We start from the raw sequence: 57671 nt of genomic DNA on the forward strand, positions 1-57671 counted from the left end.
TCCCGATCACGGGAAGTTTCAATAACACCTTGTCGAGCTGGTCGCGGAGGGGGCCGGAACTTTTACGGATAATCAGTACCGCGACGATCAACGCGATAAACACGACCAGAAAGACCGCCCCGAAGGTAAAAAAGACGTTCACAAAGGCCATCGTCGACTGGATCTGTTCGTTCACTCCCGTATGAAGGGTCGCGAAGATGTCCTTGATACGGGGAAAGATGAAAATCGCCATCCCGATTACCCCAAAAATCGCAAAACCCAATGTCATGAGCGGGTAGGAGAGGGCTCCCGTCAGTTTGTCCCGGATCTGCTTGCTTTCCCGCAGATAGCCCGCGAGGCGCTCGAATATATTGTCGAGTGTCCCGATCTTGTCCCCGATCTTGACGAGCCCCCGGTAAAGGGGCGGAAAACTTCCCCTGAACTTGTCGATCGCCTGGTGAAAGGAATCCCCCTTTTTGATCTGCTCGATAAGGGTATTGGTCAGCTTGTTCACCGGACCCTTGGTGAAAATCGTCTTGTTCACTTCGAGGGCGTCCTTCAGGGACAGCCCCGAGGTAAGGAGGAGGGAGAGGGTCTGGGTAAACTCCAGAATCGAGTTTTGCGAAAAGCGCTTTCCCGTGGCCGCTTTTTCGTCTTCCGATTTCACTTCCCGGATTTTTATCGGCGCGAAATTGTTCTGGAGAAACTCGAGGATAAGGACATCCTCGTTCGGGGCCTCTTTTGTCATCTCCATGGTTTTCCCCGTATTGTCTGCAATCTTGCAATGATATAACGGCATCAGCCTGCAACCGCCCTTTCTACTTCCGATATTGTCGTCACCCCGTTGATGATCTTGTCGATACCATCGGCAAGCAGGGTTTTCATCCCGTTGCCGACGAGGTATTCCTTGATCAGCGAATCCTTCATGCCCTTGATGATCATTTCCTCGACTTCGGGGTTGACTGAAAAATATTCAAAAACGCCGATCCTCCCCTTGTAGCCCGTCCCGTTACAGGCGTCGCACCCCTTCCCCTGATAGATTTTTTTCTTCTTCGAGATACCGTAGCGCGCGAGGAGTTCCTGTTCCGCGGGTGAAGGGGTAATCGTCTCCCTGCATTCGGGACAGATCTTTCTCACGAGACGCTGGGCAAGGGAGCCGCGGAGGACCGCAGCAAGGAGATAGGGCTCGATTCCCATGTTTTTGAGACGGGTGATAACGGAGACCGAATCGTTGGTATGAAGCGTGGAGAAAACAAGGTGGCCGGTCAAAGCGGCACGGATAGAGAGTTCCGCAGTGTCCGTGTCCCTGATCTCACCGACCATGACGATGTTCGGGTCCTGACGGAGTACCCGCCGGAGAATCGAGTCGAAGGTAAGCCCGATACGCTCGTTTGTCTGGATCTGGTTGATCCCTTTTGTCACGTATTCGATCGGATCCTCGATCGTGATGATCTTCACGTGTTCGGAATTGAGTTCCTGTAGCACGGCGCTCAAGGTCGTCGTTTTTCCGCTTCCCGTGGGTCCGGTGACCAGCATAAGCCCGTTCGGGGTCAGGCATTTTTTCCTGAACTCCAAAAGCTGACTTTCCGTCATTCCGGTTTCATCGAGTTTCAGAAGGGTCCGCTTTTTGTTGAAGAGCCTCAAGACGATCGATTCCCCGTTGGCGATCGGGATGATCGAGACACGGAGGTCGATTTCGTCGTCGCCGAGGTGAACCGAAATACGCCCGTCCTGGGGAAGCCGTTTTTCCATGATGTTGAGGTTCGCCATAATCTTGAGACGGGAAGCGACGGCGGGGAAGCGGTCCTTGTCGATTCTCGATACGGTTTTTAGGTGGCCGTCGATTCTGTAACGGACGTACACCTCGTCGTCGAACCCCTCGATATGGATGTCCGACGAGCCCTTCCTGATCGCCTCGATCATGATGCTGTTGACGAGCATGACGATCGGCGCGTCGTTTGCCAGTTTGTCGAGCAGTATTTTTTCGTTTTCCGGTTTGTCCGCGATCCCCTCATCGACCCCGGTCGCAGCAAGACGTTCGCTCAAATACGCGGAAAACTCGTTTTTATCGAGCGCACAAAAGATAATGCGTTTCTTGTGAAAGTTTTTCAGGTTTTCGAGAAGGGTATAGTTTTTTGTGTCGACCAGGCCGACGAAGACCATGTCGTCGTCTTCCTTCAGGCGGATGACATGATTCGCTTCGATGTATTCGAGCGGATACTGTTTTTCACCGTCGGGCAGCGGTTTGAAATCGGAGAGCGAGACCTGAACCATCGGAAGATCGTGAAGAAAATCATCGATAATTTCCATGATTATATGCCTTCTTGCGCGTGAAAGTAGCGTTCGTAGAGTTTCTTTAACCTCCTGCCCGTGTCCGCCAGTTCCTCTTTCGTATAGATGATATGGGGAAGAATATACACGACGATTTCGCTTTTCGTCGTCGATTCTGTCTTGCGTTGAAAGAGGAGTCCGATAAGGGGAATATCTCCCAGAATCGGGAATTTTTCGATTTTCGACGTCGCATTTTCCCTGATAAGCCCGCCGATCTTGATCGGATCGCCCGACGAGGTGCGGGATGTGGTGCTGATGATTTTATCGAAGGTGGTGCCGAGATCGAGCGCGTCCGATCCGGCAGACCCCTGGCTTGCGATCGTCACGTCCACGTCCATCGTGATCATGCCGTCGCCCGAAGCCCATCCCTCGATCGTGATCTTGAATCCGGTTTCGATCGAACGCGTCGGGCCGCTGGTGGTGGTTTCCGTCGTTCCGCTTACCGTGCTTGTTTCGGGCACGATATAGCGGTATACCTCGGTGTCGCTCAGGTTGACCTTTTCACCGGAAAGGGCGTAGAGGGTCGTATCCGTGATGACCTTTGCATTGTCCGTCGTCAAAGCCCAGTTCAGATACACGGCCCAGGTCCCTCCCAGGACCCACGGAATATCGAAATTGACGGAGAGGAGGTTTCCGATATTCCCCGAAAAGGGAGCGGAGGCATTTTCGTTGGCCGTCGCCTTGTAGGTGATTTTTGTCGTGTCCCCCTGCTGCCAGTTCATGCCTTCGTTATCGGTGTAGGAGATCGCGAAAACATGATAGGCGATCTGCGGCACGGGCTGGTCGAAAATCGTCAGGTCCTTTTTGAAGGCCGAAAGTTTTTCCGGCGAACCTTTGAGGAAGATGATGGAAGGATCCTGCGTGATAATGATATCCTCCTTCGAAATGGAAGGGGGCGGATTTTTCACAAGGTCTTCCGATTTTATATATTTGAGTTTTATCTCCGCAGCCGGCGGCGGCTTGTCGACCGTGGCCATGAATCTGTCCAGCAGGATCTTCCGTTCCGGTGTAAGCGGGATGACCACGGAATTGGTGTCCGGAATCTGGGATATCTTGATGTACTTGTATTCTTCGGGGAGAATCGACTGGAGGTTCTGTGCCTTGATGAAATTGAGGTCGTAACGGTAATACTGCGTCTGGGTCATGGGAAGATCGATTTCACGGATAAAATCGGCAATCGCATCGATTTCATCCCTGCTCCCGTTCAATATGACCATGTTGTTGTTCGTGTCGATCCGGTAAAACCTGCTCGAGCCTAAATCCGGGGGGAGAAGCCGCTGGAGGTCCTGGGCGGTAATATACCTCAGTTCGATAATCATCGTGTCCTTGAGTTTTTTGAGGATATCGCGCTGCGCGATCTCGAAGATATAGTAGACATTGTTGACCAGCTTGAAATCGGCGTTTCCCTGTTCGCAGAGAATACGGAGCATCTCGTTAAAGGTTTTGTTGGCAAACCGGAGGGGGGCGTCGATCATCGTATCCCGCTGGAAAAGAAGCTGGTATTCCGCCCCTTCCATTTTGAAGATGTTTTCAAGTAATTCGAAAAAGCGTTTTCTGCTGACATTGATGGTATACCGGCCCTTGTCATCCTTTTTAAACCCTTCCGGTATACGTGAGAAATCTCCGGGCTGGGGAGTCGGTGGGGGCGGTGTCGCCAGCATCATGACGTGGTAGTAATCCGGGTAGACGATGAGTTTATGCGATTCTTCGATGGGCTTGAGAACGAGTTCGAGCAGGGCCTTGACCTTGATATTTTTCTGGTGAACCGAAAGGGTGATCACCGGAATGGTGTCGGTGAGGATCGTTTTCCTGATTTCACGTGATATTGCTTTGAGCAGGAGGTTGAGAGCCACATCCTCGGCGTCGATCTGTGTGACGACATCGATATCCGGATTGAAATCGACCCGGATTCGCGAGACATAGTATATCCCGTTTTCGATCTTGAGATACATCTTGTAGGTCTGTAAGAAGACATTCAATGCATCCTCCCATTCGATATCGATAAACGAGAAGGATGCCACACCATAGATGGTTTCATCAGGGACGATTGATTTCTTGCCGATTCCACCCAGCGCCAGGAGTATATCCGTAATCGGCTGGTTATAAAAGTGGAGTTCCTTGATTTTTTCCGCATACAGTGCAGGTGTTCCCATGATGACGAGGAGAAGTATTACGGGAACCGTTCGTTTTGTCATCGATCTCATATTCACTCCTTATCCATTATAAAGACCCGCGAAAATGTCGTTCAGGACCGGAAGGTCTTTGAAAACCGACAGGTCTTTGAAGACATCAAGGTCTTTTAAAACGAAAGAGACAACCCCCCCGGCAGCAAGAAACGGTGCAAAGGGTATTCCCTCTTCCTTTTTTATTTTTTTCATGCGTAATAATATCATACCGGTCACAAGACCGGAAAACGAGGCAATGAAAAGCGCGAAAAACCAACCGGCGGCGCCAAGAACCAGCGCAATCATACCGGAAAGCTTCGCGTCACCCAGGCCGATTTTCCCGCCGGTGACAAACCAGAGTATCCAGATGAATAAAAAACCGATCGCGATATCAAGAAGAAACCAGAAAGAAAAATCACACCGGAATAGAAACCGTGTAAGAAGGAGAAGGCAAAACCCCGGAATAATATAGATATCGGGAATTTTTTTTTCTCTTATGTCGTGCAAAACGATGGGAATGAGAAAACCGATCAGGATAAACAATTCTAGCCATCGTGTTGTCATGCTATTCTTCATTTCCTTGCGTTATATTGCGCCCTCTTTTCTAAGGGTATTACGAATCCCGGTAAATGTCAATAATCTATCATACCGATTGTGATCGATCGGGAATCCTGGGAATGGCGATAATTGTAGCGAAGGTTCCGTCTTCAAACACTGCCGCCCGGGGTCTGTCCCCGGCTTCTCACGCATACGTGTCATGGCGGCCACTCACGGGCTATGTATCGATATAATGGGAACTTACAATTCGGTATATACATATTCTGACGAAAACGAAGCCGTTTTACTTTTTTTTGTCGATTTTCTCCCTGTGTAATTCGCAAAGACGGTAAAGTTTTTTTGTTTTGGGATTTTTTTGCGTTACCTTTGCCGCACAGATGACGCAGAGTCCCTTTTCCCGCCGTTTTCGATACAGACGGGCAAACCGTTCAGAACCGGACGCCTTGTATTTACTGATTTGAACTCTCAATCCCTTATATAGATAGGTTCCGATTGCAGTTTCATCACCGTTTTTAAGATTGTCTGCAATTTTTCCAAGTTGTGATACAGTCACTTTTATTGGTTCCATAATCGTAGCTTTAGACCTCCTCTTTCAATAATAAACTCATTTTTTACATAATCTGTATCATAACTCCGTATTATAACAGGTGCGGATGTATCTTTCAACCTTTTCAAACAAAATTTTTTGTAATTTATTTATAGCCGTCACGGCAACCGGACTCACCCCGAGACGGAAAGAAATCCGAAAACAAAGCGATGGTTGAAAGAAGCGCGGCTGACCGCTTCGGCCGTATCTTCAACTCAGCATCAGGCGAATCGTCATGTGCGAAGTCGTGCAGGAGGGTTCTCGAAAAGAATAAATTCCGGCCGGGAAAGTCTTGACCGTGAAGTCCGAACGGTTGATTAAGTTTCATGTTTTGTGTACTATTATCAACAACTATGTCTGCGATTATTACATTAGGAGATGAACGGCTTAAAAAACCTTCAGTGTCTGTTTCGGAATTTGATGAAGAAATACGCAACCTCATAGACGATATGTTTGAAATAATGGCAAAGGGAAAGGGTATAGGCCTGGCGTCCGTCCAGATCGGGCTGATGAGGCGCCTGTTTGTCTGTCATATTCCGCGTGATGTGCCGCGGATTTTCATTAATCCCGAGATTATTGAAACATCGATGGAGCAGATCGACTATGAAGAGGGATGCCTGAGTATTCCGGGTATTAATTCCGATGTGATTCGTCCGATGTATATCAAAATACAGGCGTGGAACGAAAAAGGACGGCCGTTTACCATAGAGGCGGAAGGACTTCTTGCACGCGTGATTCAACACGAACTCGATCATGTGAACGGTATTTTATTTATCGATCGGCTTGAAAAAGAAAAAAAGGAAAAGCTGATAAAAGAATATTGGAAGAAAGCCGGAGTCTGATGCGGATATTTTTCGCGGGAACACCTCAATTTTCCGTCCCTTCGCTCGAGAGATTAACCAGCTCAGGACATACCGTCTGCGGGGTGCTGACCGCGCCGGATAAAATGGCGGGCAGGGGGAACACCGTCGTTTCTTCACCGGTAAAAAGGTTCGGGCTTTCAAAAGGACTTACCGTCTTGACTCCGATGAAACTCGATGAGGATTTTATCGAGAGTGTCCGTACCCTCAAGCCGGATATACTGGTCGTTGCCGCCTATGGAAAAATTTTCAAAAAGGAGTTTCTCGATGTTTTCCCCAAAGGGGGTATCAATCTACATCCGTCACTCCTCCCCCGGCACCGGGGACCCGCGCCGATACCGGCGACGATTATCGCGGGAGATCCCACGGGCGGAATCACCGTTCAGAAGATCGCCCTGAAAATGGACAGCGGCGATATTTTCCTTCAGAAGGAGGTGCCGCTTGAGGGAACCGAAACGGCCATGGAGCTTGAAGGTCTTTTTTCACAAAAAGGCTCGCGGATGCTTATTTCCGTTATCGATGAAATCGAAGCCGGGACAGCCTCCTCATATGTTCAGGACTCAGAAAAAGCCACCTACTGCGGGCTTATAAAAAAGGAAGACGGCAGAGTTTCATGGGAGGAACCCGCGTCTCTCATCGAACGAAAGATACGCGCTTATTTTCCATGGCCGCTGGCCTTTACAACTTTTCACGGACAGCATCTTGTCATAACCCGCGCAAATATTGTACATAGAGAAGAGGGGAAAGAACGGATGAAACCGGGTTATATCCTGGGCTGGGATAAAAATGCGGGCATCCTCGTACAAACCGGGAAGGGAATCCTCGGTTTGTTAAGATTGCAGCTGCAATCGAAGAAAGAAATGGATTTTCTTTCGTTTCTCAATGGCCATCGGGATATGGTAAACGATTATCTTGGAGAAGCAGATGTATAGAATTCTGGAAAAAATTAAACAAATCCTGCCCAATCAGCGGGATGATCAGGAAACAAAGTTTTTCAAGCTGACGGTTTTTCTCATTATCGGTCTTTTTTTTATTATGGTTTTTATGAGTGTCATCATTTTTTTTGCCAACCTGAGGGGGAACGAAAATGTCTCTGTCCCGAATGTCACCTCCTCGGAAAACGATAAAGTGGATCTCATCGATGCGATCGCCCGGCTTCAGGATAAAGGATTAAATGTGCGAATACAGGAAAAGCATACATCCGAATACAGCCGCGGGATCGTTATCGGGCAAAATTACAAGCCGGGGAAAAACGTGAAAATCGGCAGAACAGTCACCCTTGTCGTCAGCAAGGGACCCGTTATCAAACAGATTGAAGACTACACGGGAAAAACTCTGGGCTGGCTGAGGTATGAATTGCTGCAGGCATTCGCTTCGGATGAAATGGCGCTGCTTCAAATAAGGGAACCCGTTATGTATGTGTACGATGAGGCCACGAACGGAACCATTCTCGAACAGAATCCGAAAGAGGGAACACCCCTTTATGAGAACAGGGTCACCTATATCGATCTGGTCGTCAGCAAGGGTCCGAAGGGGCAGGAAGTGATTGCCGAAAAGTATATCGGAAAGCGGTATCAGGATGCCATAAAGCTGCTGGCGGGCAGGAATATACCCTTTTTGTTTGAAATAGAAAAGGAAAGGAACGAATATAAGGAAGGAATCGTCGCCACCCAGAATCCGGAGCCCGATAAGGAAATACCGCTGATGGTACCGATGCGATTAACGGTAAATGAAATCACGGCACTCGAAGATGATGAAGTGTTTGATATTTTCAATTACATAATCGACGATTATCCTGTGCCGGTGACCGTCAAGGTGATCGCGCGGTACATGGGCGAAGAAATGGAACTCCTTTCGATAAAACACGACGGGGGGAAGATATCCTTTCCGTATCGATTAAAATCAGGTACTGAAATCATCGTCTATATCCTTGACAAGGAAGTGAACAAATATCTTGTTGAAAAAGAAGGATTGACGGAACTCGAGGAGAGCGGCGATGAATATATCATTTCCGATTGACAAACCTGATTTCCTGTGATAGGAATAGACACAGGATACCGGCGAGCGTCGTATAATGGTTATTACCCGAGCTTCCCAAGCTCGTGACGGGAGTTCGATTCTCCTCGCTCGCTGATATGACCCCTGTCGATCAACGGGGGTTTTTTACTCCTTGTACCACAAGGATTAATATAAAGGCCGCTTTACAAAAGCGGCTTTTTTTATGGTGCGCCCGGCAGGGCGCACCATAAAAAAAGCCCCCTTGTGGGGGACTCTTAATAGTTCCTTGCCCTGTAAGGCTTCAGGAAAGCGCCCGATGGGAATCGAACCCACATCACAAGCTTGGAAGGCTTGGGTAATAGCCGTTATACGACAGGCGCATATTGGTATATGCTGAACATCCTTCAACCGGACGGCCTCGATCGGCACGGATTATTGATATATAATCGCGTTTACACAACGGCTGCGCTATACACTCATGGGGCCGCTGATTAAGAAAATTAATATGTTCATTCGATACTAATGCACAAATTTATTCTTTGTCAAGAGCTTGATGAATATTTTTTTTTTCGTTATAGTTCTGGCTGGTGCATTTCGGCACCGTCACTATCCCGTTTATTAATTGAAAAAAAAAACGATCGATAGCCGGGAAAAACGATTTTTGAGAAAGGTAACGACCTATGGGACTCAGGGGAGAGATTTATTCGGAGAGAGCAAGTTCAGGGAAAAGGACGTATTTTTTTAATGTCAAGGAAAACCGTCACGGAGATGTTTTCCTCAATATCGTCGAGAGCAAAAAAAATACAAATAACGATTTTGAGCGGTATTCTCTTATCGTCTTTGAGGAAGATCTCGATGTCTTTCTTGAAGGATTTAAAAAAGCAGTCAAGTTTATTCGGGAGCGTTGATGGCAAAACTCCTGCGGTGTATCGGTGACAATCCATGGATTTTCACCATGAGGCGATGCCGTTTTGTCGGATATCCCTTATGTTTTTCAAACTCATAGACTGATTCGATACGTGAATACCGTTCCATCCATCTGTCCCTGAGGGTTTTTGCCACGATTGATGCGGCCATTATTTCCGGGATAACGGTATCGCCTTTTTTTATTGCTTCACAGGGATACCCGCACACCGGCGTGAACAGACCATCGACCAGAATCCTTTCAGGGACGACCGGAAGGCGGTCGATCGCCCTTTTCATTGCAAGAAGGACTGATCTGTGAATATTGAGCCGGTCGATCTCAAAAGGCCATACCCAGCCTGTTGTCCATGCGATTGCCCGTTCGCGGATGATGAGAAAAACCTCTTTTCTTTTTTCCGGAAGGATTTTTTTGGAATCGTCGAGGATTTCAACAGGAAATCCGTGAGGCAGGATCACCGCCCCGGCGGTCACCGGTCCTGCAATCGGTCCCCTTCCGGCCTCATCGATACCGCATACGTACTTCATTTTATGATATACTCCTTCGCGTATAGTATCATAAAAATAACGATCTTCAATATTTTTTTTAATTTTCCTCACGAATCGACCGGGATGATTGACTTTTCCCGTATCGAGGTGGTACAATCCGTCTCAATGCAGATTGATACTGGGAGCGGGCAGTGTTTTTAAAATCAATAGAAATTTTCGGATTCAAGTCTTTCCCTGAAAAAATAAAACTCAATTTTCCCAGGGGTATTTCCGCCCTCATCGGCCCGAACGGGTGCGGCAAGAGTAATGTTGTGGATTCGCTTAAATGGGTCTTCGGCGAGCAATCGACAAAAACCCTCAGGGCATCCCGGATGGAAGATATTATTTTCAATGGGACGGAAACGAGAAAAGCCCTTAATGTCGCTGAAGTTGAGGTAACGATGGTTAATGAGAGCGGGCTGCTCCCCCTCGATTTGCCGGAAATTTCGATCAGGAGAAGACTTTTCAGGTCGGGAGAGAGCGAATACTACGTGAACAACAGACTCGTCAAACTCAAAGAATTGAAGGAACTTTTTTACGATACGGGAATCGGAAAATCGGCGTATTCCATCATGGAACAGGGAAGAATAGACCAGATTTTATCCAATAAACCGGAAGAAAGGCGATATGTCTTTGAGGAAGCGGCGGGTATTACGAAATACAAGATACGCGGTCAGGAAGCGGAGCGAAAACTCGAGAAAACGGAGGAAAATATAAGGCAGGCGGAGACGATTCTTCAGGAAGTGAAGCGGAGTTATGATACGCTTTCGGTGCAGGCTGGGAAGACGGAAATGTACAGGAAATTGCGTGATGAACAGTTCAATCTCGATATAAAACTTCGGTTGCTCAAACTGCGGTCGCTCCTTGAGGAACGTGATAATCGAGATAAAAGCCTCGACGAGGAAATCGAAAAACGGCGAAGGTTCCAGGAAGAAATCGACGGACTCAATGCTTCCATGGAAAAAAGCATCGATCTGGTCAATACGATGGAGTCCAAACTCATCGATCATCAAAAAACAGTCTACGGCCTCAATATCGAAAAGACAAACAAGGAAAGCCAGATCAAACTCCTCAAGGACAGAATCTCGGAACTGGAACGGAAAATAGAGTTCGATAAATCACGTGAAGCTGTGTGCAATGAAAAAATTAAGGACCTGAAGGAAGACGGTGAAAAGAAACGGCACGCCCTTGCGGAACTCGACAAACAGATAAGGGAGATTGAGAAAAACATTGCGGACTTTTCGAGGGATATCGCACATTTTTCCGAAAAAATACACATTAATGACGAAGAAATCGTTCAGAAGGAAAACGACAATATTCGGGCAGAAAAGGAAATCAAGGTATTGAATAATGCCCTGCGGGAGATTACGGAAGACATTGTCACACAACTCGATCAGCGCCTCAAAGAAACAGGTTATTCTTTCAGGGAACAGAAAAAATCGGAGGAATCGATTGACGGGATCATCAATACCCTTAAAATTCAGCTGGAAGGCAAATCTTCTATTCTTGCCGATGTCGGTTCTTTTGACGAGATAAAAACCGGTGATATCGAGCGGGTACTCAAAAACACACACGCATTGCTTGAGGACCTTAAGGAAAAGGTGGCACAGCTCGCCGGGTATTTTCAGCAGTATAAGAAAGCGGCACCGTCCTTTATCGACGAGTTTCTTTCACCCGAAGGCATTATCACAAAAAAGCGTGATATCGATCGAAAACTCACGGCGCTGCACGATACTGTCTCCGGTAATAATAAAAGGGCGCAGGAAATCAAACTAGAAAACCGGGAAATGGGAAAGAAGATAGAGGAGTACAGGAAAACACTCGAGAATCTCAATATCAACAAGGCGCGGATGCAGACACAGAAATCGGGATATGAAAATGACATTCAAAGAATACTTCGCGATACGGCTGAACAGGAGCATTTATTAAAGGAAAACCAGCTGGCGGTAAAGGAATCGATTAAAAGTCTCGAAGTGATAAATGCAACGATCGTTCAACGCGAAACGGAAAAACGGGAGCTTGAACAAAAAGAACAATCGCTGGCACGGGAACTGAAGGATCTCGAGCAGAATATCAGTAGCAAGAACTCGAACCTCGCGACGAACGAAAAGAAACTCAAAGACAAAATGAATGTCCTTCTATCAATTCAGTCCAGGATTGAAAAAGTACAGATGAGTGTCGCGGAAATCAATGTCGAGATAAAAAATGTCTATGATAATTTTAACGAGCAATATTCACGTGATCTCGGCGATTATGAATCGCAGATACATGAAATAACCGGAACCCAGAAAGAGTTACGGGACCTGATTACGAATTGCAGGGATGAAATCAAAAAGTGCGGTCAGGTGAATCTTATGGCACCCGAAGAGTATCAGGAGGTAAAGGAGCGGTATGATTTTCTCGTAAGCCAGATCGGTGACCTGAAAAAAGCCCGCGAGGACCTGAACAGAATCACCCATGAAATCAGGACGGAATCATCGGAACTATTTCTCAATACCTATAACCAGGTGAGAAAGAACTTTCACATGATGTTCAGGCGCCTGTTCGGCGGCGGAAGGGCGGAACTCAAACTCACCGACCCCGACAATGTGCTTGAGTCCGGGATCGAAATCATGGTACAGCCGCCCGGAAAAAATCTCGAGAGTATCGAACTGCTTTCCGGTGGGGAGCGTTCGCTGACCGGTGTATCGCTGCTTTTTGCTACCTATATGGTGAAGCCGTCGCCGTTCTGCATCCTTGATGAAATAGATGCCGCACTCGATGAGGAAAACGTCAACCGGTTCGTCGGCTTATTACGGGAGTTTTCCAATAAATCCCAGTTTATCATCATCACGCATAATAAAAAAACGATATCGGGTACGGAGGCGTTGTTCGGAATAACGATGGAAGAAGCCGGCGTTTCAAAAATTATTACCGTCCGGTTGAAAGAAAGTGAAAAACAGGAGACCTACGCATAATGTTCGTATCGGTTGAAGATTTTTTCAGGAAATACAAACAAAAGATCATCATCGGGATCATCGGATGTCTGCTGCTTTCCTTTTTTGTTCCTTTTACAATCGCGTTGATTGCACGGGCAGGCATGCAGCGGGATATACCGGAAGCGTCAATTGACGCGGCGGCGAATACGGAAGCGGAGAGAAGGCGGTTTTCCATATCGGATTTATTCCTGGATGATCGGACCGGTAATGTCTTCAGCGGTCCGTCGTATTCACTTTTGAGGAAGCCACAGGATAGCTGGAACAGGGAACAGGTCGATGCATATTTCATCCGGCCCGAGACAATACTTATTGAGGTTTTCTCGGAATATAACGATAACTATATTAAGGAGTTCTTTAACACGATCGATTAGCAGGGCCGCTTAAACCGGACGTTTTCGTACGCCGGTAAATCGGGTCCGTGATCTTTTTCAGGTACCGTTTATTCACTTCGCAAAAGCATGACGACAAAAGGGAGGGGATTATGCTTTATCATACCAATGTGAATACAGGTTTTATCTTCATTATATGTTTTCTCATACTTTCATATCTTTTTTCATGTCAGAGCATTAATGCACCGACAAAGAATCGGCCGGAATCCAAATTTGTTGCCGGCGGGGAATCTCCCGCATCCGGGGAGACGGGAGATGAATCCATGGCGGATATGGTGCCCCCGGTTGAAGAAGATTCGCGTTCTCAATCCGCGGGAGACGGGGAAGACGACCGTAATAACCGTCGCGATGGTGTACGGGAAATCGCCGGGATTGATCGTGAGACGGAGGATGAAACGGAGATCGTTTCGGAAGGAGACGTTTATGAATATCAGGGTTTTCCGTCTCAGGATGAGGCCGATGTCACGCTTTCCCTAATGATGCCCGAGATAAGGCTGAAACCCGTCGAAGATAAGAAAGAATCAACGCCTGAAAAGAAAGAAGTTATTGCCGGGACGGCTGTTGAGAAAAATATAACGAAGAAAGAGACAAAAGCGGAAAATAACGCGGTAAAAAGGAAAGATGAAAATAAAAAGAAACCCCGTATCAAGCCGGTGGTCGACAAAAAAAACCAAAAAGAGGAATCGGTCGAACCGGTAAAGGAGATAACGGCCCGGCCCGGTGACGATATCGAGATTTCACTGAATAAAATAGGGTGGATTTTCCACGGTTATGAGAAAAACAGCGATGCAGGTTGTTTCAAACTCATTTCAAAGCAGACAGGATACGGGGAAACCCTTTTTCTGTTCAGGGCGCTAAAGCCATGCATTATGGTCCTCCGATTTTCGCTGCAGGACAATTATTCCGGGATAGAGCAGCAGGAAACCGTACGGGTGCATGTGACTGACGATACGGAAGTGGCGTCCGGAATGAACGATACGTCGGATTTTTATACACAGAGCAATCGTGCCGAAGCGTTGTATGAAGCGGGGAAATATGATGCCGCCCTTGAGGAATACCTTTCACGCTATACCGACGGTTCTTCCTTTCTCAATGACAGGATCGCCGAACTCTATGCATTGCTGGGTGATGATGAAAAGGCCGCCGGTTACTGGGAAAAAAATATCGATGACGAGCAGGAGTTTGGAGAAAATGCCGTCAGACAATTATTCCGGATCGCGGTAAAACGGAAAAACGCTTCGGATATTGCGCGGCTGCTTGAGGAAATTTTTCGTTTCAGACCTCTTCCCCCGGTCGATCATATGATAACGGCAATGGAAGTTTTTACGAAATCGAATGATGCCGGGGTTGCCGTTGCATCGCTTGAAAAATATCTCGATCAGTATGACGATCAAACGGGAAAAGATTATCTTTATTACATGCTGGCGGGTTTTTATGAACGTTCCGGGGCGATGAGGGATTTGAAGTACTCGCGGTATTATTATGAAAAAGTATGTGATGAGTTTCCCTCAAGTCCGTGGGCACTCCCTGCCGCCGAACGGGTCATGTACCTGAACAGGCATTTTTTCTTTGTTCAATAGGATCGTGAAAAGGATACTTTTCATACGTGATGAGGATGAGCGAAAAAACGGCGTGATACGTAAGCCCGCGATATAGATTCACCCCCTCCCGAATGAGTATATTATACCAATAATATGGCGGACTCATGTTGACACGATGATGTTTTTCGATTATAAAGATAAATTCGAACAAGCACATGCATCGCTGGTAATAAAAGGAGTAGACAGGTAAGGGAGTATCATGATCGAAGGCCTGAGTAAAAAACTCACTGATATTGTGAGACAGATTTCGGGAAAAGCGCATATTTCGGAAGCGAATATAAGGGATGCAATCAATGAAATAAAGATAGCCCTGCTTGAAGCGGACGTCAATCTCCGCGTCGTACGGCGGTTTATCAACAGCACGACGGAAGAAGCCCTCGGAGAAACGGTGTTCAAGACGGTCACTCCCGGCGATCAGTTTATCAAGATCGTCCATGACAAACTAGTAAGCCTTCTGGGTGATCAGAAGCAGGATTTGAAACTGAAGGGCCCGGATACCAGGTCCGTTATTCTCCTTCTCGGACTTCAGGGATCGGGGAAGACAACCACTGCCGCGAAACTCGGGGTGTTTTTAAAAAAAAAGGGAAGGAACTGTTTGCTGGTCGCCGCAGATCTCATCCGGCCGGCCGCCGTCGAACAGTTATCGGTCCTCGGCCGGCAGGCTGGAATAGATGTGTTTCGGGAAGAGAAAAAAAATTCCCTTGATGTTGTCAAACACGCCCTGAAACATGCTGAAAAAAATCAGTTTGATACGGTGATCATTGATACGACCGGACGGCTGCAGATCGACGAAATGATGATGAAAGAGATCAAGGCGCTGAAACAGTATGCCAAACCGGATGAATTGCTTCTTGTCGCGGACGCCATGACCGGGCAGAACGCTGTCGATATCGCAAAAGAGTTCGACGGGCAGCTCGATCTATCCGGTGTGATTTTAAGCAAGTTCGATTCGGACACACGGGGCGGGGCCGCTTTTTCCATAAAAAGCATTACCGGTAAACCGATCAAATTCATTGGTGTCGGAGAAAAGCAGGATGATCTTGAGCAATTCTATCCGGACAGGATCGCCTCCCGGATACTGGGAATGGGAGATATTGTCACCCTTGTCGAAAAAGCCCAGGAAACCATACAGATCGAAGAGGCGGAAGCCCTTAAACGAAAAATCGAAGACAAGACCTTCGATCTTGAAGATTATCTTGAACAATTCAAGAAGATGAGGAAAATGGGGAGTATCGGGGCTCTCCTTGAGATGATACCCGGTATGAAGGGCCAGATTAATGAGGATGCAATCGATGAACGGGATCTGCGACATCAGGAAGCGATTATCCTTTCCATGACCCATTCGGAAAGGAAAAATTACAGAATCATCGGGCCTTCACGGAAAACGAGAATTGCGAAGGGGAGTGGAACCTCTGTATTCAAGGTGAACAAACTTCTCAAGCAATTCGAGAAAACAAGGCTTGTGATGAAAAAGATGGGTAGAAAGAAATATCAGGAGCAGATGATGTCACGATTGGGGGGTTTTCAGGGATAATCGGTTTGACAATGCTCAGACATATGATATAATGGCGCCTACACTGCGCGAACGCGGAACTATGGCTGTTCAAGTATCGAAAAAAGCTATATTTGCGGTTAAGGAGGAAGGATAGTAACCCGGTAATGATAGTGCCGGGAAAAATAAAGATACCTTGTTACCTGTCTCTCCCGTGAAGAGGAGAAATAGTCAAACAAAAAGCTTAGTCGGACAATGAATTTATTTCCATGAACATATGACATATCGTATGAAAACTGGAAGAGAAACCAATAGATGTATACTTATTAGAAAAGGAGGATTGAGTGGCAGTCAGAATCAGACTCAAACGATTAGGCACAATTAAACGTCCTTATTTCAGAATTGTGGTGATGGATTCGCGTGCTCCACGTGACGGTAAAATACTCGAGGAAGTCGGTTTTTACCATCCGATCGAAACAGAAGAAAAACAGATCACCATAAAAGAAGAAAGGATTCGCGATTGGCTTAATAAGGGTGCAAAAACATCAAATACGGTAAGGCGGCTCTTGAACAAAAAGCAAATTTATATTAAATAAATCATTTACGTGAGAAAGGAGTATACTGTGGAAAAGGATCTTGTTGAATACATCGCAAAGTCACTGGTCGATCACCCGGATAATGTCGAGGTGAATGTTGTTGAAGGAGAGAAGTCGACAATTCTGGAACTCAAGGTTGCACAGGAAGATATCGGTAAAGTCATTGGAAAGAGCGGAAGAATCGCGCGGGCTATCAGAACGATATTAAGCGCTGCTGCTGCAAAAACGGAAAAAAGGGTAGTTCTGGAAATACTTGATTGATGGAGAGACTCGCCGCAGGTATTATCCTGACAAGCTTCGGACTACACGGGGAATTGAAAGTAAAAAGCCTTTCAGGTGAAACGGATCACTTCTTTCGGATGAAAGAGGTTTTTATAAAGCAGGGAGAGAATTCCCTCCGGTTTCAGGTAGAGGGAATCAGGAAAAAGAGCGGGGATATCGTTATTTTAAAGCTTTGCGGCATTGATACCCCTGAAGACGGCAAGCGGTATCGCGGCAGGGAACTATGGGTCTCACGAGAATATGCTTGTCCTGTTTATGAGGATGAATATTATTATGGAGATTTATGCACATGCACCGTCATCCATAATGATCGTGAAATCGGGAAGGTTATTTCTGTTTTTGAGACGGGTTTGTCGCATGTGCTTGAAGTCGCAGACATTAATGGCGTTATCGTACATATCCCCTTCACAAACAGGGTTGTCGGGGAGGTAAATATCAGGGAAAACAAGATATTCCTGATGAAGGAAGCTGAAATAGATTGATATTTCATGTATTAACGCTTTTTCCTGAAGCATTTTCCGGTTTTCTCGCCAGTTCGATACTGGGAAAGGCGATAGTGGGTAAATTGCTTGATGTCAACCTTGTCGATATCAGGGATTTCGCTTGCGATAAACACCGAACCTGTGACGACTACACCTATGGCGGAGGACCGGGAATGGTATTAAAACCGGAACCGCTATCCGCCTGTCTTGAGGATGTAGGAAAGGCGGGGAAGAGGATCATTTATCTCACGCCTTCGGGAAAGTTGTTTCATCAGGCATATGCGGAAAATCTGGCCCGTGAAGAAGAGGTAGTCCTTATTTGCGGACGATATGAAACAATCGATCAGAGGATAATCGATCGTTATGTCGATGATGAAATCTCGATCGGAGATTATATTCTGGCATCCGGTGAAACCGCGGCGATGGTGGTAATCGATGCTGTTTCACGGCTGGTCCCCGGTGTGATCAAAAAGGAGTCGTTGGAAGAAGAAAGTTTTACAAAGGGACTCCTTGAATATCCGCAATACACGAGACCGGAGGAGTTTTTGGGAATCAGGGTGCCGGAGGTGCTTCTTTCCGGCCACCATGAGAATATAAGAAAGTGGCGGCTGAAAAAAAGTCTCGAAAAGACTTTACACAACAGGCCGGAACTTATTGAAGAGAGAGACCTGACAGAGGAAGAAAAAGAGTTTCTTAGAGATCTTCAAGGAGAAGGAGAAGACAATGGATGTGATGAAAGCGATCCAAAATGAACAGATAAAAGATAGAAAGGACATCTTCAGCATCGGTGATACGGTAAAAGTCCATTTCAAAATTATTGAGGGAAAAACAGAGCGTATTCAGATGTTTGAAGGAGTTTGTATCGCAAAAAAGGGAAGCGGTGTCAGCAAGACCTTTACGGTAAGGAAAATTTCGTATGGTGTCGGGGTAGAAAGAATATTTCCACTCAATTCACCAAAAATAGAGAAGATTGAGATCATTCGTCGTGGAAAGGTTCGAAGGGCCAAACTATATTATTTGCGCAACAGGATCGGAAAAGCCGCGAAAATTGCAGAACTTCTTGGGAAGAAAAATAAAAAGGTACAGATGACCGTTACCGATGGCGATGATTCGGATGTAACGCCGGAAAAAACGGCGGAAGTGACGGATATCAATATCGCCCCCGAAAGCGTGAAAGACACCTCCGATAAGGAAAAAAATAAATCCTGATACACACGGTTCATGTGATTGACGACATGAGGGCACGAACCCGATGTTAAAAGGATCGGAAAGATCCGCGACCGTCATCGTTCGCGAAGGTTGACAGAATAAAATAGGTATCATCGGGACGAAAAAACCGCATTGTAGTACTCGATACAATTTTAGAGAATGTTCGAATATACCGATTGTAGGATAAAGGGCAGCATAGTCTGTCCGGTCTCAACGGAACATATATATGTATTCGGAAATAAAACCCGTCACCTTGAACATTACGCTCAGGCAGGGCCTGTCAATAAAATCCGGAGAAATTGTAACGGTAAACATTATCAAACAACTTTCTGGAAATAAATGGGCGGTTGGAATCCGCGGAAAAGTATTCCCGGCGTTTTCCGAGTTTTCCCTTACGCCGGGCAAAACGATAAAGGCGGAGGTAATCGCCACGGGCCGTTCGATCAAACTCAAAATAATCACAGAAGAAGCAAGCAGAATTATGGAGTTGATCAAAGGGCAGGGGCTTCCCGACGATTCCCTTTCAAGGGTGATCATTACGAGTCTTCTGAAATCAGGCCTTATGCTCGACAGCACAATCATCGCTAAAATGCGACACTACCTCCAAAGGAAAAAGGACTCATCAGCCAGACTTGCACGGATACTGGCTTCGCTTATCGATAAAAACATCGATATTAGCGGCGAAGGAGTTGAAGCCCTCGTCGATATCATGAGATTCGGTGAAGATGGCGGCAGAAAACATGACAGTAAAAAGGAAAATTTCCATAAAAACGCTGAAAAGCTTAAAGAAGAACTCGAAAAACAGCTTGAGGGTGGCGGAGATCAAGAAAACTGCTTAAAACTGTATAACCATATGAAAGGCTCAAGCCAGACATGGTTTGTGATTCCATACGCGGTAAGGACCGGAAACGAACAATTGACCGGCACAATACGGATTCAATACAATCAGTATCATAAAAAAGTCGAGCGATGCGTCTGTATCGTCAATGACTCGTCTTCGGTTCGATGGAGTTTTTATATCCGGCCTAAAAAAGGGAAAAAACAAATAAATATTTTTTGTAATAATGATGGAAAGCGCATACTATGTGAAAAAAAAATTGACGAATTGCGTGTAAAAGTACGAAATGCGGGAGTTGAAATTGACGATATTATACATAAGGAAGATGAGTTTGATGGATTTTCTCCCGATTGGGAGATTTCTCATTATAAAAAGATCAATACGATGACGTGATATTTTATATGGGATGTGTTATAATGGAAGAGGCAGTCGCTGTAAAATATACCGAAGAACTTCCCGCTCCTTTTATCATTGCAAAGGGAAAGGGACGGATTGCGGAAATCATCAGGAAAATAGCAGCGGAACATCATATTCAAATCGTCTGCCGGCCTGAACTTGCCGATGCGCTGATCGAGATTGATATCGGGGATTTTATTCCGGAAGAATATTACAGGATTATTGCCGAAATACTGATATTCGTAAGGAATTTACAGGGGTATTGATGAGAAAAATTAAAACAAGCGATCTGAAGGAAGGAATGAAATTCGATAAACCCGTTTATATCGACGGGAACAATCTACTTGTGCCGCCGAATATTCCGATCAAGCAAAAGGATATTGAACGGCTTATCAGGTGGGAGATACTTGAGGTCGAAACCGAAGGGGAGGTAATCGAGGAGAAGAAGATCGATCTGAATATTCCATTCGAAGAATTTTCGGAATCGATGACGGGCAGAGAACGCGACAGTTTCGTGATCTATCTCAATTTTGTCGAAAGGATTGAGGATATATTCGATGATATAGCGAAACAGGATAAGGGACTCAGACAGGCGGTTCACACAAAGATCGACGATCTCGTTAAGGATATTCTCGATGAAATGAATCAGCAGGACCATGATTTGATTCAGTATATCCTGCTCGGAAGCAAGAATGAAGTAAAATTATCGACAAGCTCCCTCAATTGCGCGCTGCTGTCCGGGGTTATCGGACAAAATTGCAAGCTTATCCACTTCAGACTATTGCAGCTTGTTACCGGCGCGATGCTTCATGACATCGGAATGGTGCGTGTTCCTGATGAAATTGTGAATAAAAAAGAGAAACTGGTAAAAGATGAATATAATACCTTGCGAATGCATACCATTCATTCGTATAAAATAATTTTACAGGAACTTTCGTATCCGGAAGATGTTGCGGCTATCGCCCTCTATCACCACGAAAAATGGGACGGTACTGGATACCCGAAACAGCTGAAGGGAGATCAAATCCCGTTGGCCGCAAGGATTGTCGCCGTAACCGACGCCTATGAAGCCATGGTAAACGAACGGCCGTATAGAAGCGCTCTCATCGGCTATAATGCCATGAAAAACATGTTGAGTGATAACGGAACTCATTTTGATCCTGGGATACTCAAGGTTTTTTTGAAATGCATCGGAATTTATCCGATCGGGAGTTATGTGTTATTGAACGATTCGCATATCGGGAAGGTGATTGAAGTCAACAGTATGGCCCCGATGCGTCCGAAAGTTCAGATTCTCTATGAAAAATCGGGCGAAAAACTCCTCAATAAGGAAACGATCGATTTGATGGATAATGGGGATCTATTTATCATCAGGGCGATCGATCCAAAGGAAATAGGTGAAGATGCGGAACAGGCGTAAATTAAAAGGCAATCTCGGAGAAGAAAAAGCGGCACGTTTCCTTATTGCAGAACAATATAAAATTTGCGAGAAGAATTTCAGAACGCAAAGCGGGGAGATTGACATTATCGCTGAAAAAGAGGATGAACTTGTATTTATCGAAGTAAAGACGTGGGACAGTCTGACGGAGGAATCGCTTGAACAGGCAATAAATCGCGAAAAACAGCAGAGAATGGTACGTATTTCTAAATATTATCTTGTGAATCATCCGCAATATAACGATTATAATATCAGGTTTGATATAATTTTTTTGACGTTGAAAAACGAAGAGATAATGCACATCAAAAACGCTTTTAGTGAGGGATGAAGAGAAGTGATCAGAATAGCAAAGAAAACGGATCCTAAAAGGCTGGAAGAACTCAAGAAAAAGATACATAATGAAGAATATCTCGCAGTTGCTATCGATATGATTGCACAGAACCTGACAAAAAGCCTTTTAAACGAGGATTAGGAGATGCGGACAAATAATAACAGACGGCGTCATAATTATCGGAGCCGGTATGATAAATCAAACAGATCGCGGGACAAAAACAGTGAAAGTCCGATATGCCCCCTATGTGAAAAACCGGTTCGTGAACTGATCAGTGCGATTTCGTATAAAAATAACATGCCTGCACATTTCGATTGTGTGTTGCGGGAGATACGGAAAAGTGAAGAACTGAATCAGAATGAAAAAGTATGTTACCTCGGGAAAGGGAGCTTCGGCATTATCACGTTTAGAAATCCGTCAAGTCCCATAAAGTTTCTCATCAGAAAGAGAATACAATATGAAGAACAGACGGAAATCCCCGAATGGCGGAAAACAATACCAAGAAAAATATAGTCAATGTACTTTTCTATCGAGTCGTTATCGTTCGACCCTCATTGTCGGCCGGATAAACATACATAACGCCTCTATTTTTGTTTCATGTCCTGAATGACTTCGAGTGCCTTGTTGCGAACCGTTTTGATATAATTCCCCTGCGCGATTTTGATCAGGGCGGTATAGCCGTTCGGATGGGTAAGCCTTCCTTTGTGTTTTTCGGAAATTTTCTGTAAAGAAAGCACTACCGCATATGCCAGGTTATTGTCGGGATTGACCTTGCTTTCTCTCTCGATAACCCAGGCGAGGGATTTACTTATTTCACCGTCGTTATCTCCTTCAGAATGGGCATATTCACCCAACGCCCATGCGGCTTCCGCTTTTACCATCGGCTCCTCGTCATTGATGAGAAACTTGATCAACGCTTCTTTCGACCGTTCAGTCCGAATCCAGCCAAGTAATTCGCATGCCTTTCTGCGGACTTCGGGAAAATTGTTGATGAGTCTGTTTCCGGAATATTTTTTTGTAATACTTCCCTCAGCGCCCAGATAGATAAGGAGTTCCTCGATTTTTGCCGGTATTTTATCAGGTGGAATCGGTGGAGGTGATTCATTGTCGCCGGCTTTTCCGGATCGCTGGTTATTGAGAAACGTCTCGATAATCGCAAGTGCTTCGATTTGTGTCTGTCTGTCATCCGAATACACCTGTCTCTCAACGACCAGGATTTCCGGATTTTCGAGATAAATATCTTCTATCTCCTTTTCATTATCACCGGCATCCTGTGAAAATCCCGTTACCGAACCCAGAAGCGTTAACGCAGTTATGATTACGATAATAGACCGGTATTTCATTATATTCACCTCATTTTATAATATTCAAAGTCAGGGTAATAACCTATTACCACACGCTGATTTTCCATATATCATTCTGCTTTTCAAGAAAAAATAAAATGACATATTCATCATCGCTTTCTACATATGTATATGCCTTTACATGTGTATCGTCAATAAAGGCAATTTTATCAAGCGGTGCATTGATCCTGCTTGGAACGACGATATGATAGAAATAATCTTTTAGATTATGAATAACGACATTCTGGTTTTTTAACATCGGTTTTTCCGATAATTCACGCAGGTAAACGGGATCGCTTTTTTTTTCCATATATTCCGGTGTTAAAAAAGAAAGCCATTTGTCATATTCTCTTTTTTGAATAATCGTATTGAATGAAAGAATTATTTCCTCGATTTCCTGAAATGCCCGATCATATTCTTCCCTGGTCGGTTGATATTCCTCCGAAGGCTCTGTATCTTCCGATTCCGCCTCAATTGTTCCGTTTCCGGTTTCTATTTTCCCCCGACTGTCATGGACCGAACTCGATTGACAATTCATCACGCTTATGCTACATACACCAATGAGAAAAAATAATATACTTCTCATTTGTATATATTGTATATATATATCGTTGTTTTGTCAAAAACAATTTTATGGATGAAAGATCGAAAGCAACGATCTGATTGATTGCCATATTTATTGCCTGATTGGCTATAAGATCCGCTTATTTCATAACTTTTGACTTGACAAGGATAGCGCAATAGGTTATTTTCACTGCATTGAGGCTGTTTGAAGCCTCAATTATTTTAAGATGAGGTAGTAGGAATATGGCAGTACCAAAATATAAAACATCAAAAGCACGATCAAGAAGAAAACGATCGATAAATATGCAATTGGGGGTACCCAATTTCATCAGCTGTTCTCAATGTGGCAACCGAATCATGCGACACCGGGTATGTCCAAAATGCGGTTTTTATCGTGGAAAAGAGGTTTTTAAACCGGAACAGCTTGATTAATCCGCTCAACTATGATTATAGTTTTGTACTGCGAATGCATTAAATACGGATTGAGGGCGTAGCCAATTTTACCATATAGATAAAATAGGAGGAATACATTAATGGATGAACTTTTTGAGAAAGTAAAAAAACTCATTGCTGAAAACCTTGAAATCGACGAAGACAAGATTACAATGGAGGCATCGTTCCGTCAGGACCTTGGCGCGGATAGTCTCGAAACCTATGAACTCGTCTATGCAATTGAAGAAGAACTCGGGATAAGAATTCCTGATGAAAAAGCGAATGAGTTCGAAACAGTCGGTGATGCTTTCAATTATTTGAAATCTCAACTTGCCAATAAGTAAACGATATTAGTGGGGTTAATAAAAAAAGATCACAATTTTAAAGCGCCACCTGTTTCCCCGGAGAGGTTCAAAGAATTACAACTGTTTCAGAAATATGTCGGATTAAGGTTCAGAAGACTCGATCTTCTGAACCTTGCTTTTACCCACCGCTCATATACGAACGAGTTTCAGGGAGAAATCGATAATAATGAAAAATTGGAGTTTCTCGGTGATTCTGTTTTGGGATTGGTGGTAAACGAGTACCTCTATCTGCACCTGACGGACAAGACGGAAGGGCATATGTCGAAGATAAAATCTTTTGTCGTAAGTGAAACCTCACTGGAATCCATCGCAAAGCAGATCAAGATAGAGAATTTCATTCTTATCGGCAAGGGAGAAGAGTATTCCGGCGGCAGAACAAAAAAGGCGATTATCGCGGACGCGATGGAGGCCTTAATCGGTGCCTACTATCTCGATTCGGGTTTTGCGAACGCAAAAAAGTTTATACACAGGCTTTTTATCCCTGAAATAAACAAGGTACTGGAAAACAAGCATCAGAAGGATTACAAGACATTACTGCAGGAATATATACAAAAAAGATACAAAACATATCCCAAATATACGATCATTCAGAAAAAGGGTCCCGACCACGACAAAACATTCTGGATTTCGGTAGTAATTAATGGAAAACCATACGGTCCAGGACAGGGCAAAAATAAAAAAGAAGCAGAACAAAACGCAGCACAAATCGCTTACAAGACGCTTACGGATAAAAAACAGAAATCGGAATAAACGGAAAAACTGGGAGTTAAAGAAGTTTTAACGCCCCGTAGGGTGAAAAATGTCGTATTATAATATCATTCGTGCTTATTCCTTCATTTCTTTCGAAGCCGATCCTCATAAAACCGCAACGCAATTGCCAGTAAACGAGACCGTGAATTGAGTTCCGGATCCTCGATAACCGCCTCAAGAAGGTAAGCGAGGATTGTCCCGACCACAGGACCGGGATGTATTGAAAGACCGTTGATAATGTCGTCTCCATTGATTGCCAAATCAGATAAAGTCAACGCATGGTCTTGTGCAAGTATCGCTTCGATCCTTTTTTTAAAGTCGGCGATATTTTTGCTGATAAATTTTCTTCTGCACATACCGGCCTGATCCGCTCTCCGTAACATGATAATGTCTGCGATGTGATCGATACCGACACGGGTAAGAAACCGCCTTACGGCGGCATCCGTCCACTCCGGATCGTAGGAAAACATATGGTGGAGAATAAGATGTGATATTTTTTTTATCTCGTTATTCGAAAACCGAAGACGCGCGGTTATCTCCCGAGCCATATCGGCAGAAACCTTTTCGTGACGATAAAATCTTATTTCTCCGTTTTCATTACGAACCTGTGTTCGTGATTTCCCGATATCATGAAGGAGTGCCGCGATGCGAACGGGGAGATTGTCCTGCGGCGCCGCTTCGCATGAATAAAGACTATGATAATAGACATCAAAGCAATGGAGTTCTCCCTGTTCGATACCACGGCACGCATCAAGTTCGGGAAGAACATAAACGAGAAGGCCGGTTTCCTTCATCAGTTCAAATCCCATAGCCGGATGTAATGAACACACTATTTTAATCAATTCGTCACGTATTCGCTCATATGATATCGCTGTGATATTTGCCGCCAGTCCCGTCATCGAAGATTTCGTTCGCGGTTCAATGTTAAAATCAAGCTGAGCGGCAAACCTGCACGCCCGGAGAAGGCGGAGGGCATCCTCGTTAAAACGTTCCACAGGATTCCCGATAGCACGGATCACCTTTTTTTTCAGATCGCGAGTTCCATGATGCGGATCGACGATTTTTCTTGTATGGAGATCATAGGCAATAGCGTTGATCGAAAAATCACGGCGTTTGAGATCTTCATAAATGGATGACGTGTATGAGATTGCATCCGGTCTTCTTTTATCGGAATAGTCGCCGTCGATTCTGAATGTCGTTACCTCGAAGGTTTTATTCAAAAAGAGGACGGTGACGGTCCCGTGTTTGATCCCCGTTGGGATTGTCTTTGGAAAGATCCTTTTCACCTCATGCGGCATGGCATCGGTGGCGATATCAAAATCTGATAACTGCCTCCCGAGAAGCTTATCCCGGACCGCGCCGCCGACCAGAAAACATTGGTACCCATGATCGTGAAAAAGAGCGGCAAGACGATATAGCTTTTCGGGAAATTTCATTACGGAACTCCATACACTTCTTTTTATTGATGCTTTAATGCGGTTTTCTCACAAACACTCTGTATTTCCCGTTAATTGTTTTTAAGAAAAACAATTGTTATTTATACCAAAAAGCACGATGCATCAATGAGAAAAGCGCAAAAACCCCGCTTCGATATGAAAGTCGCTGTATAATAAATCGGTACCGTATATTTCGGTAATTAACCGACTACTCGGGAGAATTCCGGGTTCGCATGGCTTATATCACCGTTCATGTCGATACGGGTAAAAACACATCATCTTGAGTATAATATAGCGAACGTGCATTGAAAAGAGTAGGGCGGACGCATCTTTTAAGCACCCATGGAACACTGCATTACTTTATCGGCACCTTCAAATGAAGGTGCCGCTTTTTTGTGTCTTGAATAATGACGGGTTACTGAAAGAGTTGGAGTATCGTCTGGGGTTTTGTATTTGCCTGGGCGAGCATTGCCGTTGACGATTGAACAAGAATCTGGTTTTTTACAAAACTGACCATGATTTCCGCCATATCGGCATCACGGATTCGCGATTCGGAAGCCTGAAGATTTTCCGCCCCGGCCAACAGACCGGTCATGGTGTGCTCGAGTCTCGTCTGATACGCACCAAGGTCTGCTCTTTGCTTACCGATTTTCTGAAGTGCTTCATCGACAAGACCGATCACCATGTTGGACCGGTCGGGTGTCGAAAGCGAAATAAATGTTGCCGCATGCGCAAAGCCCTGCTTACTCTGAATACCGAGTGCCTGTGCCGTCATCGTATGGATATAGACTCGTTCACGCTGGTCCATATTCGCTCCCATATGGAACCACATACTACCGGTTATCAGATTTTCTCCCATATCACGGGCAAACCGCCCGGTCAAGAGATTCATGCCGTTGAATTGGGCATGTGAAGCGACCCTGTTGACTTCATCGACAAGCTGGGATACTTCGACCTGGATCTGAAGCCGGTCTTCGTCAGAATAAATACCGTTCGAACTCTGGATGGCGAGTTCCCTGATCCGCTGTAAAATATTCTGACTTTCCTGCAGATACCCCTCAGCCGTCTGAATAAATGAAATACCGTCCTGTGCGTTTTTTTCCGCGCGAAGCATCCCCCGGATCTGGGTTCTCATTTTCTCTGAAACGGCAAGCCCCGATGCATCATCGGATGCACGGTTGATTCTGTATCCGGATGAGAGTTTTTCCATATCCTTACTCACTTCAAGGTTGTTAAACTTGAGCTGGCGGTGGGCAAAAATCGCACTCATATTATGATTGATAATCATCCAATCCTCCTTGATTGTATGTATGAAAAGACATCCATGTCTTTTTTTTGTGAAGCGCCTTCTCATTAATACTCGGTAAAACAAAGCGCGGCTTTAGTGATAAATGAGTCGGGATCATTCATGTAATAAAAGGCAAGGATTACCTCAGCGGAATACGAGGAATGTGAATGCGGCGCATTCGTCCCTGCTAGAGATTTTTCAGATAAACTGCAGCTTTTTTTATTTTCATCGTCGTATCCATGGGGTTCTCAATGAGAATACGTTTACCTGCGATCAGGTCGACAATGCCTGTTTCAGCGGGATAGCGGGGGATTATATGGATATGGAGATGGTCGATCGATGCGCCGGCAGATTTTTTCATGTTGTATCCTATATTGTATCCGGAAGGCGTATAGAGTTGATCGAGAATGTTGAGAAATTCCTTTTTCAGTAATGTAAACCTTTTTTCCTCCTGTGCATTATAGTCACGGATATCCTCGATATGCCTGAGCGGGAAAATAATGATATGACCGGGATTATACGGATAAAGATTCACACAGACGATGAAAAAGTCATCCCTGTATACCGATAAATCGACTACATGGGGTTCCTTGTCCCGTATCGAACACAAAATGCAACCGGGTGGTTTTTCACCCCTGACATATGTAATTTTGTTGAAACACAGGAAATATTGATCGGACAAATGCATCACCTTTCTTTATCTGATTTTCTGCACGGTATACCCGAGAAACAGACTCGGCCGTTTTTGCATATAAGCAGAAAAGCCGTGTGCCGGCGGTCCCGGCGATGTTTCGTCGACGTGCGGATGATATCACCCCTTGTTTATTTATAATGTAAACGGGTATGAAAAGCAATATATTTCCGAGTTTATGAAGATCGAACATTATTGGCAATATATTGTTGTAAAATGGATTTCGGCGCTTTTCTCTTTATGCAAAGTGTTTTTACCTTAAATAAACTTTTTTATATAACATACAATCAGTACTATTGGGGGCTTGTGTAAAAGAAAACCGAACTAATCTTCCTCCTCGTCTGTGTATTCCGGTGTATGTGTCGTGAATCCCTCCCTATTCATGTAGAGAAAATCTACAATCGCCGGATATTTTTGCAGCACATCCTTGTATGTTTTTAAATTAAGGATTATCTCATCCATTTCCCGCTCGATTGCCCTGATATGTCTCTCTTTTTCTTCCTGTAATGTGGCGATTTTTTTGTCGAGAAATGAAAGAAACCACGATTTCAGTGAAATATATTCATCATAATCAGGGATCCGTAATGATTTTGGTTCAAGCCTTATAAGGGAGACGGCGTCATAGACGGTTTCATGAGCGATCAGTGTTCGTAGGCGGGCGAGAAATTCCTGTTTTTTCAGGTTGAGGGTGGCGGGATCTTTAATAATAATCGCCGTGACTTTTTCCGTCAGACCGGTCGCGATGTCATGATACCATATGTCGAGTGTTTCCGGCGTCAAACCGGATTTGACAAGCGAGGGTAACTTTTCCGGTATTATATCGAACACAAGGTAAAAGACAAGGCTGAATGAAAATTCGGATGATGCAGTGTCGGTCTCTTCTCCTTCGGTAATATCTTCAGTGCCGAGATTGCTGTTGAGGGGAACATCGATATCGGCATGGTAGGGATTAAGATTGAACCGATACATAGTGAACACGGTCGGAAGGAGTTTTTCCCATCTCCACAACCAGATATCCGGTCCGTATACCTTCTCTTCAAGACCGGACAGTTTTGTCTGGATAACCGCATATGTGTTTTCCTTCACGTGTACCAATCCGACAAGAAAAATCACGATTCCGAAAACAAGAATAATTACAAATCCTATGATAACCTTTTTCATGCGTTCACCTTTTCAACCATTAATGATCCCGCTATGACTATAAAGGAAAAAAAAGATATACTCAATCGACGATATGAAATGAGGGCCCTATGCCGGATGCCACGGGTGCGCCTGTGCATATCCCCTCATGTCAGACAACAGGGATTACCTGCGGGAAACAGTGTTCCCGAAAAGACCGTCAGTGAGAGACGGATCAATATTGATGCGGGGGTCAATATTGATATTATTGGCTTCAACCGATATATTAATACATGGCTGATCATGATTTTATGTTGGTAGTCGAATATTCGGCGGTCACAATAATATTTGCCTGAATATAAATGGAAACGATGATATTCGGTAAACAGATACGAAAGACCTGGTTATTTCATGTACTGGGCAAACTCACCCTCTTTCTCGTGCTTTTTTCCCTACTCCTTCTCTTTTTATATATCGTCGGAAATTTCCAGGAATTTCTCGATGCGACGCAGATATTCCTCCTGAAGACACTTGAAATTACTTTGCTTGCTTCGGCAATTATTGCGACCTACTACATCGTATTTCTCTTTCTCATTGCTTTTCTTGAGAAGAAAATATATCTCCTCCGGCTTGTACTCGCTATCATCGCCATCATTATCTGCCTGTTTCTCTTCATCGCCCTCAAGTTTCTTACATCATGGCTCGTGTTTTAATGATGAGTGTTCACGATCGTAATTTTCGATAAAACGTTTGATAATAAGCTGGATGAGATAATACCCGAATGTGGGATTCTGATAATACAACTGGGTAATCGTGCTTTCATGTATCGTCATAAGTTGACCGTCTTCGACACACATGGCGGTGGCGGTTCTTGTTTTATAGGGTGAAAATATACCGATTTCTCCGATGATATTGCCTTCCGTCACCGTCTGTCCGATTTCTTCCAAATACACCTTCCCCTTCTGAATATAAAATATCTCCGGGGCGGGGCTTCCTTTTTTAAAGAGCACTTCTCCTTCAGCCATGTTTCGCTTTGTCATGAACGGAACGAGACTGTCGAGTGAATATTCTCCCTGCGATGCGGCTTTTACCTTTGCGATTAGTTTTTTCATTTGTACGAGGCGCACGACATTGAGAGGAAAGAGAAAGACATGGAGAAAAAAAACAGGTCCCAGCCCCCCGAAAAAACCGTAGGTAATAAAAAAAATATTGGAACAGATAGCAAAAATTCTCAAAGGGATAATCGTTTTCATATAAAAGGTGATTGCCGTAAAAAGCGATGCAATATAGCCGACAACGACAATCCAGCTTATCGTGCGGAAGGATTCGATCAGATTGTATATATATTCCATACCAATCCCCCTTTCCTTTCGATTGACTCATTCATATGCATTCATTCACGCAACAGTGACATGTTCTTATATGGTAGTTGATTTTTATTGAAAAATCGACCATTTTTATAACCGGGAACGACCTCCATCCTCAAAGACCGGTGCGGAAAACTTCTCTATCCGCTGCAAGAGGACGTTCGATCGAAAAATATCATAATTTACAGCTGTTCACCGGACGGCTTAAACTCGTGCTATTTGAAAAAGAGAGAATGTACTCTTCGAAACCGACCATAAGGTTCTCCCGATACGCGGGCTTTCCGTAAGCGGAGGAGTGAAAGGTCGCGACTGGTTGACCGGTAAATGGTGAAATTAGTTAAAACCATATAAAACCGCACAATGCACCGGATTTTTTGACTTTCATTGACACGGTATTCCGAATCCTGTTATAGTGAATACATGATCAAGCCATTTGCATTCGAATGTCCGCAATATATCCATTTCGGGCCGGGTGAGCGAAACCGACTCGGCACTATCGCGGCCGCTTTCGGCAAAAAGATTTTTTTTATTACAGGCCGCAGATGGTTCGAGCAATCAGGCTGGAAACAGGTCTTTTCGAAAATTCTTGACGGATGTACTGTCTGTTTCAGAAAATGCGAATCAGGAGAGCCGACCGTGGAAAGCATATCGAGGGTCACAGAACAGGCCCGTGAGTTCGATCCTGACCTCATTATCGGGTGCGGCGGCGGGTCTGTCATCGATACGGCTAAAGCGGTATCGGGACTCGTTCGTGAAAGTGACGGTATCGGGGATTATTGTGAAGGAATTGGGAAGGGGAAAAAACTCGATAAAAGCGGCGTCCCCTGGATCGCGATTCCCACAACGGCGGGAACGGGTGCGGAGGCAACAAAGAACGCCGTTGTGATATCCAAAACCCATCGCGCGAAAAAGAGTTTTCGATCTCCCTTTCTCCTGGCTTCTACGATTATCGTTGATCCCGAACTGACTGCCGGTCTCGATCCATATATTACCGGTATTTCAGGTCTCGACGCCCTCGTACAGCTTATAGAATCCTTTGTTTCAAAAAAGGCAACACCGATGCCCCGTGCATTGGTGAAACACGCTTTTCCCGTCATGCTCGATGCTCTTTTCAATCTCGGAAAGGATATAAAAGATATGCGTGCCCGTACGGGGGCGGCCTATGGGGCCTTGATAAGCGGAATCGCCCTTGCCAATTCAGGACTGGGGGCGGTTCACGGGTTTGCGTCGGGGATTGGCGGTCTTTTTGATATTCCGCACGGGCTTCTCTGTGCCGAATTCCTTGTACCGGTTCTGAAGATGAATGCCGATGCCATACGAGAAGATATGCGGGTATTGTGCGGCGGTGCAAGAGAGAATTCAAACGACGATCCCGTTGAAATGCTGATCGAAAAAACGATCATGCTGCTGGATCTTTTCAACATACCGAAAGACCTCGGGCGATACGGGATCGATAAATCATTAATCACTTCGATAGCGGAAAAATCCGAGGGTTCGAGTATGTCCGGAAATCCGAAGACTTTGAGTCTGCGGGAAAAAGAAGAAATCATCCTCAGTGTCGTATGATCCGGGATCTTCGATTGAGTGTTCAAGCGGTTCATACGATAATAAAATGGAATGTTTGAACAGGATATACATATTCCACTGAAAACCTCTGTCGATGTCGCGCGGATACGAAGAAGCTGCAGAATTGTCGAAAAGGTCCTGCGAAATCTGGCAGTGTATGTGAGAAAAGGGACCACAACAGCGGAACTTGATACGCTTGCCGAACAGATGATAAAAAAAAACGGGGGGCATCCCGCGTTGAAGGACTATAACGGATTTCCCGCATCGATTTGTACTTCGGTCAATCATGTCGCGGCGCACGGACTGCCGTCGGATTACGCTTTGGACGACGGCGATATTGTTACTATCGATACAACCATCTCGATCGACGGCTGGTATGGCGACGGTGCCTGGACATTTTGTGTCGGGGCATTACGGCCGGATACGAAAAGGGTGATCAGGGCCGCATGGCAGTCTTCTCTTGCGGGAATCATGGCGATAAGGCCGGGGGGATACATCGGCGATATCGGATTTTCAATACAGGCAATCGCCCTAAAACACGGGTGTTCGATTGTTCAGGAATATGTCGGTCACGGGATCGGACAGAAGATGCATGAAGATCCGCGGATTCCGAATATCGGTGCAAAAGGAACGGGCATGAGAATAGTACCTGGTATGGTTTTTACCATCGAACCGTTGATCAGTATCGGGAATCCGGAAGTGACGATTACCGAAGACGGTTGGTCGATCGTCACATGCGATAATTCTCTTACCGCTCAATTTGAGCACACGGTTGCCGTGTTCAGGGACCGGATAGAAATTCTCACACTTTCTGTGGGAAATATGAAAGAAAATGTTGACTATCCCCCGTATTTTTTATAAGATTGTCCGTGTTGTTCTAAAGCTTTTTCACCCCTTCCCCCCCAAGCAGGGGAAGGGGTGAAAAACGAATATCTCTTGGATAACGGCTTTGAGGGCCTGATAGCAAGAGAATATGATGCCACCTTAGCTCAGCTGGCCAGAGCACGTGACTTGTAATCTCGGGGTCCTCGGTTCGAATCCGAGAGGTGGCTTTTCTTTTCAATCAAAGCGTGGATAAAATCAATCGGCAGGGAATAAGGTTTTCACCATAAAAATTGACATAAAAATACTTGAATAAATTTGTATAATTCGATAGATTGCTTTATATATTTGGCGCGGGTATACGAGCCGCAGAAAGGCGGCTGCGGCAGTGCCTGTTCGTGAGGGGAGATTCCCGAGTGGTCAAAGGGGGCAGACTGTAAATCTGTTGGCTCAGCCTTCGAAGGTTCAAATCCTTCTCTCCCCATTTATATTTCATACGTAAGCAGAGTTCACCGAATTCTATAATCGTCATGATCAATATAACGTCTTTTTTTCCGAATATTTTCCATAAAGATAAAACCTGAAAATTACGGTGAGGTTTTACATCATTGATCGATAAATTGATAAAACCATTCTATGGCGACGGACTTCACTTTGAGTGTACAAAATGTTCGGCATGTTGCCGCCATACTCCCGGTTATGTATTCCTTTCGAAAAACGATATATCATCACTTCTTTCGGCCCTGCAACTTCCTTTTTCACGGTTTTTCAGTGAATTCTGCAGGATTGTTCCGACGATAAGCGGGACAAAGATAAGTCTTATAGAAAAATCCAATTACGATTGTATTTTCTGGAGTAATGACGGATGTCTCTATTATGAACACCGTCCCTTCCAGTGCAGGAGTTTTCCATTCTGGACATCGTATATGGGTTCACGGAATAAATGGAAATCCCTAAAAAGCTTTTGTCCCGGTATTGACAATGGTATCCTTCATTCAGGCAAAGAGATCAACCGCTGGATGGAAAATGTTAAAAAGGAAGACTATTATTACAGCCGCCGGGACTTCGAGAATCACCTGATGTCGAATGAGGTCGAGGAAAAGGGATGAAAATAAAGTTCTGGGGAGTAAGAGGTTCGATACCGACTCCACTCACATCGAAACAGATTAAAAGCAGAATTTCAGCCGTTATACAGCGAATCAAACCCGCGGATCTGACGTCTCCGGAAAACAGAGAGTTGTTTCTTGCCCGGTTGCCCGAGGACATTTTCGGGACGGTAGGAGGAAATACCACCTGCATAGAGGTAAAGATCGATGCCCCGCGATGTTTTGTTATCGATGCGGGGACGGGTATCCGTGAACTCGGCAATTATTATACTACGGAAGAAAAACATATCCATGAGTTTCATATCTTTTTCACCCATTTCCACTGGGATCATATCCAGGGAATACCTTTTTTTTCACCCGCCTTTAACAAGCGGAACACGATATTTTTATATAGCCCCGTACCGGATTTCGAAAAATATTTGAGAGACCAGATGAGATTTCCCTATTTCCCGGTCGGGATGGATATTCTTCCCGCGGACATTCACTTTATCGAACTGAACGGGACGAAGCTGACAATCGATAATACGGAGATTGCGTGGAAGAGAATGAAACATCCCGGCGGATCGTTCGCCTATAAAGTTGTGCATAAAGGGAAAAGCGCCATCGTGGCAACGGATTCGGAAATTACGGAAAAAGAGTTTCTGAGGGATGAGGAGAATACGGTCTTTTTTAAGGATGCGCATGTATTGATCCTTGATTCCCAGTATACGCTGGAAGAATCGATCGACAAAATTGATTGGGGCCATTCATCATATAGTATCGATGTGGACCTTGCGTCGGTATGGGGGGTAAAAAATCTTGTTCTTTTTCACCATGAGCCACTCTATAACGATAAAAAAATAATTGGTATCGAGCGATTATCGAAGTGGTATCTCAATCATCTGAAAAACAAATATTTGAGTATTATGGTTGCCGTTGAAGGAAAGGAAATCGTAATCGAGTAATACATGGAAGAGAAATTCGTTTTGGGATTGTCAAAAAAAGAACTCATTGATCTTTATTTGGCACTCAAACAAGACGAACTTCGTCTTGGTGAATCAGTCGCCGCAATTCTCATGCGCCTGGAAAAGGAATTATATTCCCTGCTTACGATCGATGAACTGGAAAAAATACAGAGAAAAAATGAATATCCCTGACTATTGATTTTTTTACCGGAAAAGGTGATTTTATTGACAAGCACTCTTGATAAAAAGAATATACGGGCCTGAAAAAAGAAAGTAATCATCGCTATGAAAAAGAAAGGATCAACATTACATTCGTGAAAGGGATTGTGAGAGTTTTTTTTATTTTATTCAGTATCTTTTTTGTTCTCGCCATCGGTTGCGGAATCGTCATTTTGTATTGCAACAGCGCACCGGAATCACAAGACGCAGCAGACATTAATTTCATTATCAGGAAGGGAGAAACCCTGCTTCAAATATCACAAAATCTCGAAAAAGAAGGACTAATTCGATCCGCTTTTTTCCTGCGATTCGTCGGGAAAATTCTCGATACCGAAAAGGATTTCGACGCGGGTTATTACGTTATTAAACGGGGGTTGACGACATTTGATATCCATAATCTGATTGTCAGCGGAGGGGAGTCCCCAGTCAGGATTACCATTCCCGAAGGATGGACAAAAACAAAAATCGCTCTCCATTATGAAGCGAACGGACTTTCGACGAAGGACGAAATATTGAAGGCGATACGTTCGGAGGAACTGCGCGAAAAATATTCGATTCCCGGTGCCGATTGCGAGGGATTTCTGTTTCCCGAGACCTATTTTTTTTCCCGATCGACCTCTGCAACAAAAATCGTCGATACGATGATAGAAACCTTTTTCGGAAAACTGGAAGAAATCGGCGTGGAATATCAAGTTGTTCCGGCAAATAAGCTGTATGCGAAGGTAATTATGGCTTCGATAATCGAACGTGAATATCGATTACCGGAAGAGGCGCCTATTATCGCCTCCGTTTTCTATAACCGGGACAGGCGAAGCGTCGGGCTTGAATCCTGTGCGACGATCGAATATATTATTACCGAGATTTACGGCCAACCCCATCCCGAATATATCACCCTCGACATGAAGGAAATCGATTCTCCCTATAACACCTATAAATGGCACGGTCTCCCGCCCGGTCCGGTTTCGAATCCGGGTCTTGTCGCGTTGAGGGCGGCATTCTATCCCGCAAAAACCGATTATTGGTACTTTTGTGTCAAGGATCCCTCAACCGGAGAACATTATTTTTCCGAAGACCTTGAAGAGCATAATGCGGCCAAATGGTACTATCTGAAAAAATATGGAAGTCCGCCGGGGCGGTGATGGATATGAGTAACCTCGAAGAAGCAAAGGCGGAGATCAAACGGCAAATCAGTATTACGGAGTTGATCGGCGGATATGTCCGCCTGAATAAAAAGGGATCGAAGTATTGGGGATTGTGTCCTTTCCATTCGGAAAAAACCGCTTCCTTTTCCGTCACCCCCGATAAAGAAATGTATTACTGCTTCGGCTGTCATAAGTATGGGGATATTTTTACTTTTATGATGGAAATCGAGAAGCTGTCGTTTATGGAGGCTTTGAAACTCCTTGCGAAAAAAGCGAATGTCACCCTCTCGATACATCATGATCCCCAGCTCGATTTAAAACGGGAATCCCTCTATGACCTCTACAGACGACTCACCGGAAGTTTTCACTACCTGTTGATGAAGAGTAGTAAGGCGGCCCATGCGCGCCGGTATCTCGAACTGCGGGGAGTGAGCCCGGAGTTGATCGAACGATTTCAACTCGGTTATGCGCCGGCGAGTAATTCGTGGCTGCTTTCAATGCTTGAAAAGCATAATTACTCCATCGAGTTTATCGGGTCTTCTGGTTTGTTTATGGAAAAGCGGAAACGATACATCCCGTATTTTTTCAACAGAATCATGTTTCCGATCCGCAACAGCCGGGGAGAAGTCATCGCGTTCGGCGGGCGCAGTCTTTCTGAGGGTGGTCCCAAATACCTCAATTCACCGGAAACAGAGATATTTAAAAAGGGTAACAATCTTTTCGGGCTGCATCATGCATCAGGGGCTATAAAGGAAAACAAGTGCGCCTATATTGTCGAAGGATATATGGACGTTCTGTCGCTGCATAAAGGCGGTATTCCCCATTGTGTCGCTCCCCTCGGGACCGCACTTACCGAAGCACAGGCACGGCTTATATGCCGGTATACGGATAATATCATCCTGCTTTTCGACGGCGATACGGCCGGTATCGCCGCATCACTCAAGGCACTGGAATGTCTTATGGGGTTTGATTGTGAGACCGGAGTTGTCAGACTGCCGGAAGGCCGGGATCCGGACGACATTTTACAAAAACATGGTAGCAATGAGTTGAAAAAAATGTTAAAATCTCCTATTAATAGTATTAAGTATCTGTTAACGATTGCCTCGGAGAGGTACGATAGCGGTACGCCAAGAGGGAAAGAGGAAATATTTCAGTTTATTGTACCGTACCTGAAAAGAATCTCGTCACAAATAAAACGTGATGGATATTTTGAGATAATTGCCGATGCTATACATATTGATATAGCATCGATACGAAAAGATTATGAGAAACAGCAGCGACTATTACCAATAAAGGCCGAAAAAAAAGAAAAAGCTGTTCATATAACCGACGAGTTGTTTTTTATGCTGGCATTAACGGCACTGAGATACTATTTTTCGGATGTGCGAAATAGTATATCGGTAAACCATTTAAAGGATGAATGGGCAAAGGAAATTTATATTGCACTGGAGGAGTGTTTCCGGGACGGAGATGATTCACTTAATTCATTACTCGAAAAAATAGAAAATGATGAACTCAGGGTATTGATCTTAGAAAAGAATACATCTGATGAGTTCACCCTTAATCCCGAAAAAATAATAGCGGACGGGATTGCGGGGATAAAAAAGCGGAATTTGCTTGAAAAAAGAGAAGAAATCTCGTTACTTATCAAACAATATGAAAAAACAGAACCATGGAAAATGAAAGATCTCCTTGTTGAAAAAATGGTCTTGGACAAGGAATATGAAGAATTAAGGATGAAAGAAGATGTCTGAATTAGAGAATGATCCGGCAGTAAAAAAGCTTCTTGAGTTTGCCAGAACAAAGAAAAACATCAGTTTTGATGAGGTGAATGATTTTCTCCCGGACTATATTATCAATACGGAAAAAATGGATGAAGTGATTTCGATCCTGGAGAAGAACAGCATAAAACTTCAGGAGGAGCCGATAAATCTTGATATCGAAATCGATATCGAAAAAGAACCGGCCCAGAAGAAGAAACTGGTTGCACACCACAAGGATTCATCGATCGACGATCCGATACGGCTTTATCTTAAAGAAATCGGAAAGGAAAATCTCCTGACCGCTGAACAGGAGGTTATCCTTTCAAAACGGATGGAGGACGGCAACAATATCGTAAAACGGGTGATAAAATCATCGGGAATTTTCATTAACGAACTTTTTATCGTGGGGATGAAAATTCTGTCGAAAAGCGACCCGCGTAATATGAACCTCACAAAAAAACAGATTTCCGAGTTTCTTGCCGAAAAAAGGCGGCTGAATCAATCGTATCTCGATGTGTGCAGAGAAAACTTTATACAACTCAAACAGTATATTGATTATAAAAAAAGTCTGCATTGCTCCGAAAAGGAATTGTTCAAAGACGAAAACCTTAAAAAACAGAAGAAGGATATTCTCAAACGACTCAAGAATGTCGAGCTTCATCCCTATGAGATTACCTCGCTTATAGAAAAGTTTTTTAAGGCAAAAAAAATAATAAAAAACTATCGAAGGGAACAGGAGCGGATACAAAAAACCCTGAAACTCGAGAATATCAAGGAACTGAGAGGTCTCGGCAAGGCACTTACCATTCCCCGCAAGCGGGAAGAGAAAGAACGTGAACTCGGTATGTCTCCCGATGAAATAAAACGGCGTATTCAGGAGTTTCATGCAAGCAGAAACAAGCTCAGGAACCTGGAGTTCGATTTTGAAGTACCGGTCGAGGAGATCCTTAAAATGGCGAATGAGATAGCCCGTGGTAAGGTGATGCTCGAAGGTGCGAAGAACAAGCTGATCAAAGCCAATCTGCGTCTTGTCGTCAGTATCGCAAAGAAATATACGAATCGCGGATTGCATTTTTTCGATCTCGTACAGGAGGGCAATATCGGGCTTATCAAGGCGGTAGAAAAGTTCGAGTATCGAAAGGGATACAAGTTTTCCACCTACGCGACATGGTGGATCAGGCAGGCGATCACGAGGTCTATTTCGGACCAGGCGCGGACGATCCGGGTTCCCGTTCATATGATCGAGCAGATCAATAAGGTAATCAGGGAATCCCGGCAGCTTATGCAGATTCTCGGCAGAGAACCAACGAATGAGGAAATCGCCGAAAGGCTCGGATGGCCGATAAGCCGCGTGAAATCGGTGAAAAATGTCGCCCGCGAACCTATTTCGCTCGAAACACCGATCGGTGAAGAAGAAGACTCCCTGCTGGGTGATTTTATCGAGGATAAGGAAATCGAAAACCCGGCCAGCCAGACGGCGTTCAAGTTGTTGCAGGAACAGCTGGAAGAAGTGCTGACCACGCTTCCTAAAAGGGAGCAGGATGTATTGAAGATGAGGTTCGGGCTCGAAGACGGATATTCATTGACACTCGAAGAAGTCGGACTTTATTTCAATGTCACACGTGAAAGGATCAGACAGATTGAGGCAAAGGCATTACGGCGGCTTCGTCATCCGAAGCGAAGCAGAAAACTGAGGGATTACCTCGATCACTGAGGCGGAAAATTGTTATATTATTGTCATAAAATATAGTTAAGGAGAACAAGCAATGTTACAGGATGTATTTGCCAAATTACGCGCGCTGCAGGAGATACTTTCGAAAAAGTTCGAAATTGACAGGGATATGAAGGAAATTCCCAAAATACTCACGACAAAGGAAGAGCTGTTGAACAGATTGAAAAAATCCTTTATCGATAAGAATGCGGAAATTGAAGCAAAAAAACTTAAAATCAAGGACATCCAGCAGAAAATGTTGGATGCGGAAGCTGAAAGAGACAAGTACGAGCAGCAGATGGATGTGATAAAGACTCAGCGGGAGTACGAGGCGCTTGATAAAGAGATAAAAACAGCGGCGGAAAAGGAAGTCGAATTGAGGAGAAATCTCCAGAAAGAGGAAAAGGCGCTTGAAGAAATGGTAAAGAATCTTGAAAAAGAAGAGGTGATGATAAAAAAGCAGGAAGAAGATATAAAAACCGAGAATTCGAGAATCAAACATGAATTGAAGGAGAAGTCAAAGCAGCTCAAGAGTCTTCAAAAAGAAGAAGAAAAAATAACACCCGGACTCGATGAGGAGATATTGTTCAAATTCGAACGAATTATCCGGAGCAAGGCGGGTGTCGGAATCGTCCCCATTCGTAACGGTATTTGTACCGGCTGTCACATGATATTGACGGGACAGTTCACCAATGATGTCAGGCTGCTCGATATGATCATGTTTTGTCCGAATTGTTCGAGGATTCTCTTTTTTCCGGAGGATGAAACGGAAAATGAATCCGGAGAAGTGATCGAAGCCGAAGCATAAGGCGGGCCAGGTTATCGCTGCCGTCAATTGACAGGCAGAGGAAAGTCCGGACTCCATAGAGCAGGATACCGGAGAAACTCCGGGCTCTCCGAAAGGAGAGACAGCACGTGCCACAGAAAAGATACCGCCGATCAGTCTTTATTCAGGGAATAAAGACTGATCGGTAAGGGTGAAAAGGCGGTGTAAGAGACCACCTCCCGTCCCGGCAACGAACGGGGAGAGGTAAACCTTATCCGGAGCAAAGCCAAGCAGCAGAGGATTGCTCGTCCATTAATCTGCGGGTGGGCTGCAAAAGAGATTCGGCAACGATTCTCTTCAGATAGATGATAACCACAAACAGAATCCGGCTTATAAGCCCGCCTTTTTTTTTCAACATGCATCCTCATATACCCACCCGACCCTGTACTCAATTTACCGACTGACGGCTTGAGGACGGGTGCGTTTACAATCCGAAGCGGAGGTTTTCAGAACCGTGAAACATTTCTTTTGACTCTTCGATTGAACCGGTTATACCTGCCGTTTGGTAGATCTATCGAGGATGACCTCGATATAAACATGTCGAAAGAAAGCTGAAAGAAGCCGTCAAAAAAGGGGCCGCATCACTTTTTTTTTGACATTGACGAAAAAAAAAACAAAGAAAAAAAGCTTTTTACAGGATTTTAATGAAATGAATTGACTTTTTATTAAATGTTGGATTTAATACTTTTATAACGATTATGATAAATATAGACAGATATAGTTATTCCGGTAATTACAAACGTAAAAGGAAGAAATGGAAGATCGCCGTTTTTCTTTTATTGTTTATTCTGTGTGCGGCGGGGGTGGTTTTTTTTCTCATTCCCGCACTCGATATACCGGTGCTTGTCTCGTTCAGTAATGTTTATAAAAATATGAAAGAACTCTGGAATAATAAAAGCTATGAAGAAATCATCTCGCTTTGTGATGAGCATCTTTTAAAAAAACCGATGGATCCGCTGCTTTTAACCTACCGTGGTTTTTCATTTTTCTATAAGGCTAAAAATGAAAATGATGAAAAGGATACATTACTCGATAAAACCATTTTCAATCTTCGAAAAGCGAGACTCCGCCCGGTTACGGGGTTTCAGGGTGAAATAGAATATATTTTGGGACTGACGTATTTTTTAAAAGGGAAATACTATTACGATCTTTCAATAAAAAGTATGGAAAACTCTCTTGCATCGGGTTACAAAGGACTCGATTCATACCGATGCCTTGGGCTTGCTTATGGTGGACTTGGTGAAACGGAAAAGGAACTCGATTATTTTCTTGAAGCGTTACAGGAAGAAGAAACCGATTATTCGCTTCTTTCTGTCGGTGAAGCCTGCATGAAAAACAATCAAAACGCGAAGGCGGAAGAATATTTATTGCGGGCACTCAATAAAACGGAAGATATAAATATCGAACAGCAATGCAGGTTTCACCTGGGCGAGATTTATATGGCGAACGAGGATTATCTCAAGGCGGAGCAACAGTACTTGAGAATTCTCGAAGTGAACAATCGATCGGCGAATGCCCACTTCTACCTTGGTGTTATTTACGATAAATTGAATGACAGGATCAAAGCCCGCGCCCAATGGCGGGAGACGTTGAGAATCGATCCTTCACATTATCAGGCGAAACGCCATTTATATAAATAATGGTTTGCTGCCAAATCAGGGCATATAACCCTTTGGATACGGAAATAGTTTGGAGGTTTAAGTATGGGGATCGGCAAAATTTTTAATTTTTTCTCTGCTGATATAGGAATAGATCTCGGTACATGCAATACGCTTGTCTATGTGAAAGGGAGGGGAATTGTACTGAGTGAACCGTCGGTTGTCGCCGTCGAACGCGGTACGAAAAAGGTCGTTGCCGTCGGTTATGAAGCAAAAAAAATGCTCTGGAAAACGCCCGGTGAGATTATCTGTATTCGACCGCTCAGGGATGGTGTTATTGCCGATTTTGAAACAACGGAAAAAATGATCAGATATTTTGTCGGGAAGGTTCTTCCCAAACGGTGGTTTGTGAAACCGAGGATGGCTATCGGCGTTCCCACCTGCATTACGGAAGTCGAGAAACGGGCGGTCCGTGAAAGCGCTGAACAGGCGGGGGCACGGGATCCGGTTTATCTGATCGAGGAATCCATGGCCGCCGCGCTTGGCGCCGATATACCGATTTCAGAACCGGCGGGAAACATGATATGTGATATCGGGGGCGGCACAACCGAAATATCGGTGATTTCACTCGACGGAATGGTGGTTTCGAACTCAATCCGCGTCGGGGGGGACGAGTTCGACGATTCGATTATCAAACATGTGCGGAACGTCCATAATCTCATCATCGGGGAGTCGACCGCGGAAAATATCAAGATGACGATAGGTACGGCAACACCGGATAATAAAATAGAGAAAATGGAGATAAAGGGAACGGACGCGATTACCGGTTTACCTCGAAGGCTGGAACTCGATTCGGTCGAAGTAAGGGACGCCCTCCAGGAACCGATCAATATCGTCATCGAGGAAATCAAAAAAACACTCGGTCAGACCCCGCCCGAACTCGCGGCAGACATTATCGAGCGGGGTATCGTGATGACCGGCGGCGGTTCGCTACTCAAGGGATTTCCGAAACTCATCGCAAAAGAGACGGGTGTACCGGCGATTCTGGCGGATAATCCGCTTATCTGTGTCGCTTTAGGGGCGGGAAAATATCTTGAAATGATAAGAGACAATAACAAGAAGCTTTACAATATTATGTAATCGGCAATCCGTTAAAATTGCCGATCATGAGAATAACAGATGCGCAGTATTAAATCATTTTATCGGAAACATTCGCGGAGTATTATTTTTATTATGCTTCTTGTATTCGGTATACTCCTCTTAATCGGTTCCAGGAATCCGGGTGTGAGGCAATTCGAATCGGTAGGATTTTCGTTTTTTTCGACCTTCCAGTCCGGGATTGCCGATCTGACTGTTTCCTTTTCAGAAGCTTTTTCATATCTTGGTGATTATAAAAAACTCAAGACTGAACTGGAGGATACCAAAAATAAATTAGAGTTGTTCTATACACTAACCAACGAACTTTCGGAATTGAAACGACAGAACAGAATCCTTAGGGGATTGCTCGGTTTTTCATATATGATTCCTTCGCTTTATGGGGATGATGTAAGGCAGATACCGGCGGTTATAATCGCAAAACAGCCCGGTAATCATGCGCTTTCTTTTGTGGTGAACAGGGGGGAGAAGGATGGCGTCAAGGTCGACATGCCGGTAGTCGCCTGGTATTCGAAGCATCAGGGACTCGTCGGAAAGGTGGTCGACACGGGAATAAATACCGCCGTTGTCATGCCGCTTTTCAATGATTCCTTTCATATTGCCGCAAGCTTTGAATCGTCCGGGTATGAAGGTCTTGTGAAGGGGATGGGTGATAACACTCCGCATGTCCTTCTGCAATATCTGGAAAAGCAGGCCAAATCGGAAATCAAATACGGAGACCTTCTCGTAAGCTCGGGGGTAGGCCGGTTGTTTCCGAAGGGAATACATATCGGGAAGGTGAAGGTCATTACATCAAAGCCGTATGAAACATCGATGGAGTGTGAGCTCGAGCCTGTCGTCGATTTTTCCCGTTTACGGGAGGTTTTTATCCTGGATACAGACGGATAGGATATCCGAATACAGACGGATAGGATATCCGAATATAGCCTAACGAATCCGGATCGTTCAAATACATCTGAATATGGACTGATAGATGGGAGAAAAGCTAAAGATAGTCGTCGTGACGCTGATCATTCTTTTGTCGGCATTAATACTTCAATCGACACTGCTCAATTATATCGCCATCAATGGCGTCAAACCCGATCTTTCCCTAATCATTCTGGTATTTATCAGCTACAGACGGGGAAGTGTCGTCGGAGAAGTATCCGGGTTTTTCGCCGGTTTATTCGAGGATTTTATCACTATCACGCCTCTTGGTTTTTCATCCATTGTCAAGACAATTCTTGGATTCCTCTACGGGCTGCTTCAGGGTAATATCGTTATCGATGTCGTTTTCATTCCCATACTTTTCGTTGTTGCGGCAACGGTGATCAAAGGATTTCTTATATGGATGATCGCTTTGGTATTTTCATTATCCCAATATGCAACCAGTTTCTTTCATTTCAATACCCTTATCGAACTTGTTTATAATGCAATACTGGGGCCTTTTATTTTCGCACTTTTAAAACTTATAAGGATATTCAAGGAGGAAGATAAAGAAAAAGCGTGAAAAAAAGACAAAGCGGCAATTGTGTAAATCATTCTGAGGCATTGACGCGAAGGAAGATGTTCCGATGGGAGAAATAGTATTCAGAAGCCCGCAAACAAAAATAAACAGGTCGCGTATTTTTTTTATCAATATCGTCATTATTTTTTCTCTCTCCTTACTTATTATCTACCTTTTTATTCTTCAGATTGTGATGGGATTCAAATACAGGCAGCAGGCACAGGAGATACTAAAGCGGGATATACCGATACTCGCACAACGGGGCCAGATATTTGACTGCAATTACGATATTCCCCTTGTCTATAATATCGATTCATTTGCCATCAATCTCACGCCGGGTGATGTCAAGCCGGGAGCAATGAACGGGTTATTCGAGAAACTTGCCGCAGTTCTTTCGATGGAAACAACAGAGATTAAAAAAAGGGTTCCAGAGAAATTATATAAATCCTATCAACCGATTGAAATTAAAAGCGGGGTATCATTCAGAACCGTTGCCTACCTTGCCGAACATAACGGTCAGTTCCCCGGAATAACCTGGCACAGCAAGCCGATACGGGGATATCTATTGTCAAATTCATTGTCCCACATCCTGGGGTACACAGGTTATATTACCGACGAAGAGCAGAACACCCTTTATAACAAGGGTATCAATCTCAACTCGACAATCGGAAAATCCGGGATTGAAAAACAGTATGATATGCTTTTACGCGGTAAGGACGGAAAACGGTTTAAACTCGTCGATGTCAAAGAAAAACAATTACACGAAAAACTCGATGAAGATATACCACCCGAACCCGGAAAATCGCTTGTCCTGACCATCGACAGACACATCCAAACACTTGCCGAAAAAGCCCTTGGAGAACGGATCGGCGCCGTTTTAGTCCTCAAACCCGCTACGGGGGAAATCCTGGCGCTGGTTTCGTATCCGTGGTTTGATCCGAATATTTTTTCTTCCGAGGATGCGGCCGAACAATTCAAAAAACTCTCGCTCGATCCGACGTTTCCGTTTTACAACAGGGCGATTCAGGCCCCGTATCCCCCCGCATCGGTATTCAAGATTGTCATGACCACCGCTATAATCGAAGAGAAGGTATTTCCCGTCAATGAACGCATCAATTGTACGGGAGCCATGGAACTTGGAGATCGGGTTGCGCATTGCTGGAAAGAACACGGTCACGGTAAAATGGATCTGTTTGACGGTTTTGCGAACTCCTGCAATATTTATTATTTTACCGTGGGTGTCGAATACCTTAAGATCGAGCATATTATCAATTATGCCCGGATGTTCGGATTGGGAAAACCGACGGGTATCGATCTGCCGGAAGAAATCGGCGGATTTCTTCCAACCCCTGAATGGAAGGAAAAAAAGGAACATATGAAGTGGCTCGGTGGGGATACGATGAACATATCGATCGGTCAGGGATGGATCACCGTCACCCCCCTGCAGCTTGCCAATGTCGTGGCAATGGTGGCAAACGAGGGAGTCGTCTACAAGCCGCATGTCCTTGCGGAAATCAGGGACCCCACTACCGGCGATATTATCGAAAAAAAGGAAAGGGAGGTACTCGCGACCTCATATGTGAGTCGGGAAACATTCAAACAGGTTCAAAAAGCCATGAGACTGGTCGTCACGGATGGGACGGCGGCTCTGGTCAGTACGAAAGCGACAGAGGTGGCCGGAAAAACCGGAACACCGGAAATCGGGATCGAAGAACTATATCATTCCTGGTTTGCCGCTTATGCGCCTTATCAGACGGACAATCCTGAAGATCGTATCGTCGTTGTCGCCATTATCGAAAAATCTACCCTGAAAGAATGGTGGGCTTCGAAAACAGCCAATATCATTTTCCAGGGAATCTTCGCGCATCAGACATTTGAAGAGGCGATGGTGTCCCTTTATCCGTGGCTGAGGAACACCTATAAGGAAGAGGAATGAAAAGAACAGGTTTTTTTGGTTTTGACATCGTCCTTCTCTGCTCGACACTGGTACTCGTTGTCATCGGCGTCCTCTTTATCTATTCAAGCGGAGTGACCGCCACCGGTGTTTCCTTTTCCGATGAGTATATAAAACAGATCGTGTGGCTTGTGACCGGTCTTGTTCTTCTGGCGATCATTCTTTTTATCGATTATTCCTATTTGATGAATCTCTCTTTATATATCTACGGTTTCTTCATACTTCTGCTCGTTTTTACACTTTTTTTCGGCAAGGTCGTTAACGGGGCACGGTCATGGCTGGGGTTTGCGGAAGCCGGCGTTCAGCCTTCCGAATTCATGAAACTCGCGACCATCCTGTTCCTCGCTTTTTATTATGTGACGGTGGGAAACAGCATTGTCAAACTCAGGTATTTTCTTGTCGGGCTGGCGATAACGCTGCTTCCTGTTTTCTTGATCGTCCTGCAGCCGGATGTGGGCACGGCTTTGGTGTTTTTCCCTATCTTCATCGTCATGTCGGTCGCGGCGGGCGCGAGGATACGGCATCTTGTCTTCTTTATTGCGACTTTTTTTTCTTTCACGCTTCTTGTCGTTCTTCCTTTTATCGAAGAATATATCCTCGGCGAGGAATATCCGATTTTCTCATTTTTACGTTCACCGGAGATCCTCCTCATATTCATATTGTTCCTGCTTCTCATTATCGGGATCGCGGTGTTCGGTTATTTCAAATTCAAGCGAAAGGTCTTTTACTGGATAATCTTTACCTGTCTCATTCTGATTCTCGCGCTTTTCGGAACATTGCTTTTAGGCTCGGATATTCAGAGTTATCAGATCAAGCGGATAGTCAGTTTCTTCAATCCCTATGACGATTACTGGGATTCAGGGTGGCACACGATACAATCCATGACGGCGATCGGTTCAGGCGGATTTATAGGCAAGGGGTATCTTCAGGGAACACAGAGTCATTATCAGTATCTGCCCCAGCAGAGTACCGACTTCATTTTCTCGTTGATCGCGGAAGAATGGGGATTTCTCGGCGGCAGCCTGGTCATCGCCCTCTTTCTGCTGCTTTTAGTCCGCGGCATTAACATCATTTCCGGCACTTCCGATAAATTCGCCGTTTTAACCGGCGTAGGAATCATCGGTATGATTTATTTTCATGTCGTCATCAATATCGGTATGTCAATGGGAATCATGCCTATTACCGGGATTCCTCTTCTTTTTCTATCCTACGGCGGCTCCTCTCTCTGGACGGCGCTTATCGGTATCGGTATCCTGCTAAATATTTCTTTCAGGCGTTACAGGTAAGCGATGGATACAATCAGCCTCGAAAAAGATCTGCGGAAGATACTCCTTTCCGTTGAAAAGCCCGGAAGATATACGGGAGGCGAGTATGGTCTCCGGTCGGCGGACGGCGATTATTCACTCTCGATCGCACTCTCGTATCCCGATCTGTATGAAATCGGTATGTCGAATCTCGCCGTTCGTCTTCTGTATACCCGGTGTCAGTCTGTTGCCGGTTTGCGGTGCGAACGGATCTTTGCCCCCGCACCGGATTTCGAGGAGCAGCTGCGGTCACACGATCTCCCGCTTTTCAGTCTTGAAACATACCGTGTCCTCAAGCGTTTCGATATTATCGGATTTTCGATCGGCTATGAACTCACGGTAACCAATATGCTCGCTATTTTGGATCTGGGCGGGGTTCATCTTCATGCCGATGAACGGCCGGACGATGAACCGATCGTCATCGCCGGTGGACCGTCCGTCGTCAATCCCGTTCCGTACGGCAGGTTCGTCGATTGCGTGTACCTGGGGGACGGGGAAATGTTTGTCGACCATTGTTTGAAAGAACTGGTTGAGTTGAAAAGAAAGGGAGCCGGCCGGAAAGACCTGCTTGAGCGAATTCTAAAAGAAGAAGCTGTGTGGAGCGGCAGCCTGTCGAAAAAAAATGTTAGAAAATATGTATGGATGGATTTCCACAGGGAGACGGCCCCTCCGCTTTTACCCGTTCCTTCCATTGCGGCCGCGCATGATCACGGGATTGTCGAGATCATGCGCGGTTGTCCGCACGGCTGCCGGTTCTGCTCGGCAAGCGGCTACTACAGGCCGTACCGGATAAAACATCCCGATGCAATTATTCGGGAAATCGAACATCTTGTTTTTACCTGCGGGTACAGGCGGATATCGCTTGCTTCACTTTCAAGCGGTGATTACCCCTCGATCGATTTCCTGGTCAATCTTTTAGTGAAACGTTACACGCACCTTGGCGTTTCTTTCGGGCTGCCGTCACTGCGTATCGACAGCATGGCCCTGCATATCCTCTCCGATATCGCGGAAGTGCGAAAAAGCGGACTAACCTTTGCCATCGAAACACCCCTTGAATCATGGCAGAAGGGAATTAATAAGACCGTCTCACTTCAAAAAACAATCGCCTTACTGAAAGAGGCAAGAACACAGGGATGGAAAAAAGCGAAGTTCTATTTTATGATAGGGCTTCCGCTTTATAGCGGTGACGAATCGGATGAAATTGTCGATTTTATTCTCACCATAAAAAAACAAACCCGCATGCAGCTGCATATCAATCTTTCGACGTTTGTCCCCAAAGCCCATACGCCGTTTCAATGGGCCCGGCAACTCGCCGAAGAAGATGCATTGCGGCGTATAATGGCGATAAAGCGGAGACTCGCCGGTGAATCATGTAAAGTCACCTATCATTCGCCTTTTGCATCAATGCTCGAGGGAATCATCGCACGGGGAGACCGACGGATAGGTGAGGTGATCGAAAACGCGTTTGTCCGGGGCGCCCGTCTCGATGCATGGGAGGAGTATCTGAATCGCGATCTGTGGCGTTCCGTTTTCAGGGATGCCGGATGGGATGTCGAAAGCGAGGGTATTCGAAAAAGGGGTTTTCATGAAAAACTTCCATGGGAATCCTCTGCGGGCGGTATGTCCTCGACATCGTATTTAAAAAAGGAGTGGCGGAGGGCTGTGAGAGGGGAATTAACACCTTCCTGTCGCACTCAATGCAAGAATCCCTGCGGGGTTTGTCGTGATAAAACGGCGGTCTGTGATACGGTAACGGAAACCGACATCGAGAAAAGCTTTACTCTCCCCATGAAAAGCCTTGTCACGGGAAAAGAGCGAAAACTGCTTTTCTCTTTTTCAAAAAAGGGGAAGGCCGCCTATCTTTCGCACCTTAACTGTATGCACCTTTTCGAGCGCGCATTGCTGCGGGCGGGGTATCATGCTTGTTTTACATCGGGCTATAATCCAAAGCCGGTTATCAGCTTCGCGGCTCCACTCGCACTCGGCATCGAATCTCGTGATGAAATTGCACATATCGAACTCCGTAATCTCGATGACGCCGCATCGTTTATTGACAGGATGAACGAAGTGCTTCCTGAAGGCTTGGCCGTCCGGGAAGCAAAACCGTTGAAGAATTGGGTTGCGGGTACAAAGAAAGTGTCGCTGCCTTCACTTTATTGGGGTTCGGATTATATCGTAAGAAGCAGCGAAGGAATCGCTACGGTCATACATCTTTATGCCCGTATCAATGAAGTGAACGAAGGAAGCGGTGAAGACTCCGGTTTTGCACCGGCGCTGGAGGCTTTTTTCATGATGAACGACGGTATATGCGTCAGATGGAAAAATATTGAGCAGAAGGGCATCAACATTCAATCGTTTTTGAAATGGCTTCTGGGTAACGATCCGCATGAAACGGGGATACATCTGTTACGTCACGCGACCCTTGCCGAAAATAACGAGGGGCAGCCGGAGAGCTATTTCAATGTTGTCGAATAATCGCCGGAATGACGGGGTATGGATCGATACCGACTGCTTCCGGATAACCGCAATATAATAGCGCCATTTCGAAGTGAAAAGGTCATTGATCGCTGCTAATTACCGGAACCAGTGTTTCCGCCGTCACATCCGACATCGACACCACTCTCCACACTGTCGAGAGTGTGTATGCCGTCCGTAAGGAGTCCGGGTCAAAAATCTTTACTTGACCATGATTCCATACTCCTGTATAATAAAGGCCGTTTTTTCCGATAACGTAATAATAAGAGGAGTTACTATTTATGAACTCATCCGTGGTGTGTGCCCGATTCAGGGCGGAAAGAGGGCAGAATAATGAGTGCGTCATTGTAAACGATTCATTCGTGCGGGTTGCTTCATGAGTGTCCGTGTTCGCTATGCGCCCTCACCGACCGGTCTGCAACATATCGGCGGTGTGAGAACAGCGCTTTTCACCTATTTTTTTGCACGCTCGTGTGGCGGAACCTTTATCCTCCGTATCGAGGATACGGACAGGGAACGCTTTTATGAGGAGGCACTCAGGGATATATATGACACGTTCAGCTGGCTGGGAATAGAATGGGATGAAGGTCCGGATAAAGGCGGAGCGTACGGACCGTATTTTCAGTCGGAACGGAAGGATCTCTACCGGGAGTATGCCGAAAAACTCGTGGAAAAGGGCACCGCATATCGCTGCTATTGCACGCAGGAGCGGCTTGCGGCATTGAGGGAGACTCAGTCGTCTTTGGGCGGTGAAACGGGATATGACCGGCATTGCAGGTCGTTGAGCGTGGAAGAGAGAAGTGAATATGAAGAGCAACATATCGATTCCGTGATCCGGCTTGCCGTCCCCGCAGAAGGTGAGACACGCTTTCATGACGAACTCCTCGGGGATATCAGCAGACGGAACAGTGAAATCAATCCTGACCCCGTTCTTCTTAAATCGGACGGGTTTCCCACCTATCACCTTGCCAATGTCGTGGATGATCATCTGATGAAGATTACCCATGTGTTCCGTGCACAGGAATACATTCCATCGGTACCGTTATATACGATCATGTATGATGCACTCGGCTGGGAAGAACCGAAATACTGCCATCTTCCCATGGTGATGGGACCGGACGGGCATAAACTATCCAAACGTCACGGGTCGACCAGTATCCGCGAGTTCAGGGAAAAGGGGTATCTTCCGGAGGCGATTATCAATTACGTGACCCTGCTTGGTTGGTCGTACGACGGGGTCAGGGAGTTTTTTTCACTCGGAGAGTTAAAAAAACTGTTTTCGATCGAGAAACTCAACAAGGCATCGGCCACCTTCGATTATAAAAAACTCGAATGGTTTAACGGGAATTATATACGGAAAAAAAGCCATGAAGAGATGAAGTCGTTGCTCATGCCGTATCTGACCGGTGAAAAGCTGGTCGGCGATCCGCCGACCCGTGAAGAGATGAAGGTGATCGACGGGATGATCCCCCTCGTTCATGAACGGCTCAAGGTGTTGTCGGAGATTACCGGCCTGGTGGGTTTCCTCTTCAGGGAAGTCGAGATTTCAGATTACAGGCAGTTGATTCCGAAGCGGCTCGACAGGGAGAAAACGATGCTGGTATTAAAAGAAAACCTTCGTCTGCTTGAGGGATTCCGTGAACGTTCGGATGAAGAAAACGAAAACCGGTTCCGGGAAGCCGCTTCCGGGTGCGGAGTAAAGCTCGGGGATTTCCTTTTGCCATTACGGATATCGATTACCGGTTCCACCGTTTCACCCCCGCTTTTTGAATCGCTGCGGCTGCTCAAGAGCGAGGTCGCAAGCGGCCGGGTGGAAAAGGCATTACACATGATTGAAGCTGCCGGAGAAAAGGAGTAAATGACATGTCGGATAGTGTTACAATGGATAAACTGATTTCTCTTTGCAAAAGACGGGGATTCATCTTTCAGTCGAGCGAAATCTACGGGGGATTGACTTCCGCCTGGGATTACGGACCGATGGGTATCGAACTCAAGAACCGTATTAAAAGATACTGGTGGCGTGAGATGACCCAGTTGAATGACAATATCGTGGGTATTGACGCCGCGATCATGATGCACCCCCGCGTCTGGGAAGCCTCCGGTCATGTCGAAAACTTTACCGACCCCCTTGTCGACTGTAAAAACTGTAAACTCCGGTTTCGCGCGGATATGCTGGAAGAAGAAGCAATGAAGAATCACCGCTGTCCCGAGTGCGGTGGTGAACTTACCGATCCGCGCAACTTCAATCTTATGTTCAAAACCCATCTCGGACCGGTTGAGGATGCCGGTTCGATCGTCTTCCTCCGTCCCGAAACGGCACAGGGGATCTATGTCAATTATAAAAACGTGCTCCAGACAAGCAGACTGAAAATTCCTTTCGGGATCGCCCAGGTGGGCAAGGCGTTCAGGAACGAGATAACGACCAAGAATTTTATTTTCAGAACATGCGAGTTCGAACAGATGGAGATGCAGTATTTTGTCCATCCGAAAGAGGATGACAGGTGGTTCGAGTACTGGATGCAAAAACGTTTCGATTATTATCTTTCCATGGGTATCAGGAAAAGCAAGTTACGCTTTCACGAGCATGGCCCGGGCGAACTTGCCCATTATGCGAAAAAGGCGTTCGATATCGAATACGAGTTTCCATTTGGTTTCAAGGAGTTCGAGGGTATCCATAACAGAACAGATTACGACCTTGGCAGGCATATGGAGTATTCGGGAAAAGACCTTACTTTTCTGGATGACATCACCCGCGAACGGTATACTCCCTTTATCATTGAGACATCGGCGGGGCTGACACGGACGGTACTGGTCGTGCTGAGTGACGCGTACGACGAGGAAGAGGTCGAAGGTGAAACAAGAACCGTACTCAGGTTTCATCCGATTCTTGCGCCGGTCACCATCGGTGTATTTCCCCTTGTAAAAAAGGACGGTCTTGCGGAACTGGCCAAAGATATCGAAACATCGCTTCGGGACGATTTTACCACCTTTTACGACCAGGGGGGCGCCATCGGAAGACGCTACAGAAGGCAGGACGAAATAGGAACGCCGTATTGTATTACGATCGATTATCAGACAAAGGACGACAATACGGTCACGCTGCGTTTCAGGGATTCGATGGAACAGGTGCGGGTAAAGGTTCCCGAAATAGCGGCCAGAGTCAGGAATGAGATTAAAATATACAGGAGGGGTGAATAATGGCCGGAGCATTCGATGTATTGAAGGAACGGGGGTTCATCCGGCAATGCTCGGATGACACCGAATGCATGAAACTCCTGAACGGCGGAAATGTCACCTTTTATGCCGGATTCGATCCGACGGGCAACAGCCTTCATGTCGGACACCTTGTTCCGCTTTTTGCCATGGCCCATCTTCAGCGCACCGGCCATAGACCGATCGCCCTGGTCGGCGGCGGAACGGCAAGGATCGGAGACCCGTCCGGGAAAACAGAGACAAGAAAAATGCTGTCGGTCGACGACATTCGGGCAAACGCCGAATCCTTTAAAACCCAGATCTCGCGGTTTATCGATTTTTCGGGAAACAAAGCGATTATGGTCGATAATGCCGACTGGCTTTCGGACCTCAATTATATCGATTTTCTCAGGGAAATCGGCAGGCATTTTTCCGTCAACAGGATGCTTGGTTTCGAGGCATATAAACAGCGGATGGAAACGGGACTTTCATTTATCGAGTTCAATTACCAGATTCTCCAGTCCTATGATTTTCTTGTTCTCTTTCAAAAATACGGCTGCGTTCTCCAGCTTGGCGGGGACGACCAGTGGGGAAATATCGTATCGGGTATCGAGCTCATACGCAGGATGACGGGAAAACAGGCATACGCTTTGACTTCTCCGCTGATCATGCGTTCGGACGGGAAAAAAATGGGAAAGACCGAAAAAGGGGCACTTTACCTTGATCCCGAACTGGTGAGTCCTTATGAGTTTTATCAGTACTGGGTCAATATCGCGGATGCGGATGTAAGAAAATTCCTTCTGCTCTATACATTTCTCCCGGTTTCGGAAATCGAAAAACTTGCCGTACTGAAGGATAAAGAAGCGAACGAAGCGAAAAAGGTACTCGCGTTCGAACTCACTTCGATCGTTCACGGAAAAGAAGCAGCGATGAAAGTCAAAACTTCATCCGAAGCGCTTTTCGCCCGGGAGGGGGATACGGGCGATGCCGATGCGGTGACAATGGACCTCTCGAAAAACGGGTTTGCCCAGGAGGGCAATATCGTGCGGCTTTTCGTCGCATCCGGACTTTGCGGAAGTACTTCGGAGGCCAGGCGGCTGATTCAGCAGGGCGGGGCGTATGTGAACGGGGAAAACGTAACCGATATCGAAAAGGATTTTGGCACTGCAGACCTGAAAGACGGTTCGCTTCTCTTACGGGCGGGGAAAAAACGGTACTGCAGAATCGTCGTACGGGAATGATGGCGGTCATGAATACACATACTAACGAAGAAATAGAAATTAAATGCTCTCTCGATGCCCTCATGTACAGGGAAATACTGAAGCTGTCGCCGTACAGACCTGTTCCGGTTCTCCAGGAAAACCATTTTTTCGATACCGTAAAAATGTACCTTCTTAAAAAGAAGTGGGTGCTTCGATTGCGTATCGAACCGGAAAACGCCTATCTCACGACCAAGGGGCCGGAAAAACTGCTTGATGCCGTTTATAAAAGGATAGAATATGAAAGCGGTATTTCCCGGCATAAGGCATCGGCACTCCTTGCGGGATTCGATCTTGCTTCGATTCCGGAAACCGCATGCCGGGAACTCGTCAAACGCTTTGGGGACCGCTTTGTGGTTCCGTTTCTTTCATTCTGCAACGAACGGATATATATTCCATGGAAGTCGTGGAGACTGGAAATTGATAAAACGACGATCAACGATTCGATTTTTTATGAACTCGAAGCCGAAGCCGGAAACGACGATATCGATGATCTCGAGGCGGAATTAAGGGAGATGTTCTGGAAAAACGGATGGCAGTTCAGACCCTCGAATATGAGCAAGTTCAAACGCGCCCTGGATATCATGGGTAGTGAGGCATGCGGCAGCGTGTAGTCCTCGTCTTTCTGGACGGCGTCGGGCTTTGCGGTGATTCGCCGTCGAATCCCTTTACCCGGGCGGATATGCCCTGTCTGAAAAGCCTCGTCGGCGGTCCGCTGACGAACGAATCGGTGAGATGTACGGAAACACTGGTTTTCAAAGGGACCGATGCCTGCCTTGGTGTTCCGGGGATCCCACAAAGTGCGACGGGACAAACGGCCCTGTTTACCGGAATCAATGCCCCGGCAATGATAGGGTATCATTTCCCCGCATTTCCCAATCAGCCGCTCAAACGCCTTATTGCCCGGCATTCGCTGCCCCTTCGCATAAAGAAAGCGGGATATTCGACTATCTTTGCAAACGCATATACCCCCTCATATTTTGAAATGGTAAAAGCGGGAAAACGGGAACATTCGGTTACCACCCTCTCCTTCATGGCGGCCGGTATACCGTTTCTCACCGTATCCGACCTGAACGCGGGGAGGGCGGTATACTGGGATATTACAAACGAAATAATCCTTAACGTATATGGTTTGGATGTGCCGGCCGTCACTCCCGAAGAAGCCGGCCGTCATTGCGGGGCTTTCTCAAGGGATTATGATTGTGTCGTTTTCGAAAGCTTTCTTCCTGATATCGCCGGCCATAAAGGGGATTTGGAAGCGGCCGTCGGTGTCTGCGAACGCCTCGACGGCTTTTTTTACGGGATACTGGATACGATGGGAGAAGAGACAACACTCATTGTATGCAGCGATCACGGGAATTGTGAGGATACTTCTCGCAAGGACCATACGATGAATCCGGCAATGTTTCTCGCGGCAGGCAGGGGAGCGGCATTTTTTACAGATGTCGATGCGATCACCGATATTGCGCCCCGGGTTCTCTCCCTGCTTTCGGGATAATGGTGCAGGTGAAAAAGGGTGAATACGTCGGGGATTATCAATTATTTTTATCTTTTTTCACACATTAATATACCGGTACAGCAAACGTTTCATCTGCCATTATGTGCTTGACAGTGGGCAATCCCGTTTAATCCTTCCATCGAAGGACGCGTCTGATCTGCTCGACAAATTCGACAGGAAACCTGACATAGACGATTTCATCCGGTTCGAACCATAGCTTTATTTCACGCTCCGCTTCTCCCTTGTTTTCGGAACAATGGATGACATTCTCATATATGCCGGTTTTTGAATGGATTCTTCCGTACTTGCCGCGGATTGTCTCGGGTTTAGCATCTTCG

The 57671-nt window shown here is 45.5% G+C and carries 57 protein-coding genes, 4 tRNA genes and 1 other RNA gene (2 of these 62 cut by a window edge); 47 read left to right on the forward strand and 15 right to left on the reverse strand.

Features of this window, described 5'->3' with window-relative positions:
* The 5 genes from JW881_09715 to JW881_09735 all read right to left on the reverse strand — a co-directional run.
* Window positions 1-778, reverse strand: the 5' portion of a protein-coding gene (locus tag JW881_09715) for a type II secretion system F family protein (GenBank protein ID MBN1697780.1). It extends 431 nt beyond the left edge of the window; the window shows 778 of its 1209 coding nt (coding positions 1-778); the start codon lies at window positions 776-778; its stop codon lies beyond the left edge, outside the window.
* On the reverse strand, window positions 778-2289 hold the full coding sequence (locus JW881_09720) for a type II/IV secretion system protein (protein ID MBN1697781.1): 1512 nt from the start codon (window positions 2287-2289) through the stop codon (window positions 778-780). Before JW881_09720 ends, JW881_09715 begins: the two co-directional genes overlap by 1 nt.
* 2 nt (window positions 2290-2291) lie before the next feature.
* Window positions 2292-4514, reverse strand: coding sequence for a hypothetical protein (locus JW881_09725; GenBank protein ID MBN1697782.1), 2223 nt, complete (start codon window positions 4512-4514; stop codon window positions 2292-2294).
* 9 nt (window positions 4515-4523) lie between these two features.
* Window positions 4524-5039 carry a prepilin peptidase gene (locus tag JW881_09730; protein MBN1697783.1) on the reverse strand — a complete coding sequence of 172 codons (516 nt, stop codon included), beginning with the start codon at window positions 5037-5039 and terminating at the stop codon, window positions 4524-4526.
* Window positions 5040-5316: 277 nt separating this feature from the next.
* On the reverse strand, window positions 5317-5586 hold the full coding sequence (locus JW881_09735; GenBank protein ID MBN1697784.1) for a hypothetical protein: 270 nt from the start codon (window positions 5584-5586) through the stop codon (window positions 5317-5319).
* Between the two features lie 386 nt (window positions 5587-5972).
* Between JW881_09735 and def the strand changes: the two genes are divergently transcribed.
* The 4 genes from def to JW881_09755 all read left to right on the forward strand — a co-directional run bounded on the left by def (window position 5973) and on the right by JW881_09755 (window position 8611).
* Window positions 5973-6461, forward strand: a complete 489-nt coding sequence (gene def / locus JW881_09740; GenBank protein MBN1697785.1) for a peptide deformylase — start codon at window positions 5973-5975, stop codon at window positions 6459-6461.
* On the forward strand, window positions 6461-7411 hold the full coding sequence (gene fmt, locus JW881_09745; protein ID MBN1697786.1) for a methionyl-tRNA formyltransferase: 951 nt from the start codon (window positions 6461-6463) through the stop codon (window positions 7409-7411). Before def ends, fmt begins: the two co-directional genes overlap by 1 nt.
* Window positions 7404-8498, forward strand: a complete 1095-nt coding sequence (locus JW881_09750; protein ID MBN1697787.1) for a PASTA domain-containing protein — start codon at window positions 7404-7406, stop codon at window positions 8496-8498. The genes fmt and JW881_09750 overlap by 8 nt, the downstream gene beginning before the upstream one ends.
* Window positions 8499-8539: 41 nt before the next feature.
* A tRNA-Gly gene (locus tag JW881_09755) sits at window positions 8540-8611 on the forward strand.
* Window positions 8612-8785: 174 nt separating this feature from the next.
* On the opposite strand, the gene JW881_09760 is transcribed toward JW881_09755, so the two are convergent.
* Window positions 8786-8857 (reverse strand) — tRNA-Gly (locus JW881_09760).
* Between the two features lie 300 nt (window positions 8858-9157).
* Between JW881_09760 and JW881_09765 the strand changes: the two genes are divergently transcribed.
* Entirely contained in the window at window positions 9158-9385 is a 228-nt protein-coding gene (locus JW881_09765) for a DUF3276 family protein (protein MBN1697788.1), read from the forward strand.
* Here JW881_09765 and JW881_09770 read toward each other — a convergent pair.
* On the reverse strand, window positions 9369-9926 hold the full coding sequence (locus JW881_09770) for a ribonuclease HII (GenBank protein ID MBN1697789.1): 558 nt from the start codon (window positions 9924-9926) through the stop codon (window positions 9369-9371). The two genes, JW881_09765 and JW881_09770, sit on opposite strands and share 17 nt — an antisense overlap.
* Before the next feature lie 152 nt (window positions 9927-10078).
* Here JW881_09770 and JW881_09775 point away from each other — a divergent pair, with 152 nt between their 5' ends.
* The 14 genes from JW881_09775 to JW881_09840 all read left to right on the forward strand — a co-directional run bounded on the left by JW881_09775 (window position 10079) and on the right by JW881_09840 (window position 22099).
* A complete protein-coding gene (locus JW881_09775) occupies window positions 10079-12883 on the forward strand; it encodes an AAA family ATPase (protein MBN1697790.1) in 2805 nt (934 codons plus the stop codon).
* Entirely contained in the window at window positions 12883-13275 is a 393-nt protein-coding gene (locus JW881_09780; protein MBN1697791.1) for a hypothetical protein, read from the forward strand. Before JW881_09775 ends, JW881_09780 begins: the two co-directional genes overlap by 1 nt.
* 110 nt (window positions 13276-13385) lie before the next feature.
* Window positions 13386-14873, forward strand: coding sequence for a hypothetical protein (locus tag JW881_09785; protein ID MBN1697792.1), 1488 nt, complete (start codon window positions 13386-13388; stop codon window positions 14871-14873).
* 220 nt (window positions 14874-15093) lie between these two features.
* Window positions 15094-16428, forward strand: a complete 1335-nt coding sequence (gene ffh / locus JW881_09790; protein ID MBN1697793.1) for a signal recognition particle protein — start codon at window positions 15094-15096, stop codon at window positions 16426-16428.
* A 302-nt stretch (window positions 16429-16730) separates the two neighbouring features.
* Window positions 16731-16982 (forward strand): 30S ribosomal protein S16, encoded by a 252-nt coding sequence (gene rpsP, locus JW881_09795; protein MBN1697794.1) that lies wholly within the window; start codon window positions 16731-16733, stop codon window positions 16980-16982.
* A 27-nt stretch (window positions 16983-17009) separates the two neighbouring features.
* Window positions 17010-17243 (forward strand): KH domain-containing protein, encoded by a 234-nt coding sequence (locus JW881_09800; protein ID MBN1697795.1) that lies wholly within the window; start codon window positions 17010-17012, stop codon window positions 17241-17243.
* Window positions 17243-17746, forward strand: coding sequence for a 16S rRNA processing protein RimM (gene rimM / locus JW881_09805; protein ID MBN1697796.1), 504 nt, complete (start codon window positions 17243-17245; stop codon window positions 17744-17746). The genes JW881_09800 and rimM overlap by 1 nt, the downstream gene beginning before the upstream one ends.
* On the forward strand, window positions 17743-18498 hold the full coding sequence (trmD, locus tag JW881_09810) for a tRNA (guanosine(37)-N1)-methyltransferase TrmD (GenBank protein MBN1697797.1): 756 nt from the start codon (window positions 17743-17745) through the stop codon (window positions 18496-18498). Before rimM ends, trmD begins: the two co-directional genes overlap by 4 nt.
* Window positions 18470-18955 (forward strand): 50S ribosomal protein L19, encoded by a 486-nt coding sequence (gene rplS / locus JW881_09815; protein ID MBN1697798.1) that lies wholly within the window; start codon window positions 18470-18472, stop codon window positions 18953-18955. The genes trmD and rplS overlap by 29 nt, the downstream gene beginning before the upstream one ends.
* Window positions 18956-19181: 226 nt before the next feature.
* The gene (locus JW881_09820) at window positions 19182-20186 is read left to right on the forward strand and encodes a hypothetical protein (protein MBN1697799.1); all 1005 of its coding nucleotides are present in this window, start codon (window positions 19182-19184) and stop codon (window positions 20184-20186) included.
* A gap of 23 nt (window positions 20187-20209) precedes the next feature.
* Window positions 20210-20455 (forward strand): EscU/YscU/HrcU family type III secretion system export apparatus switch protein, encoded by a 246-nt coding sequence (locus JW881_09825; protein MBN1697800.1) that lies wholly within the window; start codon window positions 20210-20212, stop codon window positions 20453-20455.
* Window positions 20455-21609, forward strand: a complete 1155-nt coding sequence (locus tag JW881_09830; protein ID MBN1697801.1) for an HD-GYP domain-containing protein — start codon at window positions 20455-20457, stop codon at window positions 21607-21609. The genes JW881_09825 and JW881_09830 overlap by 1 nt, the downstream gene beginning before the upstream one ends.
* The gene (locus JW881_09835; protein ID MBN1697802.1) at window positions 21593-21955 is read left to right on the forward strand and encodes a YraN family protein; all 363 of its coding nucleotides are present in this window, start codon (window positions 21593-21595) and stop codon (window positions 21953-21955) included. Before JW881_09830 ends, JW881_09835 begins: the two co-directional genes overlap by 17 nt.
* A 6-nt stretch (window positions 21956-21961) precedes the next feature.
* Window positions 21962-22099 (forward strand): hypothetical protein, encoded by a 138-nt coding sequence (locus tag JW881_09840; GenBank protein ID MBN1697803.1) that lies wholly within the window; start codon window positions 21962-21964, stop codon window positions 22097-22099.
* 443 nt (window positions 22100-22542) lie between these two features.
* Here the strand turns inward: JW881_09840 and JW881_09845 are convergent, their stop codons facing one another.
* Window positions 22543-23301 carry a HEAT repeat domain-containing protein gene (locus JW881_09845; GenBank protein MBN1697804.1) on the reverse strand — a complete coding sequence of 253 codons (759 nt, stop codon included), beginning with the start codon at window positions 23299-23301 and terminating at the stop codon, window positions 22543-22545.
* Window positions 23302-23347: 46 nt separating this feature from the next.
* Window positions 23348-23842, reverse strand: a complete 495-nt coding sequence (locus tag JW881_09850) for a hypothetical protein (protein ID MBN1697805.1) — start codon at window positions 23840-23842, stop codon at window positions 23348-23350.
* 266 nt (window positions 23843-24108) lie between these two features.
* On the opposite strand from JW881_09850, the gene rpmF reads away from it, so the two are divergent.
* From rpmF to rnc, 3 genes are all read left to right on the forward strand, one after another.
* Window positions 24109-24297, forward strand: a complete 189-nt coding sequence (gene rpmF / locus JW881_09855) for a 50S ribosomal protein L32 (protein ID MBN1697806.1) — start codon at window positions 24109-24111, stop codon at window positions 24295-24297.
* 101 nt (window positions 24298-24398) lie between these two features.
* Entirely contained in the window at window positions 24399-24641 is a 243-nt protein-coding gene (gene acpP / locus JW881_09860) for an acyl carrier protein (protein ID MBN1697807.1), read from the forward strand.
* A gap of 18 nt (window positions 24642-24659) precedes the next feature.
* Window positions 24660-25412 carry a ribonuclease III gene (gene rnc, locus JW881_09865; GenBank protein ID MBN1697808.1) on the forward strand — a complete coding sequence of 251 codons (753 nt, stop codon included), beginning with the start codon at window positions 24660-24662 and terminating at the stop codon, window positions 25410-25412.
* Window positions 25413-25495: 83 nt separating this feature from the next.
* On the opposite strand, the gene JW881_09870 is transcribed toward rnc, so the two are convergent.
* The 4 genes from JW881_09870 to JW881_09885 form a co-directional block, all read right to left on the reverse strand.
* The gene (locus JW881_09870; GenBank protein MBN1697809.1) at window positions 25496-26848 is read right to left on the reverse strand and encodes an HD domain-containing protein; all 1353 of its coding nucleotides are present in this window, start codon (window positions 26846-26848) and stop codon (window positions 25496-25498) included.
* 415 nt (window positions 26849-27263) lie between these two features.
* Window positions 27264-28136 (reverse strand): flagellin, encoded by an 873-nt coding sequence (locus JW881_09875; GenBank protein MBN1697810.1) that lies wholly within the window; start codon window positions 28134-28136, stop codon window positions 27264-27266.
* 187 nt (window positions 28137-28323) lie between these two features.
* Window positions 28324-28824: an HIT domain-containing protein gene (locus tag JW881_09880; GenBank protein ID MBN1697811.1), complete on the reverse strand. Its 501-nt coding sequence runs from the start codon at window positions 28822-28824 to the stop codon at window positions 28324-28326.
* A 327-nt stretch (window positions 28825-29151) separates the two neighbouring features.
* Entirely contained in the window at window positions 29152-29988 is an 837-nt protein-coding gene (locus JW881_09885) for a hypothetical protein (protein MBN1697812.1), read from the reverse strand.
* A 320-nt stretch (window positions 29989-30308) separates the two neighbouring features.
* On the opposite strand from JW881_09885, the gene JW881_09890 reads away from it, so the two are divergent.
* On the forward strand, window positions 30309-30659 hold the full coding sequence (locus JW881_09890; GenBank protein MBN1697813.1) for a hypothetical protein: 351 nt from the start codon (window positions 30309-30311) through the stop codon (window positions 30657-30659).
* On the opposite strand, the gene JW881_09895 is transcribed toward JW881_09890, so the two are convergent.
* On the reverse strand, window positions 30642-31298 hold the full coding sequence (locus JW881_09895) for a cyclic nucleotide-binding domain-containing protein (GenBank protein ID MBN1697814.1): 657 nt from the start codon (window positions 31296-31298) through the stop codon (window positions 30642-30644). The genes JW881_09890 and JW881_09895 overlap by 18 nt on opposite strands.
* 435 nt (window positions 31299-31733) lie before the next feature.
* On the opposite strand from JW881_09895, the gene JW881_09900 reads away from it, so the two are divergent.
* From JW881_09900 to JW881_10015, 24 genes are all read left to right on the forward strand, one after another.
* Window positions 31734-32879: an iron-containing alcohol dehydrogenase gene (locus JW881_09900; protein MBN1697815.1), complete on the forward strand. Its 1146-nt coding sequence runs from the start codon at window positions 31734-31736 to the stop codon at window positions 32877-32879.
* A gap of 51 nt (window positions 32880-32930) precedes the next feature.
* Complete coding sequence (map, locus tag JW881_09905) at window positions 32931-33740, forward strand: type I methionyl aminopeptidase (GenBank protein MBN1697816.1); 810 nt, start codon at window positions 32931-32933, stop codon at window positions 33738-33740.
* 117 nt (window positions 33741-33857) lie between these two features.
* Window positions 33858-33931 (forward strand) — tRNA-Thr (locus JW881_09910).
* Window positions 33932-34103: 172 nt separating this feature from the next.
* Window positions 34104-34185 (forward strand) — tRNA-Tyr (locus JW881_09915).
* A gap of 124 nt (window positions 34186-34309) precedes the next feature.
* Complete coding sequence (locus JW881_09920; GenBank protein ID MBN1697817.1) at window positions 34310-34810, forward strand: YkgJ family cysteine cluster protein; 501 nt, start codon at window positions 34310-34312, stop codon at window positions 34808-34810.
* Complete coding sequence (locus tag JW881_09925; protein ID MBN1697818.1) at window positions 34807-35751, forward strand: MBL fold metallo-hydrolase; 945 nt, start codon at window positions 34807-34809, stop codon at window positions 35749-35751. Before JW881_09920 ends, JW881_09925 begins: the two co-directional genes overlap by 4 nt.
* A 3-nt stretch (window positions 35752-35754) precedes the next feature.
* Window positions 35755-35943: a hypothetical protein gene (locus tag JW881_09930; protein ID MBN1697819.1), complete on the forward strand. Its 189-nt coding sequence runs from the start codon at window positions 35755-35757 to the stop codon at window positions 35941-35943.
* Window positions 35944-36065: 122 nt separating this feature from the next.
* Window positions 36066-37109 carry an endolytic transglycosylase MltG gene (mltG, locus tag JW881_09935; protein MBN1697820.1) on the forward strand — a complete coding sequence of 348 codons (1044 nt, stop codon included), beginning with the start codon at window positions 36066-36068 and terminating at the stop codon, window positions 37107-37109.
* A complete protein-coding gene (locus tag JW881_09940; protein MBN1697821.1) occupies window positions 37067-38866 on the forward strand; it encodes a DNA primase in 1800 nt (599 codons plus the stop codon). The genes mltG and JW881_09940 overlap by 43 nt, the downstream gene beginning before the upstream one ends.
* Window positions 38859-40589 carry an RNA polymerase sigma factor RpoD gene (gene rpoD, locus JW881_09945; protein MBN1697822.1) on the forward strand — a complete coding sequence of 577 codons (1731 nt, stop codon included), beginning with the start codon at window positions 38859-38861 and terminating at the stop codon, window positions 40587-40589. The genes JW881_09940 and rpoD overlap by 8 nt, the downstream gene beginning before the upstream one ends.
* Before the next feature lie 52 nt (window positions 40590-40641).
* Entirely contained in the window at window positions 40642-41394 is a 753-nt protein-coding gene (locus tag JW881_09950; protein MBN1697823.1) for a nucleic acid-binding protein, read from the forward strand.
* Window positions 41393-41761: RNase P RNA component class A (rnpB, locus tag JW881_09955), an RNA gene on the forward strand. Before JW881_09950 ends, rnpB begins: the two co-directional genes overlap by 2 nt.
* A 349-nt stretch (window positions 41762-42110) precedes the next feature.
* Window positions 42111-43052, forward strand: a complete 942-nt coding sequence (locus JW881_09960) for a tetratricopeptide repeat protein (GenBank protein ID MBN1697824.1) — start codon at window positions 42111-42113, stop codon at window positions 43050-43052.
* Between the two features lie 63 nt (window positions 43053-43115).
* On the forward strand, window positions 43116-44150 hold the full coding sequence (locus JW881_09965) for a rod shape-determining protein (GenBank protein ID MBN1697825.1): 1035 nt from the start codon (window positions 43116-43118) through the stop codon (window positions 44148-44150).
* A gap of 93 nt (window positions 44151-44243) precedes the next feature.
* Window positions 44244-45053, forward strand: a complete 810-nt coding sequence (mreC, locus tag JW881_09970) for a rod shape-determining protein MreC (GenBank protein ID MBN1697826.1) — start codon at window positions 44244-44246, stop codon at window positions 45051-45053.
* An 85-nt stretch (window positions 45054-45138) separates the two neighbouring features.
* Window positions 45139-45654 (forward strand): rod shape-determining protein MreD, encoded by a 516-nt coding sequence (mreD, locus tag JW881_09975; protein ID MBN1697827.1) that lies wholly within the window; start codon window positions 45139-45141, stop codon window positions 45652-45654.
* A 64-nt stretch (window positions 45655-45718) separates the two neighbouring features.
* The gene (gene mrdA / locus JW881_09980; protein ID MBN1697828.1) at window positions 45719-47587 is read left to right on the forward strand and encodes a penicillin-binding protein 2; all 1869 of its coding nucleotides are present in this window, start codon (window positions 45719-45721) and stop codon (window positions 47585-47587) included.
* Entirely contained in the window at window positions 47584-48891 is a 1308-nt protein-coding gene (gene rodA, locus JW881_09985; GenBank protein MBN1697829.1) for a rod shape-determining protein RodA, read from the forward strand. The genes mrdA and rodA overlap by 4 nt, the downstream gene beginning before the upstream one ends.
* 3 nt (window positions 48892-48894) lie before the next feature.
* Window positions 48895-51384, forward strand: a complete 2490-nt coding sequence (locus JW881_09990) for a DUF2344 domain-containing protein (GenBank protein MBN1697830.1) — start codon at window positions 48895-48897, stop codon at window positions 51382-51384.
* A gap of 376 nt (window positions 51385-51760) precedes the next feature.
* Complete coding sequence (locus JW881_09995) at window positions 51761-53242, forward strand: glutamate--tRNA ligase (protein MBN1697831.1); 1482 nt, start codon at window positions 51761-51763, stop codon at window positions 53240-53242.
* A gap of 5 nt (window positions 53243-53247) precedes the next feature.
* Window positions 53248-54582 (forward strand): glycine--tRNA ligase, encoded by a 1335-nt coding sequence (locus JW881_10000; protein MBN1697832.1) that lies wholly within the window; start codon window positions 53248-53250, stop codon window positions 54580-54582.
* Window positions 54582-55817 carry a tyrosine--tRNA ligase gene (locus JW881_10005; protein MBN1697833.1) on the forward strand — a complete coding sequence of 412 codons (1236 nt, stop codon included), beginning with the start codon at window positions 54582-54584 and terminating at the stop codon, window positions 55815-55817. Before JW881_10000 ends, JW881_10005 begins: the two co-directional genes overlap by 1 nt.
* A gap of 8 nt (window positions 55818-55825) precedes the next feature.
* Window positions 55826-56449, forward strand: coding sequence for a CYTH domain-containing protein (locus tag JW881_10010; protein ID MBN1697834.1), 624 nt, complete (start codon window positions 55826-55828; stop codon window positions 56447-56449).
* On the forward strand, window positions 56434-57333 hold the full coding sequence (locus tag JW881_10015) for a hypothetical protein (protein MBN1697835.1): 900 nt from the start codon (window positions 56434-56436) through the stop codon (window positions 57331-57333). The genes JW881_10010 and JW881_10015 overlap by 16 nt, the downstream gene beginning before the upstream one ends.
* Before the next feature lie 127 nt (window positions 57334-57460).
* Here the strand turns inward: JW881_10015 and JW881_10020 are convergent, their stop codons facing one another.
* Window positions 57461-57671, reverse strand: partial view of a nucleoside-diphosphate kinase gene (locus JW881_10020; protein MBN1697836.1) — the 3' end only. 320 nt of this gene lie beyond the right edge of the window; 211 of the gene's 531 nt are visible here — the last part of the coding sequence; its start codon lies beyond the right edge, outside the window — the gene reads right to left on this strand; the stop codon is at window positions 57461-57463.

It is taken from the genome of Spirochaetales bacterium (assembly GCA_016930085.1).
Taxonomy (GTDB): domain Bacteria; phylum Spirochaetota; class Spirochaetia; order SZUA-6; family JAFGRV01; genus JAFGHO01.

Excerpts from the sequence above, each read along its gene's own strand:
- mreD (MBN1697827.1), top strand. The coding sequence starts at position 45,139 with ATGGGAGAAAAGCTAAAGATAGTCGTCGTGACGCTGATCATTCTTTTG.
- JW881_09830 (MBN1697801.1), top strand. The coding sequence starts at position 20,455 with ATGAGAAAAATTAAAACAAGCGATCTGAAGGAAGGAATGAAATTCGAT.
- JW881_09990 (MBN1697830.1), top strand. The coding sequence starts at position 48,895 with ATGGATACAATCAGCCTCGAAAAAGATCTGCGGAAGATACTCCTTTCC.
- JW881_10010 (MBN1697834.1), top strand. The coding sequence starts at position 55,826 with ATGAATACACATACTAACGAAGAAATAGAAATTAAATGCTCTCTCGAT.
- JW881_09750 (MBN1697787.1), top strand. The coding sequence starts at position 7,404 with ATGTATAGAATTCTGGAAAAAATTAAACAAATCCTGCCCAATCAGCGG.
- JW881_09725 (MBN1697782.1), bottom strand. The coding sequence starts at position 4,514 with ATGAGATCGATGACAAAACGAACGGTTCCCGTAATACTTCTCCTCGTC.
- JW881_09770 (MBN1697789.1), bottom strand. The coding sequence starts at position 9,926 with ATGAAGTACGTATGCGGTATCGATGAGGCCGGAAGGGGACCGATTGCA.
- mreC (MBN1697826.1), top strand. The coding sequence starts at position 44,244 with ATGCTTCTTGTATTCGGTATACTCCTCTTAATCGGTTCCAGGAATCCG.
- mrdA (MBN1697828.1), top strand. The coding sequence starts at position 45,719 with ATGGGAGAAATAGTATTCAGAAGCCCGCAAACAAAAATAAACAGGTCG.
- fmt (MBN1697786.1), top strand. The coding sequence starts at position 6,461 with ATGCGGATATTTTTCGCGGGAACACCTCAATTTTCCGTCCCTTCGCTC.
- ffh (MBN1697793.1), top strand. The coding sequence starts at position 15,094 with ATGATCGAAGGCCTGAGTAAAAAACTCACTGATATTGTGAGACAGATT.
- rodA (MBN1697829.1), top strand. The coding sequence starts at position 47,584 with ATGAAAAGAACAGGTTTTTTTGGTTTTGACATCGTCCTTCTCTGCTCG.
- JW881_09885 (MBN1697812.1), bottom strand. The coding sequence starts at position 29,988 with ATGAAAAAGGTTATCATAGGATTTGTAATTATTCTTGTTTTCGGAATC.
- JW881_09785 (MBN1697792.1), top strand. The coding sequence starts at position 13,386 with ATGCTTTATCATACCAATGTGAATACAGGTTTTATCTTCATTATATGT.
- JW881_09820 (MBN1697799.1), top strand. The coding sequence starts at position 19,182 with ATGTATTCGGAAATAAAACCCGTCACCTTGAACATTACGCTCAGGCAG.
- JW881_09950 (MBN1697823.1), top strand. The coding sequence starts at position 40,642 with ATGTTACAGGATGTATTTGCCAAATTACGCGCGCTGCAGGAGATACTT.
- JW881_09895 (MBN1697814.1), bottom strand. The coding sequence starts at position 31,298 with ATGGAATATATATACAATCTGATCGAATCCTTCCGCACGATAAGCTGG.
- rimM (MBN1697796.1), top strand. The coding sequence starts at position 17,243 with ATGGAGAGACTCGCCGCAGGTATTATCCTGACAAGCTTCGGACTACAC.
- rpoD (MBN1697822.1), top strand. The coding sequence starts at position 38,859 with ATGTCTGAATTAGAGAATGATCCGGCAGTAAAAAAGCTTCTTGAGTTT.
- map (MBN1697816.1), top strand. The coding sequence starts at position 32,931 with ATGTTTGAACAGGATATACATATTCCACTGAAAACCTCTGTCGATGTC.
- rpmF (MBN1697806.1), top strand. The coding sequence starts at position 24,109 with ATGGCAGTACCAAAATATAAAACATCAAAAGCACGATCAAGAAGAAAA.
- JW881_09835 (MBN1697802.1), top strand. The coding sequence starts at position 21,593 with ATGCGGAACAGGCGTAAATTAAAAGGCAATCTCGGAGAAGAAAAAGCG.
- JW881_09925 (MBN1697818.1), top strand. The coding sequence starts at position 34,807 with ATGAAAATAAAGTTCTGGGGAGTAAGAGGTTCGATACCGACTCCACTC.
- def (MBN1697785.1), top strand. The coding sequence starts at position 5,973 with ATGTCTGCGATTATTACATTAGGAGATGAACGGCTTAAAAAACCTTCA.
- JW881_09880 (MBN1697811.1), bottom strand. The coding sequence starts at position 28,824 with ATGCATTTGTCCGATCAATATTTCCTGTGTTTCAACAAAATTACATAT.
- JW881_09900 (MBN1697815.1), top strand. The coding sequence starts at position 31,734 with ATGATCAAGCCATTTGCATTCGAATGTCCGCAATATATCCATTTCGGG.
- acpP (MBN1697807.1), top strand. The coding sequence starts at position 24,399 with ATGGATGAACTTTTTGAGAAAGTAAAAAAACTCATTGCTGAAAACCTT.
- JW881_10005 (MBN1697833.1), top strand. The coding sequence starts at position 54,582 with ATGGCCGGAGCATTCGATGTATTGAAGGAACGGGGGTTCATCCGGCAA.
- JW881_09890 (MBN1697813.1), top strand. The coding sequence starts at position 30,309 with ATGGAAACGATGATATTCGGTAAACAGATACGAAAGACCTGGTTATTT.
- JW881_09780 (MBN1697791.1), top strand. The coding sequence starts at position 12,883 with ATGTTCGTATCGGTTGAAGATTTTTTCAGGAAATACAAACAAAAGATC.
- JW881_09870 (MBN1697809.1), bottom strand. The coding sequence starts at position 26,848 with ATGAAATTTCCCGAAAAGCTATATCGTCTTGCCGCTCTTTTTCACGAT.
- JW881_09960 (MBN1697824.1), top strand. The coding sequence starts at position 42,111 with ATGATAAATATAGACAGATATAGTTATTCCGGTAATTACAAACGTAAA.
- JW881_09995 (MBN1697831.1), top strand. The coding sequence starts at position 51,761 with ATGAGTGTCCGTGTTCGCTATGCGCCCTCACCGACCGGTCTGCAACAT.
- JW881_09940 (MBN1697821.1), top strand. The coding sequence starts at position 37,067 with ATGGTACTATCTGAAAAAATATGGAAGTCCGCCGGGGCGGTGATGGAT.
- JW881_09965 (MBN1697825.1), top strand. The coding sequence starts at position 43,116 with ATGGGGATCGGCAAAATTTTTAATTTTTTCTCTGCTGATATAGGAATA.
- JW881_09720 (MBN1697781.1), bottom strand. The coding sequence starts at position 2,289 with ATGGAAATTATCGATGATTTTCTTCACGATCTTCCGATGGTTCAGGTC.
- JW881_09875 (MBN1697810.1), bottom strand. The coding sequence starts at position 28,136 with ATGATTATCAATCATAATATGAGTGCGATTTTTGCCCACCGCCAGCTC.
- JW881_10015 (MBN1697835.1), top strand. The coding sequence starts at position 56,434 with ATGCGGCAGCGTGTAGTCCTCGTCTTTCTGGACGGCGTCGGGCTTTGC.
- JW881_09730 (MBN1697783.1), bottom strand. The coding sequence starts at position 5,039 with ATGACAACACGATGGCTAGAATTGTTTATCCTGATCGGTTTTCTCATT.
- JW881_09845 (MBN1697804.1), bottom strand. The coding sequence starts at position 23,301 with ATGAAATACCGGTCTATTATCGTAATCATAACTGCGTTAACGCTTCTG.
- JW881_09765 (MBN1697788.1), top strand. The coding sequence starts at position 9,158 with ATGGGACTCAGGGGAGAGATTTATTCGGAGAGAGCAAGTTCAGGGAAA.
- JW881_09825 (MBN1697800.1), top strand. The coding sequence starts at position 20,210 with ATGGAAGAGGCAGTCGCTGTAAAATATACCGAAGAACTTCCCGCTCCT.
- JW881_10000 (MBN1697832.1), top strand. The coding sequence starts at position 53,248 with ATGTCGGATAGTGTTACAATGGATAAACTGATTTCTCTTTGCAAAAGA.
- rplS (MBN1697798.1), top strand. The coding sequence starts at position 18,470 with ATGGATGTGATGAAAGCGATCCAAAATGAACAGATAAAAGATAGAAAG.
- JW881_09930 (MBN1697819.1), top strand. The coding sequence starts at position 35,755 with ATGGAAGAGAAATTCGTTTTGGGATTGTCAAAAAAAGAACTCATTGAT.